Origin of the sequence: Streptomyces sp. NPDC020983 (genome assembly GCF_044333485.1) — a bacterium.
Lineage (GTDB): Bacteria > Actinomycetota > Actinomycetes > Streptomycetales > Streptomycetaceae > Actinacidiphila.
Genome location: NZ_JBIRRA010000024.1, coordinates 1 through 57,671, shown reverse-complemented (window position 1 = coordinate 57,671; position 57,671 = coordinate 1). Strand labels below are relative to the sequence as shown.

Here is a 57,671-nt window from a genome sequence, read left to right as displayed (position 1 = left end):
GAAGAGCACCTTGGCCCCGGCCAGTGGCACGACTACGTACGACTACGACCCGGTCAACGGGTTCCTCACCGACGTCATCGATCCGAACACCCACACCACCCTGTACGGCAAGGACAACGAAGGCCGCACGACCTCGGTGACCGACCCGCTGCACCGTACCGAGTCGTTCGCGTACGACCCCGAAGGGAACCTCTACCAGACCTCCAACGCCCGCGGCCAAACCATCACCGCAACCATCGACGCCCGCGGCCTCACAGAGAAGATCGACTACTCCGACACCACGCCCGACGTCTCCTTCACCTACGACGACGCCGGGCGCATGCAGACGGTCGCAGACGCCACCGGCACCCGCACTCTGACCTACTTCGACAACGACAAGCTCAAATCGATCACCCAGCCCGGCGCCACCCAGCCGTTCTCCTACACCTACAACGGCGACGGCACCATCAAGCAGCGCACCAACCCCGACGGCGCGTCCACCGCCTACGCCTACTACCGCGACGGCACCATCCAGCAGGAAACCGCCACCGCGCAGGGCTCAAGCCGGGCAACCAGTTACACCTACGACGCCGCGGGCAACCTCAGCACCACCACGCTGCCCACTTCTCCGGTGATCACCCAGACGCGCGGCTACGACAACGCCGGCCGTCTGACATCCCTGGCAACCACCGGCCGGGCCGAACACGACTTCCAGTACGACCCCAACGGCCGCGTCACCGCCGACTCCACCGGCACAGGTACCAGCGGCGGAACCTTCTCACGCAACCGCTATGCCTACGACGACGCCGGACGCGTTACCCGCGACTGCGCCGACGCCGCGCAGGCCGACAACTGCGTCACAGCCGGGCTCGGCGGTCGGACCTACAACTACGACAACGTAGGCAACCTCGCCGACGCCACCACCTACACCTCGGTGAACGGCAGCGACTACACCGCCCAGGTCACCACCAACACCTACGACACCGCCGACCAGCTCAGCACGGCCGACACCAAGACCGCCACCCGCGCCGGCGGCACCACCACGACAACCCCGGGCGCCACCACCACCTACGGATACGACGACGACGGCGACCAGACCCAGGCCGGCGCCACCACTCGCACCTACGACGCCGCAGGCCGCCTGACATCCGCCACCACCGGCTCCACCATCTACGCCTACGGCTATGACGCGGACGGCAACCGCACCACCGTCAAGAAGAACGGCACCCTCACCGGTACCACCACCTGGGACATCAACAACCCCCTGCCCCAGATAGCCACCGAGACCGGCACCGGCAACGCGCTCCTCGGCGACTACTTCTACGACCCCCAGGGCGCCCCGCAGTCCCTCGCCACTACCACCGGCAGCTACTCCTACCTCCAGGACCGGCAGGGCTCCGTCTCCGCCGTCGTCAACAGCACCGGAACGCCCACCTCCCAGTACGCCTACAGCACCTTCGGCACCCCCACCGAGAACCCCAGCGACCCCGCCGGCGGACAGAAGAGCACCTTCGGCTTCACCGGCCAGTACAAAGACCCCACCCAGACCGGCGCGCTCGACCTGCGCGCCCGCACTCTGGACACCACCACCGGCCGCTTCACCACCCGCGACCCCCTCACCACTGCCCCCGGAAACCCCAACCCGTCCGCATACGCCTACGCCGACAACGACCCCGTCAACGAAGCCGACCCCTCCGGCGACTGCCCCGTCTGTATCAGCGCCCTCGTCGGCGCAGGCATCGGAGGCCTCGTCGGCGCCGGCGCCTACGCCTGGCAACACCGAGACGGCGGCTGGAACTGGTCCGACTTCGCCTCAGCCACCGCCAAAGGCACCGTCATCGGCTTCGGCGCCGGCCTCCTCGCCCCCGCCGGCGCCACCACTGCCGCCTTCCTCGGCTTCGAAGAAGGCACCGCCGCCTACTACACCACCGCAGCCCTCACCAACGGCCTCACCCAAGCCGCCTACACCTGGGCCGTCAACACCGCCCAATGCCAGCCCACCACCCCCCAAGACCTCCTCTTCGGCTTCACCGCCGGAGCCGGCAGCACCCTTGCCGGTCCTGCTTTCAACTGGGCAAAAGGCCTGTTCGGGGAATCAGAAGCAGCAGCCACGACCACTCCCACCCGGTTCGGACCTGGCGCAGCACACGCCAACGATCCCGCACTGCGCGGCGAGAACCCGTACAGGTTCATGCCGTCGAGGGACGCTGCAGGCCTTCCCACACCGCCGCCGACGGAGCCAGAAGTTGGCCAGGTAGCGCCGGGAACGACCGCTCCCGGTGAGCAAGAGGGGCTCTTCGATCGGCGCAAGCAGCGGGAAAGTGCCATCACGAATGTGCCTAAAGGGGCTGACTATCTGGATCAGACCGCGCATCACCCATCGGAGCCGGTATCATCGGCTACGTTTGCAGTTGGGGCGCTTAGTGCCGGGGTGTGGAAAATAGTAAAGAGAAGGATGTCGGGACAATGAGTGAGTGGACCGGCGAGAAAGCGGACGGCCGAGAGCTACAGGAATTCCAGAGGAATGCGGCTCTCGTCGACACAAGCGAGCGCGCTGCGGACATTCTGCGGCAGTTCGAACGCCTCGGCACGTTGACGGAGACAAGCCGGACAGCTGCTGAGTTCAACGGCACGAACGCAATGAGGGCCACACCGGGTTATGCCCTGTTCGGTGCGCTGGTAGGAGAGCTGATTATGCGGATGTCTGACCAGCAATGGCGAGTGGATTCTGTTCTTAATGGGCTTCCACCAGTCATCGATCCTAGAGATGCGCTTCGTCTGATCGAACTCAGCGTTGGGAACATTGGCGGCGGACAGCACCATGCAGGTCGCGGGGGCGAGCTCACCCTGGATACCGTCGTGGCCCTGCTGTCGGCCGTCTGGGAGCAGAGCGGGAGGTCGGAGAGCCAGCGCCGCGACCTGCTCCTTGCAGCGGCAGGGACAGCCAGTAATCTCGAGCGCGCAGTCGACGAGGGAGACATCTCGTGGGGGCGTGGGCGCGTCACCGGCCCGTGGGACATCGAAGAAGTGACCAGTGGGACCCCGGGATGGCGTTCAGAAACCCCCGAGGGAACGACCCGTCACGACTTCGGCGGCCTCCAGGTGCCATTCGATCCGGATCGCGTTCAGTGGAAATTGGTAGCGCCCGCTCCCGGAGCGGAGGCCGAGGCCTTCGCCATCCACTTGATGGACGGGAGGACAGTCATTCAGCTCGATCTCTTCCGCGCTGATCCGTCGCGGCCGTGGACGCAGTTGTGCTCCGAATTGGTCCAGAACATGATCGCCAGCGGCGGGACAGCTGAGCTGGCCGCCGGACCGATGGGGCCGGAAGTACGCGGCACCATCGGAGCAGCGGTCTCAGGCAATCCTGGATCTCAGAAGGACGTCCGGTTCCTCGGATGTCAAGGCCCTGGGTGGCTACTTCGAGCCACGGTGTGGGGCGCGGCCGCGGCCCCGCACAGCAACGAGCCATGGCCGTACGACGTGTGCACCGGAACCGTGGTCAACGCCAAGCAGGGGTCACCCGAGCCCGGTGCACACATTCTGCTCCGGCTCCCTGATACGTACGGTAAATGAGCTGGACGTCGTGGCCCGCCCTCATCGTGCCAGGGGCGGGCCACGGCGGCACCACTGAAAGTGTCTTCCTGGGTCTCTTACCGCGCCAGCAGTTGCTGATTTCGACCACGAGGATAGGATCCGCACCGCGGTCGTCGATGTGTCCAAGTTTCAGCAGCAACCGGGACGATGCGATCTGCGTTGCGCAAGGAAGTGCTCCAGGACGCCGGTGACATCTTGCTCATGGCCTTGGGTATGCGTGGCCGTCCAGCAGGGCCGCGGCGATGAGCTGGTTGGCGTGTTCCTGGTGGCCACGCAGAGGTTTGGCGTAGATGCGGTAGAGCATGGCGAGGCTGTGTCCTGCGCGTCGGGCGGCTTCGGCGGGCGGGATGCCGGCGGTGATCCACAAAGAGATTCCGGCGGCGCGCAGGCAGTAGGGAATCTGCGCGAGGGGGGTTTCCGCATCGTGGGGTGGCAGGGCGTGTTGCCGGGCGGCGGACCAGAGGCGGGTGTACTCGGTGGAGCTCACGCGGCCGCCTCTTACTGCACGGAAGAGCCGGCCGTCGGGTGCGGTTCCGTAGCGGTCCATGTGGTTGCGGAGCAGGTGGACGAGGTCGGGCGGGATGGGGATGGAGCGGGTGGCGTTGCGGGCTCGTCGTTTGAGTCCGCGGGTGTCGTGGGGGCGGCCGTCGTCGGTCCAGCCGGATCCTGCTTCCGGGTGGCTGCGGGCCAGGACGAGTTCGCCCCACGCCGAGGGGTCGTCGCCGGTGTCGGGTAGGAGGCAGTCGTTGGCAGTGAGGGCGGCGGTTTCGGATGGTCGCATGGCGGCGTAGTAGAGGCAGCCGAAGAAGGCTTCCAGGTGCTCTCCTCTGGGGCCCTGGGCTCGTACTGCGGTGATGAGGTCGCGGGCGAGTTGTGGTCCGGGGACGTAGCGGTAGTCGATTTCGAGATTGGTCGGCGGGGGTTGCCAGTCGGTTTTCGGCAGGGGGTTGGTTGCAATGCGGTCGCATGCGACGGCGTAGACGAGGACGTTGTTGAAGGCCATGCGTTTGCGCCGGACGGTGTTCTCTGCGGCGCTGTTGCCGTCGAGTTTCTTTGAGAGTGCGTCCAGTGCGTGGTGGAGGTTTTCCGGTTTGACGACGTCGGTCAGCAGCAGGGAGCGGCGGGCGATCCATTCGAGTGCTGCCGCCGCCTCGGGTGGAGGTTCTTCGGTCTCGGCGCGTGGTGCCCAGTGGCCGTCCTTGTCTCGGGCCATGCGGAATGCCCAGGCAGTCAGTGCGGTGCGCAGCCCCGGCGGGGCGAGGTCCTGCTGCGAGGGGAGTGTGAGGGCGACGGTCACGGTGGCGAGGGCGTCGGCGATTCCTGCCCGGTGCTTCGCCGAGATCCGCGGCCACTTCATCTGCGTGTACTGCGCGGCGTGCTCCAGCCAGGTGACCCTGCTGAGTGCACGCAACTCGCTGGCGGGCAGGCCTGTGGCGGTGTCGAACTGTTCGCCCTGCTGCAGAGCGGTCATGAGTTGGGCGCGGCGGCCGTCGGCTTGTGCGTGGAACTGGTAGCTGTGGCAGTGAGGCGTGTCGCCTACGCGCCATCGCACCCGGAAGGGCCGGAAGCGGCCGGGGAGGGTCTGCAGCTTGTAGATGCGCACCTCGAAGGTCAGCATGTGCACCGGCTGGGTCGCGGCGACTTTCCTGCTGCGGTCTGGGGCTGTTGGCCCGCGGCGCGCCGTACGGGTGGTGCGGGCAGGCAGGAGATGTGGGCGTACGGCGTACGGGAGCCCGGGCCGCCCAGGCGGGGGCGTCTGCTTGAGGGCCGTCTGCGGTGCCGGGCCCCCGCCGTTTGCCTGGCGGGGAGGGGGCCGGTTCCGCGTCGGGGGTGCGCGCATCGGCGGACGGCGCGGCCGCGCCCGTGGTTCCTGATGCGCCCCGGTGTTACTGGCTTTGCGGGTGGGCCCATGCCAGGCCTCCGATGTCGAGGCGCCGACCGGCGCGGGTGACTGCGACGTAGGCCAGGCGGGCTTCGCTGTCGTCCATGGGCGGCTGGTGCTCACCGGGGGTGTCCGGCGCGGTCTTGTTGCTGCGTGGGGCGAAGTCGCCTGCGATCTTCACGCGCTGCCATTCACATCCTTTGGCTTTGTGGGCGGTGGAGACGGTGACGTCGGCGTGCGGTGGGGGGATCAGGTGGGCGACGGCTTGCAGGATGGCGTCGGTGCCGTGGGTGTCGACGAGGTCGACCAGGGGCTGCAGGTCCGTTCCGGCGGGGTCGTGGTTGGCGTAGTCCTGCAGTGCGCCCCAGGTCGGGAACAGCAGCAGTTCGGGGTGGTGGGTGCGGCGTCCGTCTTTGAGGTCGCGGGCTGCTTGGGCCAGGGATTGCAGGGTTTGCCCGCCGCCTTCCAGCGCGACGCGGTGGCCTGCGGCCATGAGGTCCATGACCTGGGCCATGGCGCCGGCGTTGGTGCGGCACAGCACGGCGTCAGGGCGGTCGACGGCGCCGAGTTCGGTGGTGAGAGAGGGTGTGCCGGTCAGGCGGAGCGGGGCGTCGGCCAGGTGCAGCCAGTGGTTGGCCTCGTCGGCGAGGTGGGGGCCGAACCGGAAGGACTGGGTGAGGGTGAGGTGGGTGCCGGTGAAGCCGGTCATGATGTCCTTGGCGCCGCGCCAGTGGTAGATGGCCTGGGCGGAGTCGCCGACCATGACGAGCTGTGCGTGGTCGCGCTGGGCGAGGAAGACCTGTTCGACGACGGGGTTGGTGTCCTGGGCTTCGTCCAGGAGCAGGAAGTCCGCGTCGAGCCTTGGGTGGGTGAGGGCCCAGATCTTCAGGTAGTGGTCGTGGTCGAAGCGGACGGCGCCGGCGTCAGGGTTCTGGAGATCGGCCCAGGCTTTGCGGGCGAACGGCACGATGTGGGCGGCGAGTTCGCGGTGCAGGGTCTTGTCTTCCAGGCCGCGCAGGGGTGGGACGTGGTGGCGGGTGATGGTCTCGTCGGCGGTGTGGCAGAAGCGGGTCACGGTGCGCAGCACGGTGTTGGACAGGGCGCGCTGGGTGACGTCGCGGTCTGCGATGCGTAGGGGTTTGGTCAGGCCGAGGGTGTGGCCGGTCTGCCAGGCCGGCCGACGCGGGGCGTTCAGGCGGGCGGTGTAGCGGTGGCCGATGGCGGCGAAGGCGAGGGCGTGGGCGGTCTTGCACTGGACGGTGGCGGGGAAGCGGGTGGTGGCGTGCTGGGCGATGGTGCGGTTGTAGGCGAGGTAGCGGCCGCGGCGTGCGGTGTTGTGGGCGAGGAGGGCGAGGGTGCTGGTTTTGCCGGTGCCGGCGCCGGCTTGCAGGGCGAGGTGGTGGCCGGCGCGGAAGGCGTCGGTGGCGGCGGTTTGTTCGTCGGTGGGGTGCACGGGGGTGGTCCTTTGGGGAAGGGGTCCGGTGCCGGAACAGGGTCGGCGCCGGATGGCTCGGAAGGCGGACTGGGCTGGGCGGGGGTGTCAGGGGTAGCGGCAGCGGCTGGTGGGCCGGGTGCTGTGGGTGGTGCGGGGGGTGTGGTCGGCAGGGAGGCGGGGGTGGATGTGTTCGTGGTGCAGCAACGGGTCGAAGGGCTCCCAGTCGGCTGTGCCCATCTCTGCCCTGGCGCTGGCGTGGTCGCGGCAGCGTTGGGTGCGCCAGCGCAACTGCTCGGCGTAGGGCAGGTCGCTCAGGTCGTAGACCGCCATGTCCGTGCGGGCGGGCAGGGCGAGTTGCTCGCTGTCGCACACGGTGACGGGGAGCATCCGCCATACCCCTGAGGGGCGGCCGGGCGCAGCGAGACCCCCGGTGCAGCGAGTGCGGGTGCGGTGGGTTCTGGCCAGGCAGCGGATGTCGTCGACGGGGTGGGCGGCGAGATAGCGGATGCCGAGGATCTGCACCACGGGGCGGGAGGGCCGGCACGGGTTGCGGTCGGGCCGGGGGTGGGGGGTGAAGCGGCCGGTGTCGATCAGGTGGCGGGTGTTCAGGGCGAGGTAGCGGCGCAGGGGTGCCAGGTGCACCAGGGCGGGGTCCGGGGCGCGTTTGGGGCACAGGGCGGCGTGGGGCAGGCGGCACCAGGCGGTGCCGTCGCCGGCCGGGTAGGCAAGGCCGGCGCTGACGTGCCAGCGGTGGTGGCCGGGGACGAAGGCGGCGGGCAGTTCTTTCGGGTGGAGCCGGACCGGGCGGTGGTCGGTGCGGTGGTACCACTCGAAGGCGTTGCCGCAGTTGCAGCAGCGGCCGGTCTGCCCGGACCGCAGCAGGGCGGTGCCGGGCTCGGGGTCCAGCCGCAGGGGGCGGCGGGGGCGGGCGCCGGTTCGGCTGCCGTCCCGGCGGCGGTGCGGGTGGTGGGGCGTGGTGTGCATGCCGGTGACCTTGCACCGCGCGTGGCGGACGGGGCTGTGCCGTGTCGGCGGGTGTCAGCCGTGTGGACGCAACGGTTCGCTCGGACGTTCTCCGCGCCGCCCCGTTGTTCGATTCCGGGGCCGGTTCGGGTTGTTCTGCTGCGCGGGCCGACCGGGGTCTGATCAGGAGGCGGGGGCTCCCGGGAGGTCGTGGTCGCCGCACAGCGGGCCGAGCAGCTCGTCGAAGGAGGTGTCCAGCGCGTGGGCCAGGGCGTGCCAGGTCTTGAGCAGGCCGTAGGTGCGGCCCTGCTCGATGTCGATCAGTGTGCGGCGGGAAACCCCGGAACGCTCGGCGAGTTGCTCGTAGGTCCAGCCGCGGTTCGCCCGCAGGCGCGCCAGCTTCAGGCGCAGGGCCTCGAAGTCCGGGTCTGGCGGGAAGATCGTCACCCGTCCATACGACGGGGCAGACCCCTGCACTGTCAGTGCAGATCTCTGCCCTATCCGACGGGCAGGAGGGTGAACGATGAAGTGCAGGAGTCTGCACTACGGTGTCGGCGCATCCCCCAATCCGCCGCACCGGCGCTGCCGCGCACCGTCGCCGCGCCGGGCACAGTCCAGGAGGTCGCCTGCCGATGAGGCCGGACCGTCTCATCCTCTATCCCCCGCGCCTGTGGAGGGTCGACGTCATCCATGCCGGCGGCAGACCGCTGGCGGTGTGCGGCGCCTGCGGGCCGCTCGACGGCCCCCTCGCGCCGGACCGGCCGCTGCAGTCCGCGGTGCTCGGCCATCTGGCCCGTCACGCACGCCGCGACGTGACCCCACCGCACCTGCGCACATGCCAGTGCGGGAAAAGGGGATGCCTCTGGCACCGGCGGCACCGCGGCTGCACCGGCGAGGTGGTCCTCGCCCCGACCCACCGCGCCCGCTCCCCCAGCTGGCAACTGACCGACGCGTGCCGCCGGTGCTGCGCGGCAACGCCGGGAACCGCCGCGGTTCCGGTCGCACTGGCCGCCGCCGCGGGCGGTCGCCCTTCCGCGGCGGCGGCCGATGGGTGGACGGCGCAGGAAGACGGCGATGACAGCCAGGTCTGGGAATCGCCTGAGGCCTCGTGGTGAACCGCGCCCGGCGTTCAGCGCATCAGGGAGGCCCGAGTGAGTGTGACGGGTGGGTCATCCGTGTCGCGTGTCCCCCTCTGATGCCGCTTCAGCGCGTAGCGCTATTGGCGCATGCCCGAATGGCATATGCACAGAGGGTGCATCGGGGCTCCTTTCGGGGAGCGAAAGGGGTCGGTCAGCCGCCGTTTCGTTGCGCCCGCCTACGGAAGATAGAGGACTCTGGTGCGGGTGTTTTCTCTGCCCTATTGGCCAGTTTCTGCCGTCAATGTGAATATTCCTGTGCGGATTCGACTTCCCTGATGCTCCATATGTCCGCCATGACACCCGACGGGATCAGGCGCAGGAGGAGCCTGCAGCTTCGGGGCGGCGTATGTTCTGACCTGGCGGTTTCGCGCTACTCCGGTGGGCGCGTTCGCTTCCGCGGGCGCGAAGGATTGTCAGGTACGCGGCCGCAGGTTCCGCCGGCGCACGGGGCAAAGACGCCGCGACAACCCGCGACTGGACGGCGGGAGTTACGCAAGTATGATTCTTACCCGCAGACCGCTGGCTGGTTGTCACTTGCCGCGGGCTGTGTCATGTTCACTGGCGGCGCCTTGTGGGTATGTCAGGTATTCGGAGGCCTGGCGCGAGTGAACGGCGGGGTCTCGCAGCTTGCAGAAACGTGAAGTCTCCCGCTTGCTCGGTTCTGGCGCGCATATGCCGGACGCTAGGGTCTGCGGGGCGCGACCGCAGCGGGGCCGGTTGCCCGATGGCCGGCTGGGGGAGGTAGGCCGAGTGCTCGAGGCACGGGATGCGTGGCGCAAGAGCAGCTTCTGCGGCAACGAGAACGAGTGCGTCGAGGTCGCCCTGGGCGGTGATCGGGTGCGGGCGCGCGATTCCAAGGACCGGGCGGGGGCCGAGCTTGCCTTCTCGCCCGTGGCGTGGAGGGCGTTCATTGCCGCCGTGACGTGTGGGGAGTTAGAGGCCTCGTGAACGCACACGGTACGGGAGCGTGGGCGCGGTGAAGGCGCTGACACCGGCGGGGGCGTCGGCAGACAGGGCGCGGCGGAGGATCTCACGCCGTGCGCGCAGTGCCGTGCTGTATCTGTCGTACGGGGCCGCGGCCATGGCGGTCGCGGCGGGAGCCTCGCTGCTGACAGACGGCACCGCTGCCAGGCGCGTGGTGTGGCTGGTGACGGGTGTGGGATTCTCCGTGGCGGCGGGCATCGTCCACGCAGTGGCCCAGCCCCTTACGAGACGTCCGCCTGAGACTGACCACTCCCCTGTTCTTGCGGTGGTTGCGCCTGCGGACCGGTCGGAAGCCGGGTCACGGTATCGGCAGGTGCAGAGGCGGCGCGTCCCGTCGGCTCGCTGACGGCGCGCCGGGCTATCCACGCACGTATCTTCCGCCCGACGAAGGCGGCGGCGGCGGCAGTCGCACCGAGGGCGATCGTGCCCGCGCCGGCGGCCACGCCGGAAGGAAGCGGCAGGTGCATGGCCTTGACGGCGCGCGGGACACTGAAGGCCCACGCGGCGGCGACGAGGACGACCAGGCCTCCGACGCCCCAGATGACCTTGGTCCTGAAGCGGCTGTTGAGCTGCTCGGTCTGCGACTTCAGCAGGTCCTTGTGCCGCTCCGTCTCGGCCCTGATGATCTCGATGTCGGCCTGCTTGGTCACCTCGATCACCGCTTGGAGCCGGCGGGTCTTGGCGTCGTCCTCGATGGCAGCCTGGACCACGCCTGGTGTCAGGAACGATGGCGTGGTTGCTTCCTCCTGGGGAGCAGGGGCCAGTGGGGCGGGCGGTTCCTGGCCGCCCTGGGGGGCATCGGCTGGGCGATGCCGGGTGAACCACCACATCGTGAGACCTGGGCCTCTCTGACTTGCGCCGCGAGCGCCGGTGACCAGGCCTCAGCGCCTTCCGCATTCCTCCTTGATGCGGGTGATCAGTTCGGTTGCGGCCTCCCCCGTCACGGCCCTCGCGCTGATCGTCTCGAAGCACTCCTGGTACCGGGCCATGAGGTCCATGTCGTTCCCGCTGGTGAGGCTGCCGGTGGCGTGTTCGAGGTAGAGCAGGTCGTCGTCGTCGGCGAACCCGAGCAGGACGAAGCTGCCCAGGGTGCTGAAGTGGGCGCCGCTGCCGGCGGGCAGGACGCTGATGTCGACGCCGGGCCGGGCGCTCATCGTCAGCAGATGCTCGAGCTGGTGCTTCATCACGGGGCCACCACCGATGCCGCGGCGAAGCGCCAGCTCGTCCAGGACGAAGGAGGCCTGCGGGCCGCCCTCGTCGAAGATCCGCTCCTGCCGCTCCATGCGCAGGTCGACGACCCGCTGGGCCCGCTCGGGATCGACTCGGGGTTCGAGCAGTGCCATCGCGTAGTCCTGGGTGTGCAGGTGCCCAGGGATGATGATCGGGTGGTAGGAGCGGATGGAGGTCGCCGCGCTCTCGAAGCCCAGGTACTGGGCGTAGGCGGGGGTCAGGACGTCGTTGTGCCGCGTCCACCAGCTCGAGCCCTTGCTGCCGCGGGCTGCTTCCTCCAGGGCGGCGACGGCCTGCTCGTCGTCGATGCGGTACAGCTGGAGCAGGGCGCGCAGGTCGGTCACGGACACGCTGACCGTGCCGGTCTCGATCCGGATGAGCTTGGACAGTGACCACTCGAGGGTGTCGGCGGCCAGGCGCTGGGTGAGGCCGGCCTTCTCGCGGGCCGCCCGCAACTCTATGCGCAGTTTGCGGCGGTTGAGGCTGGGATCGACTGTGCTGGGCATGGTGTTCCTTCGCGGGCGGAGAGTGTCGCCATACTTCCATATGATGTGTGTCATGCCGAACTTACCTGTCAGGTATGTTCATTGTGACACTGTCATTTAGAAGTACCCTATCCGACACATGTCATCCCGGAGTGTGGGAAGCCTCGTCGGCTACGGCGTCCTTGTGCCGCCTGGCCGCCGTGGCGCACGCCGGGGGACGCAAGAGGGCGGGAGGCCTCAGGGAGCGTGCTCCGGCGCGGTGGCGCCCGTTGCTGCTTCCTAGTCACCGTCAGGCCGCTTCCCCTCGCGGGGAAGCGAAAAAAATTTCGTGCCGTCCCCCCGGGGGGAAGCCCGCCCGGGGCGACTAGGAAGACACGGGCGGACGGTGAGGCGTAGCGCTTCGAGGAGGAGTGCGTGGTCATCAACGAGGGGCCTCGCGCGGGCAGTCCGCGTACCGCACCGCAGCAGGCCGGTGCCCCGCCATGGAGCACCGGGACCGGGATCCACGTGCCCAGCGCGGTACTCGGCGACGGGGCCGCCGTGAAGGCTCCAGTGGCCGGCCGCGGTGCACCGGCGGCGCTGCTGGAGGCGGAGGGCATATCCGACGAGCAGTTGCTGGAGATGCTGCGGGCCTGCGGACTGCACTCCCCGCTCGGGCAAAAGGTGTACCAGCGGCTGCTGCGGTACGAGCTCGCCGCGCTCACCTCGTGGATGAGCAGCGGCCTGATCTGGCACAAGATCGCCGCCCTCACCCGCGCCAAGTCCGGTGCGGTCTACACCGGGCGCAGCAACTGGAGCGCGCAGGAGGCCGACGAGCTGCGCAAGGACACCGTCGCGCAGGGTCTCCTGGAACTGGACAAGATCGTGTTCGGCGGCTGGGACCCCGCCCTGGGGGCCGGGCTGAAGACGTACTTCACCAACCGGTGCCTGTGGATCTTCCTCAACAACTACAAGAAGCTGCTGCGGACCAAGAAGATCATGCTGGTGCCGCTGGAGGAGGCGCCGCTCGCGCACCACAGTGACCCTCAGGACGTGGTGGTGGCGCGCGAGACGGCCCGCGAGGCACTGTCGAAGCTGCCGGCGGAGATGCAGATGATCCTCCAACTGCGGGCCGAGGACTACACGAACCGGGAAATCGCAGAACTGGTCGGCATCACGGAGAAAGCTGTGGAGGGCCGCCTTCACCGCTATTACGAGCGCAACCAAAGGGGGGGCTACGATGAGCAGTGAGCACGGTACGTACGGCAGGCACCCGGCACCCGGCATGTGGCCCGGGCTGCCAGGCTCCACCGCCCTCAGCTCCCCCGGACAACCGCCCGGCTGCGAAGCAGTCCCGGCCCGCACCTCCCACGAGCCCGGCGGCCCCCCGTACGCCTGGCACAGCCCGCACCAGACCGGCCCCGCAGCGCATGAGGCCGAGCCGCTCGCCCTGCACGAGTACCTGCTCCTGCTCGCCGGGCACACCGCCCAGACCCCTCCCCCACCGGCAGACGAAGCCGGGCCTGTTCCGCCGGTCGCCTGCACGCCAGCGACGCCAGGTGCGGCCTGCCCCCCGGTGCCCGGTAGCCGGACCCCGGATCTCAGTCCTGCCGAGGAGGCACTGATCGCTGCGTCCTCGCTGGGCACACCCGGCGTCCTGGACATAGCCGACCGCACCAGCGACCAGGACGCCGCCGACGTCATGCAGCGCCTGCACGCCCTACGACAGCCACCGGCCGAACCGCCGCCCGCCGACTACGCCTTCGAACGGTGGATCGAGAAGTCCCACGACCTCCCCCACGCACTCATGCGCATGGGCCACTCCTACGCGAGGCAGCACTTCAACCACCGCGCCGACCTGTGCTTCCGCGCCGCCCTGGCCGCAGGACACCCCGACGCCGAACAAGCCCTCGCCGCGCTGCCCCGCACCCGCGAAGGCCTCATCGAACCCGGCAGCGACCCCGGCACCAGCAGCATCGGCCACGCCACGCACCCCGCCGAAGCCCGCCACTCCCCCGCAGGCGCCCACACGATGGGCGGGGAAGCTGACACGGCACCCATGCCCCACACCGACAGGCCCCGCGGCGCCGCACCACCAGCCTGCGGTCTGGGATGGGCACCGGACATGCAGGCGATCTGACTGTGCCCGTACAGATCACTCGCCATGAAAGCCGGGGTAGTTGAGGCCACGCAGGGCCGACAGTGGGATCGACATAGCGCGGGCGGCGGGGACGTCCGCGCCCAGGCGGCGGGGAGCCGCGGGAGAGCCGTCATCCCGCCCGGCAGCACCGCAGTCGCCTGCTGTCGGACAGGAGAGGGCGGGTGCCGGCCTGCCGCAGGGTCGGCCGGCTGGTTCCGCAGAACAGTGGCGCGCGCCCGTGCGCGCGAGGTTACGACAGGAAATGCCGGGAGGGGCAACGATGAATTGGGGCAGCGTGCTGGCCGTGACCGTGGTGGCCGCAGCCGTGTATGTCGGATGGCGGTTGTTCCACTACCCGGGAGGCTGGGACTTCGCGTTCGGCACGGCCCACTCACGTGCCCGGGACGACCTCGACCGTGCCCGCCGGCAGGCCAACACCCTCAAGCGGGAATCGCACAAGGAACTCGATGCCGCCCACGCCAGCTTCAAGCGTGCACAGAACCAGCAGCGCGAACAGGTACGCGCCATCGAGCGGCGGATCGCCGGGCTGCTCCGGCCCGGCCGCGGAAGCATGATCAGCCGGCTGGGGGACGTCAGCCTGCACGAGCACAGCGTCCTCGTCGACGACCAGGAGATCCCGCTCGCGGACCTGGCCGTGCGTGTCGATCACGCCCAGCACCAACACTTCCTCTACCTCACCCAGCCCGGCGGCAAAGTCCGCCTGCACCGCTACCCGCGCAGCGAACACGACGAGGACACCGTCCGCCGCTTCGCCGTCCAGCTGGAAAACGCCATCGCAGACGAGAACGCCTACCGCATCCGCGCCGCAGCACAAGCAGACAAGGCCCAGACCGAACTCGCCGACGTGCGCGCGGACACCGAGGCACAGGACAAGGCCCGCGCGCACATCGTCGAGGTAGAAGAGCGCCAGCGACGCGATACCCGGCCCCAGCGCGCGCACAAGGAACTGGAAGCAGCACGCGACCAATGGCAGCAACTCACCGGCAAGCGGCCCCGCTGACGGGCTAGCTCCTGCCCGGAAGCCGCGGTGCCCGCTTCGGGAGGACCTGCATCCGCACGCATGACACTGCGCGTTGCACGATGAGCTTCCTCCATGGGGTGCATCCGTCGCTGGCACCTCGGAACGCCCCCGGTGCTCTGCTTCTGGCATGCCTACCTCCTCTCCCCAGTTCCTCGGAAGCCGACTGGGCGAGCGCGTTCCACCGTCACCGGTGGCCACCGGACGCGCATACTGGCGGTGTACGAGCGAGCTCTTCGCGCTGGAGCTGCTGTGGGGAGATCCAAGGGGGTGGCACGCTGCTCACGGAGATCGGATTCGACGGCGGCAGGGGCCAAGAGGCCGATCTGCGTTCGCTGGCGGACTGGTTACGACGCGAGCCTTCGCTTCGCCTGGCGCAGGTGTCGCTCAAACAGGCGGAGACGCGGCCGGGGAGCATGGGCGGCTGGGTGGAGGCTGTCCAGATGGTCACGGACAACGGATGGGCGGCGGCTTCGTTCGTCCTGTCGCTGATGACGTGGCGACAGACTAGGCCTGCCAGTCCACCGGTGACGATCCGCCGCGGAGACGTCGAGGTGATCCTGGCTTCCGGTGATCCGCAGGAAGCCGCCCGGATCGCTGTGCTTCTCCAACAGGCCGCAGATGCCGCGGGCACCGAGGACAGCAGTGGCCACGGGGCCGACGGTGGTACGAACGGCAACAGCACCGGCACCGATGCAAGGACGGACAGTGCGGAGCAACAGCCGTGAGCGAGCGGCCGGATCCCACCGCGTCACGGGCCGTCCTCGTCGGTGTCAGCCACTACAGCTTCCTCGAGCCGTTGCCCGCTGTGGCCAACAACCTGCCCGCGTTGGCATCCGCCCTGACCGCAGCCGACGCGTGGGGGCTGCCCGAGGATCACTGCACGATCATCTCCGAACCCCGAGACGCTCAGAAGATCGCAGACGTCCTCTGGCAGCAGGCGCAAGCAGCCACCGACACCCTGCTGTTCTACTTCGGCGGACATGGGCTGATCGACAGTCGCGGCGAACTACTGCTGGGTCTTGCCGACTCACGTCACGGCCGCAGTCACACGGGCATCCCCTACCAGTGGCTGCGCGAGGCCATGGTCGAGGGCGGCCGGCCCCAGCGCTACGTCATAATCCTCGACTGCTGTTTCAGCGGCCGGGCGCTGGGGCTCATGAGCACCACCAACGATCTCGTCGACACCGCGCAGATCGACGGCAGCTACCTCCTGGCCGCAGCCGGGGAGAACGCCCTTGCCATCGCCCCGCCCGGCGAGACCTACACCGCGTTCACCGGGGAACTACTGGACTGCCTGACATCCGGCGTACCAGGCGGCCCGCCCGAACTCGACCTGGACACCGTCTACCGGCACCTGCGTGAGCAACTCGCCGCAAAGGCCCTACCGGTCCCGCACAAACGCGACCGCAACACCGCCGGCGCACTCGTCCTGGCCCGCAACCCCGCCTACCGCGCCCAGGCCGAACGTCCCTTGGCTCCCGCACCTGTGACCGCCTCGCTATGGCCCACCCCGGCCTCCTTCACCACCTGCCAGGACTTCCTCAATGCCCTCGGACAGGTTCGGGCTGTCGCCGGCCTGCCCGTGCAGCGGGTCGCCGAGCGCGCCAAAGTCTCTGCCAGCACCGTCAGCGCACTCATCAACCGCACCACGCTGCCGACACGATGGACCACGACCGGCGCCTACCTGCTCGCCTGCGGCCTGACCTCCGAGCAGGAGGCCGAGTGGAAGGCAGTGTGGCAGCAATTGCGGGCATCCGCACCGGCCGCGCCTGCCGTCGCCTCGTCGCAGCCCACAGCAGTTGAGACGGCTACGGACGCTATCCGTCCGCGCTGGTGGCGGCGCAGCCAGACCAGCCGCCGGTGACGACCGCGGATCCGATTGCCCTGCAGGCCTGTCCGGAGTGAGCTCCCCGGGGAACGCCCCTTCCGCCGGGCGGCTAACGGCCCGCGGACGCTGTTGAGGCAGGCCGCGGCGTGGAGCCGTGTGCCGAGCCGTGCGGGAACAGCCCCAGCCACGCTCCAACGAGCAGCAGGCCCACCACCAATGCCGTCGAGGCCTGCTTCTTCCTCGACCCGCCGCCACGCGTACCCCCGGACTTGTTCACCCAGTGACCCGCCCGGTAATAGCGCCCAGAACCCTGCGGCACAACGCCTCCCCTTCGACCCGACTGCGATGGACGCTCCCACCACAGTCACACAGTGTGGCAACTGACCCCTCCAAACAGAGGCAGATCACCTGATTCGGCGGAATTCATGCGCCACTTGCAGTGACACATGTGCAGCGATGCGGCATCGCCGCTGCTCACCGAGGGGCTTGCGCGCGGTCGTTTCGGCTACAGCTGAACGGCATGTCCGGAAGGCGCCGATACTGGCCTATCACCAGGCACCGACAGTCGAGCCCGCCAACAGCACGGCCCTCCACATTCGACATGCCCACGCCTCGCCGACATCGCCGGACGAGCGCTCAAGCTGGGTCACCTCCGGGTCTACAGCTTTCGGGCCGCGGGGCGGCACCGCCGATGAGGCCACCCCCTCAGAACCTGCGCTCGCAGGGGCCATCGACGCCATTGACCTGCGGCTTTCGCTAGGATGGTGGTGACTGTGCCTGCTGCTCCCATGCCGCCGCTTATCAAAGCACCGCACCACTCGCCCACCTCTTGGACCGAACGTCACGCTTTCGAGTGACGTATTGATGTGCGCATTATGCATTCTCATTGAGTGGAATTAGCTGACGGTCATGGAGAAGAGGGAGACATCTGCGGTGCTGGGACAAGTGGGGTCCCGGGGCGCGCATGCACTTGTGTCGGAAATCGATGCGAAGTTTGTCGACACCGGGGGCTGTATACGCGTGATGTCGTGGATACAGGCAGCCGAGGAGCAGGTGTTGGAAGAGTGCCCGCCAGTGCGGGAGTTCGCAGTGCGGCCTGGGCGGCGGATCGCTCCGGGCTGGTGGTGGTCGGCGACCACCGGGGGGCTGGTGCACTACGGGTTCGGCGCGATGCGCACCCAAGTGATCCTCTTGGACCATGATCCGTCAGTGGTGGCTCTGGCGTGCAGTCCGGTGGAGCTGTCGTGGGTCGGGCGCGGTGGCCATGAGGTGCGTCATGTGCCGCACTTGATGGCCCGGCTGCGCGATGGCAGTGCCGTATTAGTGGACTGCGCAGGCCGTGACGGGATCAGCAGGCGCCTGGCCAGTAGGGGTCGGGTGGCGGAGGCCGCAGCGCAGTCGGTGGGTTGGCACTACCGCGTAGTAGGGGCCCCGGATCCGGTGGTGGCGGCGAACGTCAGGTGGCTCGCGGGATACCGGCATCCGCGCCACTCCAGTTTGCTGGCCGCGGAGGCGGTGGAGGGTGCTTTCGCGCGGTCGCGGCCCCTGGTGGAGGGGGTGCGGGAGCTGGGTGAGGCGATGACGGCGTGGCCAGCGGTGTTCCACGCCCTGTGGCACGGCCAGCTGAGCGCGCCGCTGCGAACGCCGCTGCACGAGCGGACGATCGCTGTCGCCGCCGGCGTCGGGGCGCCGGCATGACGCAGCGGGCGAAGATCGCAGCAGGTGCCCGGGTCGCCTTCCAAGAGCAGGAATGGACAGTGGTGATGCTGCAGGGATTGCAGGTCCAGCTAGTCGGTGACGACGGAGCGGTGGCCTCGGTGCTGCTGCCGCATCTGCTGGCCGATGAGCATTTCCATCTCCACGGGCAGGCGGTTCCAGGAGTGGTGGGGCCGCTGGCGCTGCTGGAAACGCTGCCGCAGCCGGTGCGAGATGCTGCGTTGGAGTGGGAGCGGCACGTGCGGGAGGTGGAGAGCGGCGAGCCGCTTGAGGTCGGCGGGGCAGTACGGCTCGAGTACGACCCGGCTCGGCGCAGCATGGCGGAGCGGGAAGCGGCCAAAGCCGACGAACTGCGGGAGGCGGGTCAGGCTGCGAGCGTGGCCACGGTGCGTCGGATGCGTGCCCGATACCGGCAGCAGGGTGTGTGGGGGCTGGTTGACCAGCGTGCGACGCGCGGCCGCTCCCAGGTGGGCCGGGCTGATTCCCGGGTGGTGGAGGCAGTCCTTGCTGTACTGGAGACCAACAGAACCCGCTCGAGCGGCACACTGAGCCGGCTGCGCACCCAGGTGGGCTGGGCACTGGAGGAAAAGTTCGGGCCGGGTGTGGTATCGCTGCCGCCACAGTCGACCTTCAACAGGCTGGCGCGGGCCCTGGCAGAGCCAGGCAAGCTGCTGGACTACGCACTGCGGCAAAGAAACCGCGCCTCTCGTCCGCAGCCGCCGTTCACGCCGACGGTGGCGCTGCGGCCGGGCGAGCTGGTGATGTTGGACTCCACCCCGCTGGATGTGCTGGTCGTCTTGGACGACGGGGTGACCGGGCGGTGCGAGCTGACAATCGCTTTGGATGTAGCCACGCGAACCATCGCGGCTGCGGTATTGCGACCAGCGGGCACCAGGACGGTCGATGCGGCTTTGCTTCTGGCATTGATGGCCACGCCGTTGTCGATGCGGCCGGGCTGGGATGAGGCGTTGGCGATGCGCCGCTCGGTGATTCCCTTCGAGCGCCTGGTGACACTGGATGCTCGGCTGGAGCACGCCGCGGCGCGACCGGTGATCATGCCGGAGATGATCGTGGTCGACCAGGGCAGAGTGTTCGTATCGACGTCGTTCGTGGCCGCATGCGGCTCGCTGGGAATCTCCTTTCAGCCGGTACCGCCGGCCAACGGCCCGGCAAAGGGCGGCGTGGAACGCACTTTCGAGTCGATCAACACGCAGTTCTGCCAGTACGTAGCCGGGTACACCGGCTCCAATGTCACCCAGCGCGGCAGTTCGGTGGCCGACGAGGCATGCTGGACGCTCCCCCAATTGCAGGACCTGCTGGACGAGTGGATCGTGGCCGGCTGGCAGCACCGCCCGCACGACGGACTACGGCACCCGATGATGCCCAAGCGGGCTCTGAGTCCAAATCAGATGTGGGCGGCGCTGATCGGGCTGACCGGGTACGTGCCAGTGCCGCTGACCGGCGAAGACTACCTCGAACTGCTGCCGGTGAAATGGCAGCCGATCACCGACGCCGGGATCCGCTTCGACTACCGCACCTACGACAACAAAGCCCTGGGCCCCTACCGGGGGCAGCGGTCCCGGCACACCGCCCAGAACGGCACGTGGGAGGTGCATTACAACCCGTACGAGCCACACCGGGTCTGGGTGCGCCTACCCGAGGTCGGATTCGTGGAGGTGCCGTGGATCCACGCCAGCGAAGTGACGCAACCTTTCACAGACTTCGCCTGGCAGCACATCCGCAAGACCATCCCACGCACCACCGACCGCGAAGAACACGAACTGATCCTGGCCCGTGCCCTCAACGCCCTCCTCAAACGCGCCTCAGCCGGCCACGGCACCCCCCGCGAGCGGACCATCGCCGCCCGAGCCGCCGCCTCAGCCACCCTGCCGCACCTACCGGCACCGCCCAGCGGGCTGGACGTCCTCGCCACCCCGACCCTCATCGGCGCCCCGCCCGCACAGGCCGACGACCCGGAAGACGACGAGAACTGGCCGGCCGACGAACTTGAGGCCCCACTCGATTTCGACTCCCCCGACGAAACCGACGCCGCCAAGAAGGAAGCGGAGGACGGCGAGGAGGACGTTGCAGGCGGCGACGGGCGTGGGGGCACAGCCGACACGGCCGGGGGTCCGGGCCCCGGCCCGACCAGTGCCCCCGTCCCGGCGGCCCGCCGGCGGGGAAGCAGCATCATCAACGACGACCGCAAAGGACCCGACCAATGGCTGTGACTTCCCTCGCCGCCTTCGACGGCGGTGACGAGGCAGGCAGCGGCTATGAGCCGGTCAGCACCTGGCAGGGCTGGGAGCGCTTCGTCGACACCCCGCGCCAGGAGGCGCCCCCGGTCGGCGATTCCTTCTGGACTCAGGAGACGCTGCAGGACTACCACTCCCGCTTCGTGGTCATGACCACCCCGTCGATGAAGAAGGTGTCCCTGGAACTGCGGCGGCTACTGGCCCTCAACCGCCGCCAGCAAGGCACCGCCCGGCGCGGCCTGATCGTCTCTGGGCCGCCGACCACCGGCAAGACCACCACGCTGATGGAACTGGGGCGGATCTTCGAGCACACCGACCGCGGCAGGCATCCTCGCGCCAAGGACCGCCTGCCGGTGGCCTTCGTATCCGTGCCGCCGTCGGCCACCCCCAAGATGCTCGTCAGCGAACTCGCCCGATTTCTCGGCGTGCCGGTGCACGGCCGCATGAACCAGGCACAGATCACCGACGCTGTCGTCGGCGTGCTGACCGACCTGGGCACCCAACTGGTGTTCATCGACGACGTACACCTACTCAACACCCGCACCCGAGCCGGCGCCGAAACCGCCGACCAGATGAAGCACCTCGGCGAGCGGATCCCCGCCACGTTCGTCTACTGCGGGGTGGACGTCGAGGACTCCCCCCTGCTCGCCGGGCCCCGCGGCGCCCAGATCGCCGGGCGCTTCGTCCTCGTCCGCAACACCGCCCTGCCCTACGGCACACAAGCGCAGCGCCAGACCTGGAACAACCTGCTCGGTGACATGGAAGAGGCACTGAGGCTTGCCCGCCACCGCACCGGGACGCTGGAACGCCACGCGGAGTACATCCACATGCGCACCGGCGGAGTCATGGGCAGCCTGTCCCACCTGATCCGCTCCGCCGCGCTCACCGCCCTCGACGACGGCAGCCAGAAGATCACCAGACAGCTCCTTTCCAGGATTCAGCTCGACGTGCGCGCCCAGCGTCGCCGCGGCACCGCCTGACCGCACCGTGGCCACACAACCAGCCGCCCTGGTCCAGCGCTCGAACCGGCAGCCCATCGCCCCGTAAGTGGAGCGCCCCTGGCCCGACGTGCCGTCAGCGCAGGGCAGGCGCCCCCAGGGCGCCTTCTTACACCTTCCCTTCGCTGCGCCGACAGGAGACCCGCCTGCTATGCCGACCACACCAAGCGTCCAGGGCGCTGCCTCGCCCCGCCCGGTCGCGGGAGAGCTCACCGCGTCGTGGCTGAGTCGGCTGGCGGCCGTCTACCGCCTGCCGGCCCGGGACCTGCTCAGGGCGATCACCGGGCCATTACCGGGGCGGCCGCTTGCGGCCATTCCTGCGCCCGGACGCGAGGTATATCTCGGCCCCAAGGCACGTCAGCGCCTTGCTCTGTTCGCCGGCATCAGGCAAGAAGACCTCGGGCGGCGACTGCCGGCCGCCGCCCACGCCCATCCCCTCGGCACTGACCGCGGGCCGTTGTGGACCGACTGGTACGTCCCGCACCGCCCCTGGCACACCGCCTGCGGCCCCTGCAGCCGCAGGCACACCCGACACCCCCGCCTCGCCCGGCCCACCCCGGTCCTGGTGTACGTCACCGGGGCACGCCACATCTGCCAGCGCCACCGCCGCTGGCTGCTCGCGACCTGGGACACGCCCTCCTTCATCGACCTGACGCACTTCCCCGAGATCCTGAACGCCCACCGCCGCCACATGCGGCTACTGCGCGAGCGCCCTGATGCCAACGACGCCCTGGCGTACGCCTGCGCAGTCGTGTGGTCCTGGCAGAGCGCTGCGTGGCCCGAGGAGCACCTTTGGCCGCGGCGCACCGCGGCCCTGGCCCGTCTCCTGGGCCTGGACAACCCGCTTGAGGTCGCCGCGCACCCGCTAATCCCCTACCCGGAGACCATCGCCGTCGCCGAATTCCTGGCTACCCCCGCATGGCGGCACCAGGTACCGCACGCCAGTCCCCGCGCCCGCACCCGTGCCAGCACGCAAGCCGCTGGCACCGTCCACGCCGAACTCGCCCACCGCACCGGCCGGCCCTGGCTGCCGCAACGCCTGGCCGAGGCAGCCAGGGCCTGCGGACGACGGCGCGGTCTCCCCGACCCACTGCAGCACTGGCTCGACGGCTGCATACGCGCCCGGGCAGCACCGAGCACCGCAACCAACCGGGCGCTGCTGTGGACGCTCCCAAGCATGGCCCAGGCACCCGAGCACTACGACGACCGCACGGGCCTCCTCCACCACGGTCCGCGCCCCTCCAGCACCCGCGCCCACGCCCTCGGCCTGACCGGCGGCTGGCATGTCCCCACCGAACGCTCGCTGCGTCTCACCACGCCTCCCTGACCTTGTTTCACCCGCACCCACCCAGCAGTCTCCGGGCATCGAGAGCGTCTTGCAGTTCGTGATCCGACGCCCGGCAACCCACGCCGCAACAGGCCCTGCCCGCCAGCACACCGACACGACGGCAGACGCGGCACATGCGGCAGGTACGACCGGCGTGACCAAGGGGCTGTGGGCCGAGAACCCGTCCGCACCGCATACACACCGCTCGGCGCAGCCGACTGACCTTTAAGGAGCCGCCGGTGACCGCGCCCGGGACCACGACCACACCCACCGCCAGTGCCGTCCGCGTCCGCCCCTTCCTGGGCGAGACGACTTGGTCCTACCTCAACCGGCTCGCGGACGCACACCACCTGACCGCCTCCCGTCTGCTCACCGCACTGGGCATCGACCACCCGGCCGTCCCCAGGGCAGGTCTGACACGGGAGATCCACCTGTCCGCCGGCGCCAAATGGGCTGTTGCAACCCTGTGCGGCCTGACCGACACCCAACTCAGCAAAACGCTGCCCGCCTGGCGGTCGGGAGAGGGCCCACACCAGCAGGGAAACCGAAGCGCCCTTTTCCAGACGCCCGCTCACCTACCTGCGGCGGCCTGCGCCCGGTGCGCCGCCCGGTACCAGCCGGGAAGCCGCATCACCGCCTACGGCACCTACCTCGGCCTGCTGTGCCGCAAGCACGGACAGTGGACCCTCGGCCGGCAGACCATCAATGGCACACCCGTGAACGCCGACTACGCCGACCTCCACGCCGCCCCCGAGATCCCCGCTGCCCTGCGGCACCTGCGCCGTGACCGCCGGCTGTACTCCTCCTACTGGCACTTCGCTTCGGTCCCGGCCGTGAACTGCGCCTACGCCGCCGTCACGTACTGGTGGCTGGAACACCGAGACCACGACGCGGTCTGGCGTGACCGGGCGCAGCGGCTCACGCCCGCCAGAGGCGACAGCGATCTGTGGGCCGTAGCAGCCAGGGAACCAGTCACCCTTCCCGAGACGATCCGCGTCGCGGCCATCATCCAGCGGTACCAGACCATCCTGCGCCCGCTGCGATACCGCTCGGGCGAGGAACACCCGGGCTGGGAACGCCGCCTGGCCAAAGCCGAGGCCGCGCTGCGCCGCGATGTCATCGCCGCCCTCGACCGGCCCTGGCTCACGCCCGCCTCCATGGCACGCCTGGACCTGCTGGAGCGTTCGTACCAACCTCTCTTCCAGCGCAAGTGCACCAATGCCCTGCACAAAGGCCTCCCGCAGATCCGACCGCTGGAACTGTCCGCGCTCGGCCTCGGATCCCCTCCCGCCCGCAACGCGGTCACACGCATCTGGAGCGCCTACTCCCACATACACGACCCCTGTCACAGCGACGACCTGCCCCTGCGCCCGCGGGACACCTGACCGTGTAGTGCACCGGCAGCCGGCACGTCACAGAGCAGCCCGAGCCCCCTGCCCAGTTCACGGCCGAGCCGCGCAGGTTGCGCCGAGCCCGGCACCGGCGGCTCGCCGGGACGGTGCGGCGGGCTGGGAATACCCTCCTCCACACCTGGCCAGAACCTCGCATCGCCGGCGGCTTCCGGTGCGGCCGGGACCGCACCGGCCGACAGCCCCTCGTCATCGCCCCTACACAGCACGTCGCAAAGGACAAGAAGGAAAGGGGAGAACTCGACCGTGGACACACCGGTCACGGGCCGCCCGCGAACAGCCCGCGCGCCGCTCCAGATCGCGCCCACTGCGCGGGAGACCACGCTGTCGTTCATCAGCCGTCTGGCCGGGCGCCACTACCTGGGCACGGGAGATCTCCTGCGCGGCCTGGGCATCTCTCACCCCACGCGGCTCGCCTCGGCCCGTCCCGCCGCCGATGCGGACCGGAGGGGGGGTGTGACCCTAGCCTGAGACGCCACGGCGCGGCGCAGGGGAACCGTGTCGGGCACCGCTCACCACCGCGGATCACACAGCCCGCAGCCCGGTGCGAGCCGCTGTGCCGTGGCGCCTACGGCGCACGCTTCGCCGTCGACGTGAGCGGCCCGCGCACTGAGGGAGCCTTTGTGCGGGTTGTCCTCTGCTTCAGCCTGGGTCAAACGGCCTGCATGTTCGGCGCCCGTCCCAGGCGCCGGGCCGGTGGCGCGGCGCTGATGCCGTGCGTGCGGGGCGAAGGAATCGTGTTGCCCAGAGGAGCCCGAGGACCCGACGCTTGCAGTCAGACGACACTGATCGCTGCATGGCCACCGTCCAACAGCCCTTGCACGCCCTGGGCCTCGGGTGCTCCGAGCGCCTGGTAGATGTTTAGTGCCTCCTGCCAGCAGGAGCGTGCGCGGATGCTTTGGCCCATGCCGGCGAGGGCGCGCCCGAGCGCGGTGAGGGCATTTGCGGTGCGCCAGTCGCCGACCCGGTCCTTGCGTAGGAGGCCTAGTGACTGCTCGACGCAGGAGGCAGCTTCCCGGAACCGTCCGGCGGCGAGGTGGACGTTTGCGAGCCGGAAGAGCGCCATGCCCTCCCAGAAGTGTTGCCGGGACTCGCGGAAGATGCCAGCCGCCTCGGTGAACGAGGCCACCGCGCTGTCTAGTCTGCCGCTGACGGTCTGGGCGATCCCCAGTGCGTAGAGACCGTTGCCGAGCCGGAAGCCGACCCCCAGCCCCCGGCGCATCGCCACCACTTGCTCTGCGGCAGCGACGGCCGCGTCCTCCTGACCGATCTCCGACTGCACCCGCGAGAGGTTGCTGAGGGCGGCCGCCTCGCCGTGCCTGTTGCCGTCCGCTCGGAATGCCTCCAGGGCGGTGGTGTAGTAGGCGGCGCTCTCCGCGAAGCGGCGGCCGAGGAAAGCGAGGATGCCGCGCAGGTTCGGGGCGTAGCTGCATGTGATGGGGTCCTCGGCGACTATGCCGAGCATCAGGGCGCGGGTGGCCTCGTTCTCGGCCTCCTCGAAGCGGCCGGTGATCCGCAGCAGCTGGCCCAGCCAGATCCGGGCGCGCCCTTCGACCAGCGTCTCGCCGCAGTTCTGGGCCGCGCCGACCAGCGCGCGGGCGGCCTGCTCGTACTGCCGGGCGTAGACACCGGACTCCATCAGGTCCTGGGAGACCAGCAGGACGTCGGCCGCGCGCCGCAGGAAGCCGCCGCAGCCGCCCTCGGCAGCCTGCCGCACGGTTGCGAAAAGTCCTTGTGCTTCGCGGAACATCCAGTCCAGCGACTCCTCGCGGGCGGTGAAGGCGAGCCCGGGGTGGCTGGTCGGCGCCAGGTGGTCCAGGACGCGGTCGCCCGGATTCTCCAGCGCGTACGCGGAGGCCGTCGAGCCGAGGTAGAAGTCGAGCAGCCGGGAGAGCGCCGCGCAGCGCTCCTCCTGGCTCTCGTCGGTTTCGGCGCGCTCGCGCGCGTAGAGGCGCAGCAGGTCGTGGAAGCGGTAGCGGGCGGGCGCGGCGGATTCGATGAGGCTGATGTCGACGAGGGCTTCGAGGAGTTCCTCGGCCCGGTAGCGGTCCAGGTCGAGGACGGCGGCCGCGGCGTCCAGCGAGATGTCGGGGCCCTCGGGCAGCGACAGCAGCCGGAAGGCGCGGGCCTGCGCGGCGGAGAGGTGGTCGTAGCCGAGGTCGAAGGTGGCCTTGACGGCGAGGTCGCCGGCCCGCAGCTCGTCCAGCCGCCGCCGGTGGTCGGCGAGCTTGGCGGCGAGCACCGACACCGTCCAGGTGCGGCGGGCGGCCAGGCGCGCGGCGGCGATGCGGATCGCCAGCGGCAGGAAGCCGCACGCGGCGACGACGTCGAGGCTGGCCTGCCGCTCGCTGCGGGCCCGCTCATCGCCGACGATGCGGGTGAAGAGCAGCAGCGACTCCTCGGGCGACATCACGTCGAGGTCGACCAGGTGCGCGCCCTCCAGGTCCACCATCCGCACCCGGCTGGTGACGAGCGCGGCGCAGCCGGGGGTGCCGGGCAGCAGCTGCCGGATCTGGGCGGCGTCGTAGGCGTTGTCGAGTAGCGCCAGGACGCGGCGGCCGGACAGCGTGGAGCGGTAGAGCGCGGCCCGGTCGGCGAGCGAGTCGGGGATCGCCGCGTCGGGCAGGCCGAGGGAGCGCAGGAACGAGCCGAGCACCGCCTCGGGTTCCGACGGCACCGCGCTGGTGCCCTGGAGGTCGACGTAGAGCTGGCCGTCGGGGAAGTTCTCCCGGGCCTCGTGCGCGACCTGGACGGCCAGCGTCGTCTTGCCGACACCGCTGAACCCGGAAACTGCCATCACGCCGCTGCCTAGCGCCGCCGCCGACAACTGTTCGCCCAGCTCCCGCACGAAGGCGGCGCGGCCCGTGAAATCAGGCACAGTCCCGGGCAATTCCGCCGGGCGCATGACCTCGAGGACACCCGATGGGACTGGGCCGTGCGGTAGTGCGAGGCCCGTATCAGACTCCAGGATGCGCTGGTGTAGCTCTGTAAGCTCGGCCGACGGGTCGATGCCCAGCTCGTCGGCGAGTAGCCGCCGCGTGTCGGCATAGACGCCCAGCGCCTCGGCCTGCCGCCCGCTGCGGTAGAGGGCGAGCATGAGCAGGGCACGCAGCCGTTCGCGCAGCGGGTGCTCGACGGTGACGGCGGTCAGCTCGGAGACGGCTTCGGCGTGGGCGCCCAGCTCCAGGTCGAGTTCGAGCCGCGCCTCGATGAGGCCGAGGTGCCACTCGGCGAGCTGCACCCGCTGCGTCTCGGCGTACGGGCCGGGCAGCCCGGCCAGCGGCTCGCCGTTCCACATGTCCAGGGCGCTGACAAGGAGTTCGCGGGCCTGGGCGGGGTCGCTCTGGCGTATTTTCTCCGCCTCGCCCACCAGTTGCTCGACCCTGGTTGCGTCCAGGGCCTCGACGGGGATCCGGATGGCGTAGCCGCCGGAGTCGGTGACGAGGGTCTGCGAGCCGAGTGCCTTGCGCAGCCGGAAGGCGTACGAACGCAGGGCGGCGAGCGCGGTGTTGGGCGGCGAGTCGCCCCACAGCGCGTCCAGCAACTCGGCCGCGGTGGCCGTGCGCCCGCCGCGCAGCAGCAGCACCGCCAGCAGCGCGCGCTGCTGGGGCGCGCCGGTGTTGATCTGCTCGCCGTCGCGCCAGGCGCGCACCGGCCCGAGTACTTGGAAACGGAAACCCTTGGGTTGAGACGTATCGGCCGGGGTGGTGTCTGCACGTGTGAACGATGAAGATGAAGGGCGGGTCGGCGACAGAAGCTCACGATCGGCCATCGCCCGTGCTCGCTCCTCAACGAGGGCCGCCCGAACCTGCAGGACCTTGGACGTGGGCGCCAGCCCCGCCAAAGGTTCCCTACCCCACAGGGCATCAGCTTCAGCGAACGCCGCCCGTGCTCCGTGCAAGTCACCGCGGGTATGTGCAGCCAATCCCTCACGGTGCCACCGGCGGAAGCGCTCCACGTCGACCGATTCCGAAGCGACCTGAAGGATGTAGCGCACGTCAGCGGCAACGGGACTGCGCACGGTCATCAAAACCGGCCCGCCTCGCCCGTCGTCGGCTTCTCGTAGAACTCGCCGCAGATGGTGCATGTGGACCTGCAAGGCAGTCGCAGCCGTTGAAGGTGGGGTTCCGTCCCAGAGCCCTGCCGTCAGTTCCGCTACCGACTGTGTACGGTCCGGCGCCGTGGCGAGCAACGCGAGAATGGCACGGCGTTGGGGAGGTCCCAGCGCAAGAACCCGCCCGTCCTGCTGTACTTCCACGCCTCTCAGGACGTTCAGCTCGAAGACCATGCGCCCCTCACCCGACTGAGCCGGCACGGTGAGCTTAGCACCCTCACTAAGTTGGCGTTAAGTTACGTAGAGTAGTCAATAAGTTGTAGGATTGCGTAGTTGTGCGAAGTCTGGCGAATTGGAGGCGATGTGGATCCGGGATGCAGCCATCCGCAAGGTAACGGTGCAGGTGAAGGATGCGAGGTGCGGGTACATCTGTTGTTTATCGGGTACTGGCAAGATGCCCATACTGCATCGACACCGGCATCTGGTCCGTCGAGCGCGCGTCCGACACCCGGGGGTGGTAGCCCGGGTGGCCGGACGTATTTTTCTGCCAACTCTGGTGCTGCAACGAGGATTTCCGCTAGCGTGGCCGTCAACTCCCGTACGCGGATGTTGCCGGTCCGGGCACTCCCTACCAAGTGCCTGCGATGGGGCGGCCAACGGCGCGGCTGGGAAACCGGACCAGATGCCGTTGCAAGGAGTCTTGCCCTGCGATGCAAACTTCAGCTGCCTCCCCATCACTCGTGGCCTCCGTCGTAGTGGCGCTGGCCTTTTTCGTTCTTGTGGCCTATTTGGTCAGATCGCTGAGGACCACTCAGCGGGCCGCCGCGGTCATCACCGCAATCGCCGGTCTCCTCGGAGCTCTTCCTGCCATCCTTTATGCCCTGCACTACGCAGGGGCAGCCTGACGATCCGGCACAGGGTTCGACCGGGTACGTCAGCATCAGCCTGACGTACCCGGTCGCCGGAACCCCTGGTCTATCGGGGACCCTGCAACCGACGTCAACCATCAGCCGGGTTCGTAACTGGCTGTCGTGCGCCGGAGGTTTACTGGACGTGGCCTCATGCGCCCGGCGAACTGCTTCCTGAGTGTTGCGAGCATGAGCTCGGGCAATGTGAGTGCTGCGAATGAAAGCAACTCACCAGGCGCCGTCTCCGACATTCCACACCGAGGTGTTGTCGCCGTCCTCATGCGGCATCGGGGGCGTTGGGTGCCTCGGGATGTGGGCGGCTGAGACCGGCCCGGCGGGTTCAGGGACGCGGGCGGTGTGGGGCGTTGCGACTGCGCAGCCGCGACACGCGTCGGCAAGTCGCCAGGTGGGCGAGTGAGGGTTGTGCGTCAGAGCCAGGAGGATCGGCCCGGTGCAACTGCGGTGCTGGCGGTGCCAAGGGGGGCAACGGTTGCGTCCTTGGAAGTGGTGTAGCGGGTTGGACCTGATCCGGGGGTTTGTCCCGGCATTCTGGGTTGGTGCCCGGATGGAGAGGCGGCCACCGGCTGATCTTCGAACCGGATCTGCCGGATGCGGCGCCTGGTCCGCGTCTCCGACCTTTGCGGCAGGGGGCGAAGCGGCAGGGAACGCCTCCAGCCGCTGTCCTTGGTGGCGGCTAGGGTGCGCTGCCATGGACGCTGCAGAGCTCGAACGCCAGGCCAGGACCCTGTCCGGATGCATCCCCCCTTCCGTGGCCTCCCGTCTCCTTGCGCTCGGTCACGAGGAAGATGTCCGGGCTCTGGCCGGCGAGGGAGAGTGGTTCTGCGCACTGGAGTGGGCCCGCCGGTGCGGCGGCGAGGGTCGGCAGGCGGAGGCATTGGAGGCACTCGCCCCGTACACAGCGACGGGTTGGTGGCCCGCCATCCGGACGAAGGCCGAGTTCCTGGAACAGTGGGGTCGGGCGGCGGAGGCCGTCACCCTGGTTCGGCCGCACGCCCGGACGGGCCGGCTGCCCCTGGAGTTCGCCGCTCGCCTCTTCGCGCGCCACGGGCATGCAGACGAGGCGTTCGAGATGCTGAGCACGGGACTCGACGACTGGTTCCTGGTCGCGGCCCTGCCCAAAGTCGCCACGAGCGCGGGCCGTGAGGAAGACGCCGCCGACCTCCTGGCCCCCCTCGTCGCCAAGGACCACGGGTGTGAGGGCTCATGGTGCCGCCACAGCAACGACCGCGACAACGCAGTTCGCGCCCTCGCCGCAATCCGGGAGCACCAGGGGCGCCTCGACGACGCGATCCTCCTGCTCCGCACACGCTCCTGCACGTCACTCAACAACCGTGATCAGCTCGCGGATTCGAAGTGTGTCGTCGACCTGGACATTCACCGAACAGTGAGGCGGCCTTCGTCTGATCATGCGCTCCGAAGCACGGGCCGGAGATCCACCAGCACATGCCCTACCCCGCCGGAGCACCGAAACCCCACCGGCCTGGTCCCGGACGCCCGCCAGGCACCCCGAACGGACACCGGGCACCCCGATACAACGTGGGCAAAACTGTCCGCTGCGAGAAATCGATCAGCGCCACGCAACTGTCGAAGGTGTAAGGAGCAGCAAGCTGAGCGGCGCCTCAAGGGAGTCGGTACGTAGACCGTAGGCCGCCGGACACCCATGCAGCTCACACCTCGTCAATCGCCATCCTGAAGCCCAGGGGCCGACCTGCGACAACCTCGGTCTGAGTGCGAAGGAACGTATCGAGGTCGGCGGAAGTGGCACGAATCAGGCGGAGGTCAGTCTCCAGGAAGTCCAAGGAAGAGCCAGAGGTGACTTCCAGGAGGTGCTTCCGTATGGAGGCGGTCATGTCAGCCACAACTTCAACGAAGGGCCTGTGCTCATCAGTAAGGGATTCCGTCGGCACGATCGCCGTTTCGCTCGCGGCCAGGCGGTGGAGGGCACCAACCAGATCAGCCTCCAGCGTGCCGACTTGCTCATCAAAGCGGTCAGCGTCGACCGATCGACCAGCTTCAGCGTCCTGCGCGAATCGTTCGAGTGACGCCAGCAGTGCACGGCTGGCAGTCCGCGCGGCGGTGATGATCTCCAGCGTCAGCTCGTTCGTGAGACGCCGTCGCTCGTCCGCAGCATCTGCGCGCTGCACAGCGGTTGCGGCGCTGTCCTGACGACTCTTCGATCGCTGCAGGAGGCTGCCGCCCACCGCGCCGATAGCTGCTGCACCCAACCCGCCGACCAGCTCAAGCACCGCAGTTACGTCTGCCATGGACACCCATGATCCGAGATCGCCCGGTCATCAGCAAGGCCCAAGGTGGAGGTGGGCGAGGCGAGCGGGCTGCCCCACCTCTCCGCGTCCGCAAAATGCTCAGGTGAGCGACCCAGTTCAAAATCACATTTCGACGCCGCAAGTTAGAGAACAATCTAAAAGCAAACCCTCTTTCTCCTCGGATCGGACGGCCATCGTTTGGGCGGACCTGTGGACCTGCGCACCACTCAGCGATCCTGAGCGCACGTCAACGCACATCAGCTCAATGCAGGTCAACCCGGGTAGCCAAGACGAGCACGAACACCTGACCGAGCCGACGGACAGCCACCATCCACTCATTGCACCTGCACACTCCACGGTCAGAGAATCGCTGCTACCCAGAATGAACGACCCACGACAGCTGTCTGCAGCAGCCGCGTGGGCGGCAGAAGCGGGCCACCTCCTCCCGCCCACCACCGCCACCTACCGCGGCTACCCCATCGGCGTCTGGATGAAGAACAACAGGACTGCGGGTCGGAAGGCGGCGGAGATCCAGGCGCGGCGCGAGCAGGGGCTGCCGGCCGGCAACACCGCCGGAGCGCTGACCGAAGAGCGCAGGGACGCCCTGGAGGCCATCGACTCGAGCTGGTGCCCGGCCTGGCCCGTCGCCTGGCAGCGCTGCTACAAGCTCTGCCGGGGCCTCATCGAGGCAGGCACCGCGCTGCCCACCGCCCCCGGGCAGATGACGCTCCAGGGCGAGGACCTGGGCGCCTGGATCCAGGCGCAACGGCTCGGCTGGGAACAGCTGCTGCCCGCGCAAGCCTGGATGCTCGAGAACATGCTCCACCTCGGTCCGGCCGCGCCGGAGGGAAGGCCACAGGCGCCCCGCACACGAGCCGACCACTGGGCCGCCAACCTAGCGGCCGCCCGGCAGTTCCACGCCCGCGAGGGCCACCTCCACGTGCCCAGGAAGCACATCGAAGACGTCGACGGCGTCCCATACAAGCTCGGCACCTTCATCGACAACTCCCGCCGCAGGGCCGACAAGCTCGCGCAGGAGCGGCGGGCGGAGCTGACTGAGCTGGGAATGCGCTGGTAGGCGGCGGCGCAGGTCAGGCCCGGGTTCTCTGTTGGAGCCCGGGCGCCCACCCATATATGTGCCGCCGTGTGCGCCTTGCTGACACGGGATGGCCAAAAACCGGGCCCGGCTGCTGACATCAGCGCGCCAGAGGCGTACTGGCCTGTAGTCAGGGCCTCGGTGCGGGAAGTATCCGAAGCCGCAGCAGCCCGTCGTGTCCACCGGTTGCGTACAGCCGGCTGTCTGGTGAGAAGGCGGCAGCATCGACAGTGCCTGAATGACCTACTAACGGGTCACCGAGCTCTTTCCAGGTACCGGTATCCCAGAGCCGGACGACATGGTCTGTCGCCTCCTCCTGATCGTGATGACCGGTGACGGCAGCAAGTACACGGCCATCGGGCGAGAAGGCCATGCGGCGAACCTGCTCGCCCGCGCACTGCAGGGGCTCATGGATCATTTCGGCGCGGGCAACGTTCCACAGTTGGATGTCCTGCCCCGCGGTCGCCAGGAGTTCTGCATCGGGCGAGAAACAGAGTGCAGTGACATCATCCGCATGTCCCCGCAGCGGACCACCGAGCTTTGTCTGCTGAGCGGGATCCCAGAGGTGGGCGACGCCCCCCGAGTGGCCTGTGGCCAGTATGCCTGCCGAGGACAGTGCTGGCGGAGCGGTCAGGCTGCCGGAAAAAGGCTTGCCGATCTTCAAGGGTTTCGCCGCGTCCGTGACGTCCCACAGGCGGATGGTCCTGCCTACGGTCACCAGGAGGCGTCCGTCGGCAGAAAAGAGCACGGTGGAAGCCCCGCCGCTATGGCCGTCGAGCGGCTCAGCCACGAGCGTTCTGCTGGCAACGTCCCACAGGCGAACCGTCCCGTCGTCGCTTCCAGTGGCGAGCAGAACCTGGTCCGGAGAGAAGGCCACGGTGACGACCCGGTCAGTGTGCCCGAACAACGGAGGCCCCGACCTTTGCCGGGCGACCGTGTCCCAGAGCTGTGCAGTCTTGGGGCCATGGCCGGTGGCGATGAGCGAACCCTCCGGTGAAAACGCCACAGCCCATACGCCGCCCGTGTCCGCGGCCATCGGAAGCAGCTGTATGTACTCACCTGCGCGCACAACACTGAGCAGAACGCGCTCAGCCAGACCGCCGGCAGTCTGCGGCTGCTCCGCCGCTGACTGCGCCCTGACGCTCTTCCCGAGTTTTTCGTCTTGCTTCAGGCGCTGCAACTGCTGCCAGCGCGTTTTCCAGACCGCTATGTCCTCGTGCTGCCAGGAGGCGAGCTTCCCGGTGTCGTAGGTGAGCAGCACTCGCACCAAGGTCAAGTAGTAATCGCAGCGGGGAAGCGTCCGTCCCCTCAGCACCGCGCTGACCATCGATTCGCCAAGATTGCCGCGGCCGGCCCTGCTCACGATCTGCTTCAGCGTCAGGCCACCGTGCGCCGCCTGGAGGCTGCGCAGTTCTGCAGCCGCTGCCTCAAGCTCTTCCTGATAGCGGCCGCCTCCGGTCCGTACAACGCTCATTCCGCCCCCCACCGCCAGTCCCTGACTCCCCGAAAGCAGCAGGTTACGCGCCTGGGTGTGCATCCGACTGGAAAACAGTGAAGGACGTCACACACTCGCGGAAAACGGTGTAAGGCATGGCCCCCTACGGCGGCCTGACGAACTTTCCGCTCAGTGGAAGAACAAGCAGTCCCATGCGCTGGACTCTCCGTGAGCGCACGGCCTACGGAAGCGACTCACCAATCACAAGGCAGACAACAACCCACACGGAGGAACAGTTCATGCCCCACGAAAACCGCGCCGGCGACAGTGCGTGCTCGAAACCGTTCCTTGCGCCGAAACGCCTGCCCTCGAAGGCCCGGTTCCGAGGCCGACTCCGGAACCTGGGCAGCGAAGCCGGCCTCTACCTAGTACGCGGCGCAGCGACCGCGGCCGGCGGCTTCGTTGTCACCTGGGCCACGGTCTGGGTCCAGAGCCGCGTGTGAACAACTTGGTACGGCAGACGTCCCGCCATACGTGTCAGCGCGCGGTGTTCTCGGCGCGGATCATTCGGCGCAGACTGGTGCGGGCTGCGGTGAGATCGGCTTCCGCGGCTACGAGGCGTTCTCGCAGGGCGGTGTTCTCGGCCGTTGCCTGTCGGAGTTGGTCGGCGAGTTGCTGGCCGGACTGGGTGAGCTCGTCGACGCGGGCGGCAAGGTCTGCGGCAGCGAGGTTGTCGAGTTGCTGTCCGAGTTGGTGGCGCACAGCGGTATTGAGCCGGTCGCGGTCGGCCCTGAGCTGCCGGGTCTCTTGGCGGGCCAGGTCGAGTTCGATGCGCAGTGCTGCCGGCGCGGTGTGCGGGGCGCCGTGCTGGCCAGCTGCGGCGTGCTGGCGTCGCTGGGCGGCCTCGACGTGCTCGCGGATGCCTGGGGTGTAGGTCAGCCATGTGGAGACGCCGGCAGCACGGGCGACGGCGGTGAACGTGATCTTCGTCCCGTCGTGTTCGAGGTCGGCCAGTGCATTCAGGGTGCGCTGGCGTTTGTCGAGGCTGTTGCGGCGCCGGGCCTGGGCGAGCGTGGCGGGGTTCCCGGATCGGTTCACGGCCGCTCCTGGGGGTCGTGGTCGGCGACGGTGAGCGGCAGGAGGGGGTGGCCTGCTCCGGCGCGGGCCCTGCGCAGGATGGTGCTGGCTTCCTCGATCTCGGCCCGCTCATCTGCGGGCAGGGCTGCCAGGGCGCGGCGCATGCGGTCGGTGACCTGCTCGAAAGCGGTGATCTGCGCGCTCAGGGCGGTGATGACGAACTCGGCGGCGTCCATGGCCAAGGCGGTCTCCCGGTCGGCACGCAGCTCGTTGATGTGCTGCTCGATCGCGGACAGGTAGGAGGGGTCGGGGCGGTAGAAGCCGCACCCTGCGCACTGGAAGCGGATCGGGCACGAGGTGCCGCCGGCTTTGACATTGCTGGGCTCGGTGCAGCCCCCATAGGGAACCGCCACCGAGCGCATCTCGTACAGGGCGGGGTCAGCGGGGCGGGGCAGGCCCTGGTTGTCGACGACGTGAGCGCTGAGCTTCGCCACGGCATCGCGTTTCCGCTGCAGGGAGACGGTGTAGTAGCGCTGGGTGGTCCGGACCGATTTGTGGTCCATGAGTTCGCACAGCACGTCCAGGGGCGTTCCGGCGTCTGCGTGCCGCTGGGCGTAGGAGTGGCGGAAGGCGTAGGCGTAGATGAGCGAGCGGTCGAAGGGCAGCAGGGCTGCGTCGGAGTCGGTGCCCTCCGCGTGCAGCGCTGGCAGGTCGGCCACCCAGTGGCGCAGGGTCTCGCTGAGGTAGCTGGTGTGCAGGTGCCGGCGGGTGGCCAGGGGGGTGAGGGCCGGGAAGAGGTAGTCGGCGCCCGCCGGCGGCAGGGTCGCCTGGAGTTGGTCGCGGCGTTCGCCCCAGGTGCGGATGGCCTGGGCGGTGGAGGCGGTGATGGGCAGTCGCCTGCGGTGGCGCCGGGCCTTGTGGTTGTCCCAGATCAGGGAGGTCTGGTCCTGGCGGGTTTCCAGGCACTCCCGGGACAGGGACACGATCTCGTTGGGGCGCCGCCCGGTGTCGCGAAGCAGGACGTACAGGGTCTGGTACATCAGCTGCAGGTCAGCGGAGGCGAGAGTGCGCTGGCCACGGGCCCGGCCCTGGCCCAGCAGGTGGAGGTGGGCATCGAGTTGACGGATCACCGGTTCGGGGATGGCCTTGCCGATCTCGTCCTCGCCTGCTTCCTCCTGGGCGATGCGGTGGGGCGGCGGGGTCGCGGACGAAGGCGGCGGACAGGCCGTCCGCGGCCCCGGAGCGGCGGCCGTAGTCGATCAGGGCGAAGAAGTGGCTGGCAATCGACATCCGGTAGCTCCACCCGGCCGGCTCCCCGTTCTGCTTCAGCGCGGCCCGGAATGCCTCGACCACCGCGGTGACGTCGTCGTAGCGCAGCTTCGCGGGGTCGTCGGTGGCCGGGCGGGACGCCAGCGCCTGTGACGCCAACTGGACTCCCCACAGGGTCCGGGTGAAGCCGTCCGTATTCGGGCGCTGCTGGGTCGTCCAGGTCCGCAGCAGTCTCCGCAGCCACGGTTGTCCGATGGGGCGCAGGTCGACGGTCTTGGGGTGGCGGATGCCCGCCGGGGTGCGGGACCCCTGCCCCAGAGCTCGCAGGTCCAGCAGGTCTTCCTCCGCGGGCGCGGTGCCGGTGTACTGCGAGAAGCCTGCCCGGACCGCAGTGCGCACCCGGCCGAGCATCCGCCGGACCGCGACGCTGGAGCGCGGGCACAACTGCTCGTCGGACACGTCGCTGACCAGCGTCGCTACCCCGGACAGATCCCGCACCATCCGGCGCACCTGGCACGGTTCGAAGGTTCGCAGCCACGGATCGGCCTGCTGCAGCCCGAACAGCACTTCCAGGCGCAGCGGTTCGGGCAGCGTCAGGAGGCTGAACTGGTGGGGCGCGAGGTACGGGGTCTGGCGAGGCGCCCAGTCGGCAAGGTCAGCACCCGGCGCAGTACGCCGGTGCTCCCGGAACAGACGCGCATGATGCCGGCACGGGCCCGACCCGTAGACAGCGGGAAGGGGGCATGCCGGCACCGGGCATGGCGGGATATCGGTGTAGGGTACGGCCGCCGCGTGCCAGTCGCCGGCCTTACCGCGCTGGGTGTGGGCGTTGAACTGCGCGTAGTGCAGGCTGCACAGCCCCCGGCAGTGGGACGGGCGTACGCACCGCTGCCCGTCCCGCGCCACCGAGCACGCGTCCATGGCCCCGCCGAAGTACACCTTGGTGCGGACCGGCACGAACGTCGCCGCGAACTGATCGTCCGGCAGCGGTGACTGGATCTGCGCGTGCTTGCACAGCGGGCAGTAGCTGTTCGTCGGCGACACCAGCGTCTCGCAGACGGCAGTCCGGCACAGCGACACCGACGTTCGCGGCTCATCGGGGTTCCCGGTGAACAGCCAGAACCGCGGCTGCCACTCCGTCGGCCGCCAGCCCGGATCAGTGTGCTCGCGCAGCCACCCCGCCCACCCCGGCTCGTCCATCGCGGGTGTGGTGCCGGCCGCCGTAGCGGACAGCGTCGTAGACAGAGGAAGAGGAAGGGTCATGAGCGCTCCCGCAGCGAGTCGACGTGTTCCACCGCCGCGCGGGCCTCAGCTTCGTCGACGTGCCGGTAGTGCTCCATCGACAGCGACGACGCGTGCCCCGGCAGCCGCTGCACCACGTCGCGGTCGACGCCCTCGCGCAGCCACCGGGTCGCCGCGGAGGGCCGCAGCATGTGCGGCCGGCACGGATGGCCAACAGCGCGGGCCAAGCGGTCGAAGGCCTCCTTGGTGTTCGGGTAAGATATCGGCCGGCCCAGCGGCGGCCGGAAGAGATTCACGAACACCATCGGGGAGTCCGCGGCCTGGACCACCCGTCCGCGTTCGTACTGGTAGTCGCTGTAGAGCGCGACCAGGTCCGCGGTGACGGGCACGAAGCGGCTGAAGCGCGACTTCGCCAGCGCCCCGTTGGGGTTGTCGCTGCGGCGCCGCACATGCACATGGGGGCCCTCGATACCGCAGCCCACCGGCCGGGAGGAGGCCAGCAGGTGCATGTCGCCGCGGTGCAGCCCCAGCGCCTCACCGATCCGCAGCCCGGTACAGGCCAGCAGCCCGATCAGGAACCGCTCCCTCGCCCGCGGCGCCAGCACCAACATTCGGCGGATCTGCTCCGGGTCGAGGTCCTCGTAACCCGGCTCGGCGATCTTGAAGCGGAACGTCGCCGCCCGGACCTGCCGCAACCGGCCCGACTCCCCGGTGTCGTACCCGGGCGGGGTGAACCGCAGCAATTTCGGCTCCGACAACAACCCGGCCGTGGCGGCCGGCACCCAGCCGTGCGCGGCACCGAACCGCAGGAACTCCCCCACGGTGGTCATCACCGCGTTCGCCGATCCCCGCGACCGGAACCTGGCCGCTCCCGGCACCGGCCGTCCCGTACGCGGCGGCAGCGGCACATCGACCAGCCGCTGCTGCAACCCCACCAGACCCAAAAATCCCGGCTCGGTCCACTCGATCCGCCGCATCCGGCAGAAGTTCAGGTACAGCGCAACCCGCCCGGCGTACGCACGCTCGGTATTCGGCGAACACCCCCGCGCCCGCAACGACGCCAGATACGCCGACCCCTCCCGCTGCAGCTCATACGACCGGGAATCAGCAACCACCCACCGCTCTCCGCCCCATACCGGAGAGACAGCCCGCTCCCCCACAAAGATCCGCTCCACACACCAAACACAACCACCACACCCCAGACCCCCACCCCCGATCACCACCAAACCATCCCCCCAGGTGACACCCCAAACAAACATCCCGCACACCCCCACCACCCCCAGATAAAGGGCCTCCGCAGTCACGACACCGACACCATCGAGCAGCTGGCCGAGCAACAGGCCGCCAGCCGGACGCAGAAGCCCACCACTGCGGAGCTCGCGGCCTCAGGCCGCAGAGAGGGAGAAGGCGGGCCCTCGGCCCCGGCGCAGAGCCTCCTGACCTTCTCCACCCCGCGCGACCCCGCCATCCTGGCGCAGTTCATGAAACTCCGCATTCTCCAGCCAGAAAACACGTACTGGCGTCAGGGAATCCAGGCCGCCACCCGGTATGTGAAGGAGAACGGGGATCTGAAAGTCCCGGATTCGTTCACCACGCCGGAAGAATGGCAGCCCGCCGGATTTCCGCTGGGATCATGGATTGCCGACCAGAGGCGGTTTTACAACGCGGGTGAGATGAAGCCCGCACGAGCCAAGGAACTCGAAGAGCTCGGCATAATCTGGTCGCACTGGGACGTCGCCTTCCAGGAGGGGCTGTCAGCAGCAGCCGGGTGGGCGGCCGAACACGGACACCTACTCCCGCCCACCACGGCCGTCTGGAACGGGTTCCCCATCGGGGTCTGGATGAAGAACCAGCGGACCTTCGGCAGGAAGGCCGCCGAGATCGAGGCACGGCGCCAGGCCGGCCTGCCCGTCGGATCCACCGCCGGGGCACTCACCGAGGAACGCCGCGACGCACTCGAGCAGATCGACCCGTCCTGGTGCCCCGCCTGGCCGGTGGCCTGGCAGCGCTGCTACAAGTTGTGCCGGGGCCTCATCGAGGCCGGGACCGAGCTGCCCACCGGCGCCGGGCCAGACCACGCTCCAGGGCGAGGACCTCGGCGCATGGATCCAGGCACAACGCCTGAGCTGGGAGCAGCTGCTGCCCGCACAGCAGTGGATGCTCGAGCACATGCTCCACATCGGCCCGGCCGGACCCGACGAGAAGCCTCCAGCGCCCCGCACACAAGCCGACAAGTGGGCGCTGAACATCCGGGCCGCCAAGGAGTTCCACGCCCGCGAGGGCAGCCTCCAGACCGTTCCCCGCAAGGCCGTCGTCCACCTCAGCGAGCCGGACGGATCGCAGACCACCGTGAAGCTGGGCCTGTTCGTCGACAACGCCCGGCGCAGGGCCGACAAGCTGAGCGAACAGCGGCGCGCGGAACTCGACGCGCTAGGGATGCGCTGGTAGACGGAGGCCCGGGCTGCGTCATTGAAATCGGGGCGGCACTCACAGCGCCGTGATCACGAAGGTCAGGAATGCCAGTGAGAGTGTGGCGCAGCCGGCGAAGGCAACGGCTCCGCGCATGAGCGCCGTGGCGTACGTGGCTCCGTCAAGGCGGGCGAGCAGGCCCGCGGCCGCGCCTACGAGGGTGCAGAAGAGTACGTCGACGGCCAGGAGCAGGAGGAGAAGCATCAGGTGAGTGGGTGAGGTGTTCATTCCTTCTCCCAGGGGGTTGGTGGGTCGCTGAGGAGAAGTTCGCCGGTTTGGTGTTCACCGGGGTTCGGCGCGAACGAAGATGAATGGAAACGGTCATCGGGGCGACGGAGCATCGAGACATGGCAGAGTTACCGGCGGATCCGCTGGCGGAGCTCGCACGGCAGTTACGGACGCTGAAGGCACAGCGAGGCCTGCAGATGGGCGGCCTGCAGCAGCGGACCGGGCTGGGACGAACCACGCTCAGTCAGGCGCTGAGCGGCCACAAGGTGCCGTCCGAGACGACGCTGGTCCTGCTGGCGAAGGCGCTGGGGGCGGATACCGAGCCATTGCTGGCGCTGCGCTCGGCTGCCACCCGCCCGCCGGTGTCCAGGGCGCCGCGAGCGACAGGACCGCTTTCCTTCGAGCAGCGGTACCGCGCGTACGTGGAGCAGCGGCATTCCCGGCTGACTGTCGTGGGACTGGACCTCAGCCGCCCGGACCGTGCTCACTGGCCGCTGGACGCGGCGTACCTGAGCCTCGAACTCGCAGAGCGAGCAGAGGGCTGGCCCGACGGCGGTGACGAAGCGAACCGGCCGAAGTCCGTCGTCAAACGTGCCGAGCATGCGCTGTCCGGGCAACGGCGAGTGCTTCTACGGGGACTGGCCGGCAGTGGGAAGTCCACCCTCCTGCAGTGGCTTGCGGTGGCCGCGGCCCGGGAGGAACTACCGGAAGAGCTGGCGGACTGGCGGGGCCGGATTCCGTTCGTCCTGCCACTGCGCACCCTGGTCAGACGCAGCTCTCTCCCCGCGCCGCAGAAGTTCCTGACGGCAGTCGGCACGCCCCTTGCGGCATCGCAGCCCGAAAACTGGGCTGATGCCGTACTCGCCCGGGGCGAGGCACTCGTACTGGTCGACGGCATCGACGAGGTGCCCCAAGACCAGCGCGGTGCCACAAGGGACTGGTTGGAAGGACTTCTTGCGGCCTATCAGGACGCCGTGTTCGTGGTCACCACGCGCCCGTCGGCTGTTCCTGAGGGATGGCTGGCGTCCTCCCGTTTCACCGAGCTGACGGTGCGGCCCATGAGCACCGCCGACATCAAGGTGTTCGTGGGTCGGTGGCACACTGCAGCCCGCCACGACGCCGAATCCGCCGATGAACGAGCACACCTGAACGGACTCGAATCCGCACTGCGGATGACGGTGCGCGCTCAGCGCGACCTGGCACAACTGTCCAGTACACCGCTGATGTGCGCACTAGTCTGCGCGCTGCACCGCGACCGCCGCGGTCATCTCCCGCACAGCCGCATGGAGCTCTACCAAGCCGCGCTGTCGATGCTGCTCGTGCGCCGTGACCGCGAACGCAGCATCGACGTCCCCGAAGGGATCCAACTCACCGAGCACCAGAGCATCCAGCTTCTCCAGCGCCTGGCCTACTGGCTGATCCGCAACCGCCAGACCGAAATGGGCTACGCCACCGCCCTGGCTCTGATCAGCGACGCCCTGCCCGCCATGCAAGCCGTGGCAGAACAGGGACCGTCCGAGCAGGTCCTGGCCCATCTGATCGGCCGCAGCGGCCTGCTGCGCCAGCCCACCGCCGACACCGTCGACTTCGTCCACCGCACCTTCCAGGACTACCTCGGCGCCAAAGCCGCCATCGAAGCCCACGACTTCCCCCTGCTAATCAACAACGCCCACGACGACCAGTGGGAAGACGTCGTACGGATGGCCGTTGCCCACGCGCGCCTAGACGAGAGCACCGACCTGCTCCACCGCCTCGTCACCCGCGGCGACACCGAATCCGAACACCGCCCCAGACTCCACCTCCTAGCCCAAGCGAGCCTGCACTACGCCACCGAAATCGAACCTGCCACCCGCCACCTCGTCGAGCAGCGTGCACGCGCCCTCATGCCGCCCCGCTCCAGTGAGGAAGCAGTCGTCCTAGCCTCACTGGGGCCAGGAATCCTTGATCTACTGCCCCAACCCAATGAGCTAGAAGACGACGAAATAGATGCTGTCATTCAGACTGCAGCCGCCGTCGGTACTGACCACGCCTACGCCTTCCTCCAGCGCTTCGCGCAATCCTTGAATGTGGGAACCTACGCGCTGGTCGAGGCTTGGGAGCACTTCGATGCGGAGCAGTACGCCGAAGACATCCTACTTCCGCATAAGGGAATCCTTCTGGATGTGCAGAACCATGAGCAACGAAAAGCACTTCACCTCCTCAATCCTATTACCTGTGTCAATTTTCGAACAGAATCCTTCACTACAGAGGAGATCGCAGAATATCTGTCACCTGAGCAGACGGAAACCCTGCGAATTTACTCCGGCGAGCTGATCGAAAATCTAAATTTTCTGCGAAACCTAACCACCTTGAGGGAATTCCTTATCTCGGACGCACCACGCCTGAAGGATATCGATGACCTCTCAGGGCTGCCTCTCACCGACTTGGGACTGCTTCACCTGCCTGAAGATTTCTCATTTACCGCACTTAGTTCTCTGCCCAATCTCACAAAACTGTCGCTCTACACGCATCTTCCATGGCGGAGCCTGGGCGAGTTGCCCGCGCCAGAGAATTTGACCTCACTATGGCTGGCCGAATGGATTCGCACCTCTCCAACTGGCCTGTCAAGGTGGCAGGGACTGCGAGAACTGGTGTTAAACACGCTCCCGACCCCGGAACAGTGGCGAGAAATATCCACACTTCCAGAGCTAACGAAGCTCCACCTTTCGAAATACGACTTCACTCAGGCCACTCCTGTACGAACCGTTACCAATCTTCAACTATCACTACAGGACTCAGACCCCCAGACGCACTTGATCCCCGAGGTATTCCCCGCCCTTGAGCAGATATTCATCAACGGTCGGGCAGTGAAAAAATGCACGATCGACATCACACCCTTGGCTCAACTCGAAGGACTCCGGGTCTCCCTGAACTATGTACATGAAATTATCGGTCTAGAGAGATTTGCCCCGGACAGAGTCCACCCTTACCCAAGGCCGAGAGGGTTGGATATGCGAAACGTCGTATGAGGCCATCTCATTGAAGGGTGCGCCTACGCGACCGGCGCCCCAGTTGTGCAGACCTACCTTGCATCTTCGGCGACGAAGCAGTTCGAACCACCGTTCGAGCTCGCGAAGCCCAGCCGCATGCAAGATCCAACTGGACTGTGCAGCGTCAGATGCAAGGCCGATCTGGACTTATGCAACGTCACCCGGTACAGGACACCCGCCGCAGCCTTGGCGTGCCTTGACACCCCCGCTACGCTCCATGCCCTCCCCGAGCGAACGCGAGGCTGAAGCGAGCCACAGCACCACTGTCGCGGCGGTGACACATCCGGCTCCCGCCACTGTCACCAGAGTGAGAGGCGCGGGCCAGGGGTTACCGCTCGTCTGCGATCTTGGGCTCATCCCACTGGCGGGCGAGCTTCCTCATCTTCCGCTTCCGCTTCTCGAACCACTCCGAGCGCTCCCACTCCTCATCCAGCCGCTGCTGCTCGGCTGCTTTGCGGCGCTGTTTCTCGGCTTCGGCAGCCTCTGCCGCGCGCTTGCGCTGTTTGCGGCGGTGGCGGTACTCGGCTGCGGTGTGGGTGTCGGTGAGCGCCTTCAGCAGCGGTTCGGGCTCACCGCCGCGGTGTTGTGCGACGCGGAACCACACCGGTCCCATCGGGCCGTGCTGTTGCAGGCGGTCCAGGGTCGTGATCACCAGCGGGATCTTGGCGGTGAAGTCGAGGTAGAAGTCGCCGTCGTCGGGGGCGGTCGCCCCGTAGCCGATGTCGGCGTGTTCGGTCCCGGCCCAGAACTCGCGGGACATATGGCCGACGCTGCGCATCCGGCCCGCCAGGGCGGTGGGGCCGGCTCCGGTGAGGACGATCGCCAGCGGCGGCCACCCGGGCAGGCCGGTGCGGGGGGAGAGCGTGGTCCAGAACGGCACCGTGTTCAGGTCGCCTATGGTGCCGCGGCCGGTGCTCGGCGTCCCCGGGGACCGCACCCGGCGGGCGTAGAGGTCGGCGTAAGCGCCGACCTTGTCCGCCAGGACGTGCGCGGGCTCGGTGGACCGGTCGACCTCCACCATCAGCAGCGGCACACCGGCGGCCTTGTCCTGGAACACCGCATCGCTACGGACGTTGCGCTTGCCCGAGCTGGAGAGCGGGTGCGGCACTTCGGTGCGCCAGGCCTCGAGGCCGCCGATCCCGGCCGGGGATCCCGGTGCCCTGCCGCCGCGGATGAAGGCCACGATCGTGGCGTTGACCGCCATCGCGTGCGGCGCGCCCCCAGCGCCCGCGCCGCGGGCGTAGCCGCCCATCAGATCGGGGTCACGGTCCAGGGCGACGGTGGCGGCGTCAAGGCCTAGAGGCAGTCTGACAAATGCTTTCCGCAGGCCACATCAGGTGCGGGCTTGGCCTCGGCTCCGCATGGGCAGATCCTTGCTGACGGTGGTGTCGGGAACATGGACTAGGATGCTGACAGTGGTGTCGGCAAATCCTGTCGGTGCCCTGTCCTGCCTTGGAACAGGTGGTTTTCGGATGTACACGGTGATGAACCGGATAGCGGTCCCTGCGGTCGGTGCGGAGGCGTTCGAGGAGCGGTTCGCCGCGAGCATGCGTACGACGCTGCCCGGTGTGGACGGGCTGTTGGAGGCGCGGCTGCTGCGCCCTCAGCAGGAGGGCGGGGTGTACGTGGCGGTGATGGACTTCACCGGCGGGGAGGCGTTCGCTGCCTGGATGCGTTCGGAGTCGTTCCGGGCCGCGCACGGGTTGTCCGGGGGCGGCGAGTCGGCCGACGGAGCGGGCGGTGGCGTGGAGACGTTCGACACCGTTGTCTCCGTCGGCGCCTGAAGCGAAGGGTCCTGTCGTGTTCCTCGCTCTTCGTGATCTGCGTTTTGCCCGCGGGCGGTTCGCTCTGATCGGCGCCGTGGTCGGGATGATCGCCGTCCTCGGCGTAATCCTGTCCGGGCTGGCCAGCGGTCTGGCCGACTCCGGCATCTCCGGCCTGCGCGCCCTGCCCGTCACCCACCTTGCCTTCGACCGCTCGGCCACCGGCGAGCTGTTCTCGCGCTCCACCGTCACCACCGACACCGCTGCCCGGTGGGCCGAGCAACCCGGTGTCCGCAAGGCCGAACCGCTGGGCCAGCAACTCGTGCACGCCCAGCTCGGCGGCACCGGAGGCAAGCAGCTCGACCTCGCCGTCCTGGGCGTGCAGCCCGGTGGCTTCCTCGCCCCCGCCCCGCTGTCCGGCGCACCGCTATCCGCCGGTACCCCGAAAGGCGTCCTGGTCAGCGAGGACATCCTCAAGGAGGGCGTCAAGATCGGCGACCGCCTCACCGCCGGACAGGCCGGAACCGAGCTGACCGTCACCGGCACGATCGGCCACGCCTCCTTCGGCCACGTCGGCATCGTCTACGCACCCCTGCCGCTGTGGCAGCAGCTCCACTACGGACTGCCCGGCCGGCTGCCCGACGCCGCCGCCCACCAGGCCACCGCGGTCGCCCTGCAACTCGCCCCCCACACCGACACCGCCGCCGCCGACCGGCACCTGGGTACCCAAACCGTCGACAAGGCCGGCACCTATGCCGCGTCGCCCGGCTACACAGCCGAATCCAGCACCATGACCCTCATCCGCGGCTTCCTCTACGCCATCTCCGCCCTGGTCGTCGGCTCCTTCTTCACCGTGTGGACCATCCAGCGCCGCCAGGAGATCGCCCTGCTCAAGGCCATCGGCGCCTCCACCCGCTACATCCTGCGCGACGCCCTCACCCAGGCCGCCGCCGTCCTGCTCGCCGCCACCGCCGTCGGCACCGCCGTGGGCTTGGCCCTGGGCGGAGCGATGAACGGCTCCGCCCCCTTCTCCCTCCAGACCGACCAGGTCACCCTCGCCGCCGCCCTGCTGATCGTCCTGGGGCTCGCCGGCGCCGCGGTTGCCATCCGCCGCATCACCAAGGTCCAGGCCCTCAGCGCACTCGGAGCCAACCGATGACCCGCCCCGTCCCTGCCCCCCACAACGCCCCCGCTGCCGAGGCCGCCGTCCTGCGCCTGACCGGCGTCACCCTGCACCTGGGCCGCGACCCGCAGCAGGTCACCGCCCTCGACGCCGTCGACCTCACCGTCGACCCCGGGGAGCTCGTCGCCGTCACCGGCCCCTCCGGATCGGGCAAATCCAGCCTCCTCGCCGTCGCCGGCGGCCTGCAGACCCCCACCCGTGGCACCGTCCACGTCGCCGGAACCGACCTGAGCACCCTCAGTGAACGGCACCGCACCGCACACCGCCGCCGCCACATCGGCTACGTCTTCCAGCACGCCAACCTCTTCGGCTCCCTCACCGCCCGCGAGCAGCTTCTGCTCACCGCTCACGTCGCCGGCCGCCTCGACACCGCCGCACGCCGGCGCGCGGACGCACTCCTCGACGCCGTCGGCATGAGCGCCCGCGCCGGCCACCGCCCCGACCAGCTCTCCGGCGGCGAGCGCCAGCGCATCGGCCTCGCACGCGCACTCGTCCTGGCCCCCGAGATCCTGCTCGTCGACGAACCCACCTCCGCCCTGGACCGCGCCCGCGCCCGCGACATCGTCGACCTGCTCGCCCAGCAGACCCGCGCCCACCACACCGCCACCGTCATGGTCACCCACGACCACGAGATACTGGACGCGGCCGACCGCGTCCTGACCCTGCGCGACGGCCGCCTGAGCTGACCGCGCCCCGAAAGGCACCTGCGCATGCCCAAGATCAATGCCGCCACCGTCGCCGAGCACCGTGCCCAGCAACGCGCCGCGCTGATCCAGGCCGCCATCGACGTCCTCGTCGAACAGGGCGCCGCCGCCGTCACCCCGGCCGCGGTCGGCGCCCGCGCCGGGCTCGCCCGCTCCAGCTTCTACCAGTACTTCCCCTCCGCCCCAGCCCTGCTCGCCGCCATCGTCGAAGAAGCGTTCACCGCCGCCGACACCGCCACCACCCAGGCCCTGGCAGACCTCCACGAACCCGCAGAGCGCCTCGAAGCCTTCGTCCGCACCGAACTCCACCTCGCCGCCCAAGGCGCGCACCGCCCCGCCAGGGCCCTCCTGCAGGCCGACCTCCCGCCCGAATGTCTCGCCCGCGTCCACGAACTCCACCACCGCCACCACGCCCCCCTCCTGGCCGCGATCACCACCCTGACCAGCGAGGCCGACGCCCCCGAACTGACCGCCCAACTCGTCGGCGGCACCGTCCAGGCCGCCATGACCGCCGTCGAACACGGCGCCGACCCCACCCACGTCGCCGACCGCGCCCTCGCCCTCCTCCACCACGGCCTCACCCCGCGCACCAGCCAGTAGCCCCACGACGGACCAGCGGTGTGATCACCACTCCGACGCGCGCAGCCACAGGACCAGCGCTACCACGACAACACCCGCCCGGTAGCGGCCGGCGAGCTTGTCGAACCTGGTGGCGACCGCACGGAACTGCTTGAGGCGGGCGAAGCACCGTTCCACCACGTTGCGGGCCCGGTAGATCTCCTTGCCGAATGCGGGCGGACGGCCCCCGGCAGCCCCACGTCCTCGCCGGTTGGCCACCTGGTCACGGCGCTCGGGGATCGTGGCCGCGGTGCCCCGTCGGCGCAGCAGGCGGCGGATGGCCCGGCTCGAATACGCCTTGTCGCCCAGCACCCGCCCCGGCGTCGTACGTGGACGGCCCGCTGCGGCGCGCGGAATCCGGATCCCGTCGAGAACCCGGTCGAACACCACGGCATCGTTGACGTTGCCCGCCGTGAGCACGATCGACAGCGGCAGGCCCCGGCCGTCGACGGCGAGGTGGAGCTTCGTGGTCAGGCCACCACGAGATCGGCCGAGGGCCTGACACGCCTGCGAACGTCCCGGATCTTCCAGGTCATCCCCGTCTGATGCCCCTTTTTTGCGGGCACCTGCCGCATGCTTGTGCGCCCGATTGATCGTGGAGTCGACGCTGACGGTCCACTCGACCCTGCGCGACAAGGTCCTGGCCGAGGCCCGCGCCCACGCCCCCTGCTGGGCCACCGTCAACCCGCCCCGGCCCGGCGGCGTCCGCGAGCAGATCACCCGCAAGCGATGGCGCGAAATCCACGCCCTCCTCGGCCAGGGCGTCGGCCTGCTTGACTGCGCCCGCAGACTGGGCCTCGCTCTGAACGCCGTAAAACGCTACGCCCGCAGTCCCGAACCGTCCGCCGATCGCATCGCCCCCCGCTACCGGCGCACGAGAAAACCTCAGTCATCTCTCACTACCGAGCGGCAGATCCGGCAGGCCGTTCAGGAGAGTTCTAACCTGATCCTTCGTCGCTCCTACACGCGTCTGAAAGTCGCGGTCATCGCCAGTCTCAAGCGCTTCCATCATCAGCGCCGCGACAAGAAAGAATTCCGCCCTCGGCAACGTGATCACGACCTGCTCCCCGCAGTCCTTCACATGCATCAGAATCGTCCCCTCACTCCGACTGGAAGTTCCTAGTAAAGTACCTATATCCCTCTTTGGGTGCGAAGACAGTACCACCATCCGCCGCCTTGGGGTTGCGTATCACAATTACACCATTCCGCCAATAGGCCGTCGTACCACCAGATCGCACACGACGCTCTCCATTGGTGATTACATCGTAAATCATATCAGAGAACTGGGCGCGGGTTCGAATTCCCGGGAATTCCCCCTTTTCCAGAACATGCTTATCGAAAGCGTGCCCATCTGCTCCGGCAAGCTCATCGGCTGCGAGCCCGGCTTGGAGCCGGGGAAGATCCGCTGCGCTGCCGCGGCAGCCGCCGGAACTGTATGCCGCCTCCAGTAGACTGGCGCCCTCTGACGGAGCGATCTCCGGTGCGCCTTCACCGTTCATAGCCGCGTTTGCTCCAGCAACTGCAGCTGTTCCAGCGCTCACGCACTCCAAGAATGCTGCAGCGCAGAGCGCCCCGGCTGGCAGCAAAGCGGCTATGCCAACGACCAGCTTCTGCCACCCCGATGCATCGGCCAGGCCAGGAGCGATGGAGTGATCAACGCCGCAGCCGTAGGGCATGTTGCCGGTGCAACCTCCGGCATACCCCGTTGCCACGTTTGACTGCTGCTGCTTATAGGCCCAGTATTTCTTCAGAGCGTCCAGCATGCGCTTGTAGTCGGCTATGTCGTTGACGCTCGGCTTGGACTTCGGGATGCCGCAGTGGCCGGCCGTGCATCGGCCGCCCTTGGCGGGGGTCATGCCCTGGTCGGGAAATCACCGGGATGGCCCCGTGGGCGAGCGGGTGCCGTGTGCAGTCCGGCCTATGAAGGCGGAGGCGGAACTGACCGACGATGAGCGCCTGCGGGCCCTGGCCGCGCTGGAATCCGCCCTCGGCAACAACGACGACACACCCTAATCGTCCTGTCCCGCAGCGGTCCGCAGGGCCGGGAGAGCGCGCGCTGCCGGAGCTGCTCGCCGCGTACGGGCACCACGCGATGCACTACATCCTGGTCGCGTCCTACGTTATCGACGCTGACCTCAACCCCGCTGAAGCCGGTCGGCACGCCGCAGTGGTGGACCGTGATCCGTTCGCCCGCCTCGTCCACGTCCTGATCGACACCCTGAACCAGCAGGCCGAGCTCGCCGGCGACGCCCCCACCGCCAAGGCCATCGGCAGATCGATCCTCAAGGCCTTCGCCTCCTTCACCGCCTTCACCGATGCCGACCACCTTCAGTCGCAGGAACGAAGTGGCCCTCGACGCCCGCAAGAACACGCAGGCATTCCTGCAGGCACTACGCGAAGAGGTCCTCTCCCGGATGTGACGGCCGGCCCCGCATCATTCCCGCAGGTCCATGCGGTGCGGGCTGTCCCCACTCTTTCCCCGCCTGTAGCTGCCCGACTCGCACACCGGGCCGACATTGGTCGGCGCGGCGGACGGTCACGCGGCAGAGACCGACTCCCCGCGCCTACCGGCGCGCATCGATCGTGTGCCCATCATCCAGGCCCCTCTTGATCGCTGCCGTCCAGTCCGCCCACCGGGCTAGATCGGACTCCAAGTACTGCAGGAGCAAAACCAGCCCCACATCAGGGTCCTGTTCCAGGTCGATGTACTGCTCGACCATGCAGAGGCAGCCCGATACGCCTGCTCAAGTGTCAAAGTCTCGGGGAGAGACGCGTCGCCCGCTTCACTGCTCATGTAGTCCGCCGCTTCCCAGTACTCCAGCCATACTTCGCGATCTGGTTCGATGACCCACAGGGTCTACTGGCCTCAGCCGAGTCGCGAGGGTGGGCGGATGGACGAGCGCACGGTCATGTTGAACGAACTCGCGCAGGGGCTGCGCCCGCTCGGGCAGGGTGTCGAGTGGTTCGAAGCCCTCCCTCCCGAAGGCCAGTTCGAGGTCCTTCGGGATCTGGGCGGACACTGTATTCAGGCGCGCACGACGGTGGAGGACGGGCCCGAGAGCGTGCGACTCGCCGGTATCCGGCCGACACACACCCCAGCGGTGCTGATCACGCGTGGGCAGTTGACCGGACAGCTGACAAAGATCATCAATCTGCCGCAGGACGAGCGCGTGAAAGCATTTCGTCTGCTGGTCGCGCTGCTCGGGGTAGCGGACAAGCGCCGCCGGGAGCGGTTCTGCGCTGACGGATGCACCCATGCGTGGCACCAGCTGGTGGCAGGGGCCGACACAGAAGCGGCCACCGCGTGATCATCGAAGGTTGTGTGGACTCTCGGTAGCCCAGGCTGCGGGCTCGGCCACGGGCGAGTGGTCCCACCGTGCTGCGGCTGGAACGGCTAGCGCAACCCCGCGCAAGAAGCCTGCTGCTGGACGTGCAAACTTAGGCACCATGGACGAGGAGTTGTCCCGGGCGGTCGCCTTGTTCCACTCGGGCACCCCGGGCGGGCGTTACCACCAGGCTGACGCTGTCGTGGACGCTTTCGGACCCGGGGCGGCACAGTCCCTCATCTCCCGCATCAATGCGATCGTGTCGCAGGCTTGGGACTTCGGAAACCAGTACGACCGACTAGGCCTCGGGCAGGCAGCCCAATCCGTTCAGACCGACCTGCAGCAGGCCCATCCAGAGCTGTCCGACGAAGCAGTCAAAGCCATCGCCTTGTACTGGAGCTTTTGCAACCGGTGACAACCTTCGCCCCGAGATCACCAGCTCGCCTGCGCGGGTACGGAACAAGGTCACCGACACTCTCGCGGGCACCGTTAGGGCTGCCGACCGTCGGGATCCCAACGCTGCCGAACACCGGCCAGCCGTGGCCGGAGCCGTCTCCGCCGCGGCGACCGGTATGCCCGCGCACTTCCACGCACGGCACCGCAGCGCCAGGGGGGTACTTTCCAGCCCCCGGCCCGCAGCCACCGCCACGGTGGTCGCCATCATGAGCGGGCACCCTCGTGTACAGCACGGCCGACTCGGCATCGTGCTGCAGCTCGCCCTCACCTGTTGGTGAGGGCGCCTGTGGGGGCGGCGACGGATGCGGCATCGTCGGAGGCGTCACCAGTGCATCAGGGCGCGGTGCGGGCCAGGCAGCAGCCGGGGAGAGGGGCGGGACGATGGGTGCGACGCGGGAGACGTGGACGACGGAGGAGTTCGGGCCCGCCCACGCGGGCGCGGTCGGGGTGCTGCTGGCCGACGGCACCGTCCCGGCCCCCGTGGTCCTCGACATGGCCTCGGGCGGGAGCGCCAGCAGCGTCTCGGAGTGGAGCATCTACGACGGCCGGCGCTTCCACGGGCCGAGGGCCGCCGCGCTGCGGGGGGTCTGCTCGTGCGGCTGGACCGGACCGGAGCACGAGCTGGACTGGGACGCGATCGGCGACGAGGAGCTCTGGCTGGCCGGCGCACGGACGGCCGACGCCAGCACCCGGGACTGGGACACGCACGCCGAGGACGTCGCCCGCACAGCCATCCCGGTCCCGGAGACCGTGACCCACCTCCTGGCCCAGCTGGAGACCGAGATCGAGCAGCTGGCGAAGACCTCCCCGCTTGCGGCCGTCCGCGCCGCCCGCCGCCTGGAAGTCCTGGCCACCGACGTCGGATACTGGGCCGCCCGCGACGCCCTCCAGGACGCCACCTCGGACCAGGCGGCCACCGCACTCGGACTCGACGAGGACACCGCCCGCAGGCACCTGACCCGCCTAGGGCCTGTTGTGAAAGTGATCAGGGGCCTGCGGGAGGCTCACAGCCCGTGAATGGCTTCGGTCAGGTCGGAGCCGTAGGAAGCCCAACAGATGAGTGAGCCGTCGGCGTCGAGCTGCCCCATGAACCACTCGCCATCAGCTCGTGCGAGGCACAGGTCATGGAAGGACACGATGACGTCAGGCTGGAGGACGCCGTAGTCGACAGAACCGAACTGCTCGACAACGACGAGTCGTTCAAGCGAAAGGAGATCCGCTTCGGCATCGCCCGACACCGAACGGACTCGCTCGATCGTCCATCCGTCCGGGAGATCTGCGTTCACGGCCGCATGGTCGCAGCCGAGGGTGCCTCACAGCCACTCGTTTATCGCGGCGACCAGCACCGTTGCGTGATAGCGGACGGCGAGCTTGTCATACCTGGTGGCAACCGCGCGGTGGCGTTTGAGGCGATTGATCCCGCACTCGACCGCATGCCGCTCCTTGTAGTCGTCCTTGTCGAAACGGGGCGGGCGGCCACCGTGGGAGCCGAGCTTTCGACGGTTGCGAATCTGGTCCGTCTTCTCCGGGATGGTGCACTTCACGCCACGTCGCCGCAGGTAGGAGCGGTTCGCGCGGGAGCCGTACGCCTTGTCCGCCCGGACCCTGTCCGGCTTCGTGCGAGGGCGGCCGGGCCCGGTACGAGGCACGCGGATGGCGTTCAGGACCGCCTGGAACTGAGGGCTGTCGTGTCGCTGGCCGGCGGTGACGAGCAGGGACAGCGGCTTCTGCCCCTGCTCGACCGCCAGGTGCAGCTTCGTGGTCAACCCCCCGCGCGAGCGGCCGAGGCCGTGGTCATCGGGCTCGGTGTCGACGCCTCCGGAAGGCTCCTTGTGGAGATCCCCCTTTTACGCGCTCCAGAGGCATGCTGGTGAGCGCGGGCAATGGTGGAGTCGACGCTCACGTCCCACGTGATCAGGCCTTTCGCATCGGCCTCGGCCTGCAGCTGTTCGAAGATCCGCTTCCAGGTGCCGTCGCGCTGCCAGCGGCGGAACAGGTCGTAGGCTCGGTCCCATGGCCCGTACCGCTCGGGCAGATCACGCCAGGGCGCCCCGGTCCGAGTCCGCCACCGTATGCCGTCGATCAGCTGCCGCCGGGTCCAGGTCCGCGGGCGGCCCGGCTTCTTGCCCACCGGCAGTAACGGCTCCAGTCGCTCCCACTGGCCGTTCGTTAGATCACCACGTCTCACGGACCGTGATCATCTAGGACCTTGATCCACTTTCGCAACAGGCCCTAGCCGACCATCTCGGCCTGGACCCCGCCGGCCCGTTCACCCACGAATCCGGCGACACCCTGACACGCCACCTGCCCCCCCCAGCCCGCCTCCACCGATCACCGGATGACACCTGTCATCCCCGAAAACCAGCCCGTCGTCCTTGCCTCGTAGCTTCTTTAAACACTCCGCTCAGCGCCCATTCAACGCGTATATGGGAAGCACCCCATCAGAGGTTGAAGACCAGGCGGGATTCTGGCGCATCTGGAAATGAGCCTTTTCCATCATCGGTCTGAGCTGGCCAGATGCAGGGCGAGGACGGCTTGGACGAGGCCGGTGATCCGGGTGGTGGAGCACTGGAGTTTGCGCAGTTCTTGAGGGTCGCCATGGCCTGCTCGACGAGGGCGCGGATTTTCGTGTGGGACCGGTTCAACGCCTTCTGACCGGCGGAGAGGGTCTCCCATCGCCCCAGCAGGGGATGCGGACGGTTCCGCCGGCGCCTCGGTAGCCCTTGTCGGCCCAGCAGGGGATGCCGGCCTGGGCGAGGGCGTCGACGATGCGGTGTTCGCGGGCTGCGCGTACGTCGTGAACGGCGCCGGGCAGGGCCGGTGAGACCCACAGCAGTCGGCCGAACAAATCGGTGAGGACCTGCACGTTCATGCCGTGCCTCTTGTGCTTGCCTGAGTAGAAGGGTCGGTCCGCGGCGATGCGGTCGATGGGCAGGAGCGTGCCGTCGAGCAGGACGAACGCTTTCCCCGATGCCTCGCGGACGGCTTGTTCGAGCGTGGGTGCCAGGGCGGCCAGGAGATCGACGGCTTCGGTGATGTACCGGTACGCGGTCGTCGTGCCGATGCCGAAGCCAGCTGCGAGTTGGGCGTAGGGATGCCCGTTACGGAGGTGGGCAAGGGTGAGCAGCGCATGTCGGCCGGCGCTCAGCCTGCGCCACCGGCTGCCGATCGCACGGCGACGTTCACGCAGACGGGCGGCGAGGAAGCGAAGATGCGAGCTGGACAGGTCCAGGCCGGACGGGTAGACAAGCACGTGAAGCCTCTGGTGGTACGGGAGATCTTGGTCGTGACCCCGTCTACCAGGGGCTTCACTCGTCTGTCACGCCAACTGCCGTACTGGCAGGACAGGTTGGAAAGGCTTAGACGCCGTTTCTGATGGCGTGATCGTTCGTTGAGCAGTGCATGGCCCGCAGCCGCTGGTGCGCGGGATCCCGCCCATCCGCTCCCGCCGCGGACCGCGCCGCCGGCGTCCTGCCAAGCTCCATGCCGACAAGGGCTACGACTACGATCACCTGCGGAAATGGCTTCGCGAGCGTCGCATCCGCCACCGCATCGCCCGCAAGGGCATCGAGTCTTCCACCCGGCTGGGCCGACACCGCTGAGTCGTCGAAAGAACAGTCTCCTGGCTGGCCGGCTGCCGCCGCCTGCACCGCCGCTACGAGCGCAAGGCCGAACACTTCCTCGCCTTCGTCGGCATAGCCGCAGCCCTCATCGCCCATCGCCGACTCGCCAAGTGAAACGACGTCTAACAGCGGCTAACACAATGAGGTCGTCTGTCAGCCCATGCACGCGATGCAGTGCGTGAGGTCCTCTGTCAGGTAGATGACGAAGCGCCTTTGCGGACTGGTGATCTTTGCGAGATGGACGAGGGAGGTCCCGGCGGCTTGGAGTCTGCCGACGGCTTCGGCCAGTCCCGGTCGCGGGGTGACGCCGGTGTCGAGCATCGTTTGGTGTCGGAAGTCCAAGGTGGACCAGAGGCGCCGGGCGGAGATGGGCGGATGTCCTTCGGACACCAGCTCGAAGTCTGCGCCGGCCTGAAGTGCAAGGAGGGCCGCTCGCGCGGAGGGACTGTCGTCCCGGGTGAGAGCGGATTCAAGGTCGCTGCGGATCACGTGCGTAGTCTGCTGGATCTCTGCTGACGGGGCAGCTGCCTGCCTGCCGGTCCGGTGAGGACGAGGATCTGTCGGTGGGTGATGAGGCAGCAGGCGAGCTTGAGGAAGGCTTCGTGGATGTCGGCTCTGCGTTCCCAGCGGATGCGGAGTCGTTTGAAGCCGTGGAGCCAGGCGAAGGTGCGCTCGACGACCCAGCGGTAGGTGCCCAGGCCTGTTCCGTGCCGGGTGCCGCGGCGTGCGATGGCCGGCACGATGCGGCGGGCGCGGACCTGGTCGCGGCAGATGTCGTGGTCGTAGCCGCGGTCGGCGAACAACGAGTCCGGCTTACGGCGGGGATGCCCGCGCCGACCGCGGATGGCCGGGACCGCATCGATCAGCGGCAGGAGTTGCGTGACGTCGTTGCGGTTGCCGCCGGTGAGGATGACGGCCAGCGGTGTGCCGTAGCCGTCGGTGATCAGGTGGTGCTTCGAGCCCGCCCGGCCCCGGTCGACCGGCGAGGGGCCCGTGTGGAGCCCCCTTTTAGCGCCCGCACGTGCGAGGAGTCGACCACGGCTCTCGACCAGTCCAGCCGGGCGGCCGCGTTCAGCTCGGCAAGCAGCACCTCGTGCAGACGCTGCCACACACCGGCCTCGTTCCAGTCCCGCAGCCGCCGCCAGCACGTCATCCCGGATCCGAACCCGAGTTCCTGGGGCAGATGCTCCCACTGGATGCCGGTATGCAGCACGAACAGGATCCCGCACAGCACCTCCCGGTCCGGCACCGGCCGGCGACCCGGATACCGGAATCGCCGTTCCTTCCTCGGCAGCAGCGGCTCGATCCGATCCCACAGCTCATCCGACACGATCCACGGCGAGGCACCCACGGCCAGCCCAACGCCGAACTCCTCTGCCAGACACGGCCACCAGGACCGACCCATCTCATTGTGTTAGCCGTTGTAAAGGGCGACGGCGTCCACAACGCGATGCTCGGCATCGCCCGCCTGCACAACCTCATCCTCGCCGGGTGACGACGAACAGGCAGGTCAACGCACACGTCGTAGATCATTTACGGGACAACGCTTAGGTCATTGTGTTAGCCGTTGTAAGCTCGCTCTACTTGGCGGCCTCTGCACAACCCAGGTGCCGTGCCCGTTCGGGAACCTAGAGTTGTCCTATGGCTGGACACAGTGCACCGCCACCGGCGCCGTCCCCTCCACCGTTACCCCCGCCCGTCCACCATCCACCACGCTGGGCTTGGTGGGTGGTCGGAATCTTGATACCGGTGATGGGAATATTGGTGTCGTTCCTACATGGTTATCCGTCAGATGCTCAACCGGCGGCACCCAGTTCTAGAACTACTTCCACACCTCCGCAGAAGACGCCAACTGCACATACATCCCCGAATACCATCGCGCGACCAAGCTCCGGCTATCCGACCAGCAGCACCCCCAGCCCGCCGACCTGTACTTCCTCCTCCGCAACACTCAAGCTGACCGTGCCCAGAAACGTCATACCACCTGGTAAGAATCTAGATTTCACCTTAAGTGCGCAGAACAAGAACAAGCCGACCTGTACGCTAACTCTGGGAACTCCGGCAACGCTGTTCACAATCACGAGGGAAGACGTAGACGAACGCACCTGGAAGAGCACCGACTGCTTCAGACCCGGAGAGACACACCTCTTGCTCTCTCCAGGCGAGAGCGGCAGCTATTCAAGCTCCTGGGACCGGGCCTGCGCTTCGGCCAATCCCAAACCGAATATTCCCTACGGGATATACCTGCTGACAGCCAAGGTGCCAGGATTCGAAACCGTGCAAATCTCGTTCCTGCTGGGCCCGTAGCCTCCGAACCGACAGGCGGACAGGCGGACAGTTGGGCAGGTGGGTCGGCCGGCTTTCTTGCGGGCGGTCTTCTTGGCCGGCGTCTTCCTCGCGGTGCGCTTGGCCGGCTTCTTCTTAGACCGTGTCCTATGTGGTGATCGTTCGTTGGGCTGTGCATGGGGCGGGGTACGTGGAGTTGGATAGTTCCGGACGGCCTGTGGGAGATCGCCGA

43 protein-coding genes and 7 pseudogenes (1 of these 50 running past the window's edge) are annotated in these 57,671 nt (G+C 68.5%); 26 read left to right on the top strand and 24 right to left on the bottom strand.

Annotation, left to right across the window (positions count from 1 at the left end):
• A protein-coding gene (locus ACH4SE_RS34840) for a DUF6531 domain-containing protein (RefSeq protein ID WP_398547583.1) crosses the window boundary here: on the top strand, positions 1 to 2,449 show its end. 2,924 nt of this gene lie to the left of the window's left edge; the window shows 2,449 of its 5,373 coding nt (coding positions 2,925–5,373); its start codon lies beyond the left edge, outside the window; it ends in the stop codon at positions 2,447 to 2,449.
• The gene (locus ACH4SE_RS34835) at positions 2,446 to 3,555 is read left to right on the top strand and encodes a DUF3710 domain-containing protein (RefSeq protein WP_398547582.1); all 1,110 of its coding nucleotides are present in this window, start codon (positions 2,446 to 2,448) and stop codon (positions 3,553 to 3,555) included. Before ACH4SE_RS34840 ends, ACH4SE_RS34835 begins: the two co-directional genes overlap by 4 nt.
• Positions 3,556 to 3,775: 220 nt before the next feature.
• On the opposite strand, the gene ACH4SE_RS34830 is transcribed toward ACH4SE_RS34835, so the two are convergent.
• From ACH4SE_RS34830 to ACH4SE_RS34815, 4 genes are all read right to left on the bottom strand, one after another.
• Positions 3,776 to 5,194, bottom strand: coding sequence for a tyrosine-type recombinase/integrase (locus tag ACH4SE_RS34830; protein ID WP_398547581.1), 1,419 nt, complete (start codon positions 5,192 to 5,194; stop codon positions 3,776 to 3,778).
• A 268-nt stretch (positions 5,195 to 5,462) separates the two neighbouring features.
• Positions 5,463 to 6,911 carry a UvrD-helicase domain-containing protein gene (locus tag ACH4SE_RS34825; RefSeq protein ID WP_398547580.1) on the bottom strand — a complete coding sequence of 483 codons (1,449 nt, stop codon included), beginning with the start codon at positions 6,909 to 6,911 and terminating at the stop codon, positions 5,463 to 5,465.
• Between the two features lie 87 nt (positions 6,912 to 6,998).
• Entirely contained in the window at positions 6,999 to 7,877 is an 879-nt protein-coding gene (locus ACH4SE_RS34820) for a DUF6083 domain-containing protein (protein WP_398547579.1), read from the bottom strand.
• Between the two features lie 162 nt (positions 7,878 to 8,039).
• Positions 8,040 to 8,303: a helix-turn-helix transcriptional regulator gene (locus ACH4SE_RS34815; protein WP_398547578.1), complete on the bottom strand. Its 264-nt coding sequence runs from the start codon at positions 8,301 to 8,303 to the stop codon at positions 8,040 to 8,042.
• A 1,442-nt stretch (positions 8,304 to 9,745) separates the two neighbouring features.
• Between ACH4SE_RS34815 and ACH4SE_RS34810 the strand changes: the two genes are divergently transcribed.
• The gene (locus ACH4SE_RS34810; protein ID WP_398547577.1) at positions 9,746 to 9,943 is read left to right on the top strand and encodes a DUF397 domain-containing protein; all 198 of its coding nucleotides are present in this window, start codon (positions 9,746 to 9,748) and stop codon (positions 9,941 to 9,943) included.
• A gap of 257 nt (positions 9,944 to 10,200) precedes the next feature.
• Here ACH4SE_RS34810 and ACH4SE_RS34805 read toward each other — a convergent pair whose 3' ends face one another.
• Both ACH4SE_RS34805 and ACH4SE_RS34800 read right to left on the bottom strand, forming a co-directional pair.
• Positions 10,201 to 10,689, bottom strand: coding sequence for a hypothetical protein (locus ACH4SE_RS34805; protein WP_398547576.1), 489 nt, complete (start codon positions 10,687 to 10,689; stop codon positions 10,201 to 10,203).
• 171 nt (positions 10,690 to 10,860) lie between these two features.
• Positions 10,861 to 11,715: a helix-turn-helix domain-containing protein gene (locus ACH4SE_RS34800; protein WP_398547575.1), complete on the bottom strand. Its 855-nt coding sequence runs from the start codon at positions 11,713 to 11,715 to the stop codon at positions 10,861 to 10,863.
• 531 nt (positions 11,716 to 12,246) lie between these two features.
• On the opposite strand from ACH4SE_RS34800, the gene ACH4SE_RS34795 reads away from it, so the two are divergent.
• The 10 genes from ACH4SE_RS34795 to ACH4SE_RS34750 all read left to right on the top strand — a co-directional run bounded on the left by ACH4SE_RS34795 (position 12,247) and on the right by ACH4SE_RS34750 (position 24,364).
• Positions 12,247 to 12,924, top strand: a complete 678-nt coding sequence (locus ACH4SE_RS34795) for an RNA polymerase sigma factor (RefSeq protein WP_398547574.1) — start codon at positions 12,247 to 12,249, stop codon at positions 12,922 to 12,924.
• Complete coding sequence (locus ACH4SE_RS34790; RefSeq protein ID WP_398547573.1) at positions 12,914 to 13,813, top strand: hypothetical protein; 900 nt, start codon at positions 12,914 to 12,916, stop codon at positions 13,811 to 13,813. The genes ACH4SE_RS34795 and ACH4SE_RS34790 overlap by 11 nt, the downstream gene beginning before the upstream one ends.
• Before the next feature lie 295 nt (positions 13,814 to 14,108).
• The gene (locus ACH4SE_RS34785) at positions 14,109 to 14,834 is read left to right on the top strand and encodes a hypothetical protein (protein WP_398547572.1); all 726 of its coding nucleotides are present in this window, start codon (positions 14,109 to 14,111) and stop codon (positions 14,832 to 14,834) included.
• Between the two features lie 80 nt (positions 14,835 to 14,914).
• Positions 14,915 to 15,580: a hypothetical protein gene (locus ACH4SE_RS34780; protein WP_398547571.1), complete on the top strand. Its 666-nt coding sequence runs from the start codon at positions 14,915 to 14,917 to the stop codon at positions 15,578 to 15,580.
• Positions 15,577 to 16,719, top strand: coding sequence for a caspase domain-containing protein (locus ACH4SE_RS34775; protein WP_398547570.1), 1,143 nt, complete (start codon positions 15,577 to 15,579; stop codon positions 16,717 to 16,719). Before ACH4SE_RS34780 ends, ACH4SE_RS34775 begins: the two co-directional genes overlap by 4 nt.
• 873 nt (positions 16,720 to 17,592) lie before the next feature.
• Entirely contained in the window at positions 17,593 to 18,381 is a 789-nt protein-coding gene (locus ACH4SE_RS34770; RefSeq protein WP_398547569.1) for a TnsA-like heteromeric transposase endonuclease subunit, read from the top strand.
• A complete protein-coding gene (locus ACH4SE_RS34765; protein WP_398547568.1) occupies positions 18,378 to 20,630 on the top strand; it encodes a transposase in 2,253 nt (750 codons plus the stop codon). The genes ACH4SE_RS34770 and ACH4SE_RS34765 overlap by 4 nt, the downstream gene beginning before the upstream one ends.
• Positions 20,621 to 21,634, top strand: coding sequence for a TniB family NTP-binding protein (locus ACH4SE_RS34760; RefSeq protein WP_398547567.1), 1,014 nt, complete (start codon positions 20,621 to 20,623; stop codon positions 21,632 to 21,634). The genes ACH4SE_RS34765 and ACH4SE_RS34760 overlap by 10 nt, the downstream gene beginning before the upstream one ends.
• A 169-nt stretch (positions 21,635 to 21,803) precedes the next feature.
• Positions 21,804 to 22,979, top strand: a complete 1,176-nt coding sequence (locus ACH4SE_RS34755) for a hypothetical protein (protein WP_398547566.1) — start codon at positions 21,804 to 21,806, stop codon at positions 22,977 to 22,979.
• A gap of 239 nt (positions 22,980 to 23,218) precedes the next feature.
• On the top strand, positions 23,219 to 24,364 hold the full coding sequence (locus ACH4SE_RS34750) for a hypothetical protein (RefSeq protein ID WP_398547565.1): 1,146 nt from the start codon (positions 23,219 to 23,221) through the stop codon (positions 24,362 to 24,364).
• Positions 24,365 to 25,163: 799 nt separating this feature from the next.
• Here ACH4SE_RS34750 and ACH4SE_RS34745 read toward each other — a convergent pair.
• The 3 genes and pseudogenes from ACH4SE_RS34745 to ACH4SE_RS34735 form a co-directional block, all read right to left on the bottom strand.
• Positions 25,164 to 28,160, bottom strand: coding sequence for a BTAD domain-containing putative transcriptional regulator (locus ACH4SE_RS34745; protein ID WP_398547592.1), 2,997 nt, complete (start codon positions 28,158 to 28,160; stop codon positions 25,164 to 25,166).
• Positions 28,161 to 28,676 (bottom strand): annotated as a pseudogene (locus ACH4SE_RS34740) (winged helix-turn-helix domain-containing protein); the annotation flags it as partial. It lies immediately after the preceding gene.
• Between the two features lie 2,362 nt (positions 28,677 to 31,038).
• Positions 31,039 to 31,635 (bottom strand): hypothetical protein, encoded by a 597-nt coding sequence (locus ACH4SE_RS34735; protein WP_398547564.1) that lies wholly within the window; start codon positions 31,633 to 31,635, stop codon positions 31,039 to 31,041.
• A gap of 382 nt (positions 31,636 to 32,017) precedes the next feature.
• Between ACH4SE_RS34735 and ACH4SE_RS34730 the strand changes: the two genes are divergently transcribed.
• Positions 32,018 to 32,713: a helicase associated domain-containing protein gene (locus tag ACH4SE_RS34730; RefSeq protein ID WP_398547563.1), complete on the top strand. Its 696-nt coding sequence runs from the start codon at positions 32,018 to 32,020 to the stop codon at positions 32,711 to 32,713.
• Between the two features lie 148 nt (positions 32,714 to 32,861).
• On the opposite strand, the gene ACH4SE_RS34725 is transcribed toward ACH4SE_RS34730, so the two are convergent.
• The 5 genes from ACH4SE_RS34725 to ACH4SE_RS34705 all read right to left on the bottom strand — a co-directional run bounded on the left by ACH4SE_RS34725 (position 32,862) and on the right by ACH4SE_RS34705 (position 38,731).
• On the bottom strand, positions 32,862 to 34,268 hold the full coding sequence (locus ACH4SE_RS34725; RefSeq protein WP_398547562.1) for a WD40 repeat domain-containing protein: 1,407 nt from the start codon (positions 34,266 to 34,268) through the stop codon (positions 32,862 to 32,864).
• 435 nt (positions 34,269 to 34,703) lie between these two features.
• Positions 34,704 to 35,264 carry a DUF6262 family protein gene (locus ACH4SE_RS34720; protein ID WP_398547561.1) on the bottom strand — a complete coding sequence of 187 codons (561 nt, stop codon included), beginning with the start codon at positions 35,262 to 35,264 and terminating at the stop codon, positions 34,704 to 34,706.
• A complete protein-coding gene (locus ACH4SE_RS34715) occupies positions 35,261 to 36,283 on the bottom strand; it encodes a tyrosine-type recombinase/integrase (protein ID WP_398547560.1) in 1,023 nt (340 codons plus the stop codon). The genes ACH4SE_RS34720 and ACH4SE_RS34715 overlap by 4 nt, the downstream gene beginning before the upstream one ends.
• Before the next feature lie 10 nt (positions 36,284 to 36,293).
• Positions 36,294 to 37,712, bottom strand: a complete 1,419-nt coding sequence (locus tag ACH4SE_RS34710; protein ID WP_398547559.1) for a hypothetical protein — start codon at positions 37,710 to 37,712, stop codon at positions 36,294 to 36,296.
• A 59-nt stretch (positions 37,713 to 37,771) separates the two neighbouring features.
• Entirely contained in the window at positions 37,772 to 38,731 is a 960-nt protein-coding gene (locus ACH4SE_RS34705; RefSeq protein ID WP_398547558.1) for a tyrosine-type recombinase/integrase, read from the bottom strand.
• Positions 38,732 to 39,235: 504 nt separating this feature from the next.
• On the opposite strand from ACH4SE_RS34705, the pseudogene ACH4SE_RS34700 reads away from it, so the two are divergent.
• Positions 39,236 to 39,712: pseudogene (locus tag ACH4SE_RS34700) on the top strand (helicase associated domain-containing protein); the annotation flags it as partial.
• A gap of 211 nt (positions 39,713 to 39,923) precedes the next feature.
• Positions 39,924 to 40,202, top strand: a complete 279-nt coding sequence (locus tag ACH4SE_RS34695) for a helicase associated domain-containing protein (protein ID WP_398547557.1) — start codon at positions 39,924 to 39,926, stop codon at positions 40,200 to 40,202.
• Positions 40,203 to 40,241: 39 nt separating this feature from the next.
• Here ACH4SE_RS34695 and ACH4SE_RS34690 read toward each other — a convergent pair whose 3' ends face one another.
• Positions 40,242 to 40,451, bottom strand: coding sequence for a hypothetical protein (locus ACH4SE_RS34690; protein ID WP_398547556.1), 210 nt, complete (start codon positions 40,449 to 40,451; stop codon positions 40,242 to 40,244).
• A 119-nt stretch (positions 40,452 to 40,570) separates the two neighbouring features.
• On the opposite strand from ACH4SE_RS34690, the gene ACH4SE_RS34685 reads away from it, so the two are divergent.
• On the top strand, positions 40,571 to 43,459 hold the full coding sequence (locus tag ACH4SE_RS34685) for an NACHT domain-containing protein (protein ID WP_398547555.1): 2,889 nt from the start codon (positions 40,571 to 40,573) through the stop codon (positions 43,457 to 43,459).
• Between the two features lie 349 nt (positions 43,460 to 43,808).
• On the opposite strand, the gene ACH4SE_RS34680 is transcribed toward ACH4SE_RS34685, so the two are convergent.
• On the bottom strand, positions 43,809 to 44,732 hold the full coding sequence (locus tag ACH4SE_RS34680) for a replication-relaxation family protein (protein WP_398547554.1): 924 nt from the start codon (positions 44,730 to 44,732) through the stop codon (positions 43,809 to 43,811).
• Between the two features lie 220 nt (positions 44,733 to 44,952).
• On the opposite strand from ACH4SE_RS34680, the gene ACH4SE_RS34675 reads away from it, so the two are divergent.
• From ACH4SE_RS34675 to ACH4SE_RS34660, 4 genes are all read left to right on the top strand, one after another.
• The gene (locus ACH4SE_RS34675) at positions 44,953 to 45,264 is read left to right on the top strand and encodes an antibiotic biosynthesis monooxygenase family protein (RefSeq protein WP_398547553.1); all 312 of its coding nucleotides are present in this window, start codon (positions 44,953 to 44,955) and stop codon (positions 45,262 to 45,264) included.
• Positions 45,265 to 45,349: 85 nt separating this feature from the next.
• Complete coding sequence (locus ACH4SE_RS34670; RefSeq protein ID WP_398547591.1) at positions 45,350 to 46,402, top strand: ABC transporter permease; 1,053 nt, start codon at positions 45,350 to 45,352, stop codon at positions 46,400 to 46,402.
• Complete coding sequence (locus ACH4SE_RS34665) at positions 46,399 to 47,112, top strand: ABC transporter ATP-binding protein (protein ID WP_398547552.1); 714 nt, start codon at positions 46,399 to 46,401, stop codon at positions 47,110 to 47,112. The genes ACH4SE_RS34670 and ACH4SE_RS34665 overlap by 4 nt, the downstream gene beginning before the upstream one ends.
• A gap of 24 nt (positions 47,113 to 47,136) precedes the next feature.
• Entirely contained in the window at positions 47,137 to 47,730 is a 594-nt protein-coding gene (locus ACH4SE_RS34660) for a TetR/AcrR family transcriptional regulator (RefSeq protein ID WP_398547551.1), read from the top strand.
• A 24-nt stretch (positions 47,731 to 47,754) separates the two neighbouring features.
• On the opposite strand, the pseudogene ACH4SE_RS34655 reads toward ACH4SE_RS34660, so the two are convergent.
• Positions 47,755 to 48,414, bottom strand: a pseudogene (locus tag ACH4SE_RS34655) (IS5 family transposase); the annotation flags it as partial.
• Here ACH4SE_RS34655 and ACH4SE_RS34650 point away from each other — a divergent pair.
• Positions 48,374 to 48,625 (top strand): annotated as a pseudogene (locus ACH4SE_RS34650) (ISL3 family transposase); the annotation flags it as partial. The pseudogenes ACH4SE_RS34655 and ACH4SE_RS34650 sit on opposite strands and share 41 nt — an antisense overlap.
• Positions 48,626 to 48,637: 12 nt before the next feature.
• Here the strand turns inward: ACH4SE_RS34650 and ACH4SE_RS34645 are convergent.
• Both ACH4SE_RS34645 and ACH4SE_RS34640 read right to left on the bottom strand, forming a co-directional pair.
• Positions 48,638 to 48,835, bottom strand: a complete 198-nt coding sequence (locus ACH4SE_RS34645; protein WP_398547550.1) for a hypothetical protein — start codon at positions 48,833 to 48,835, stop codon at positions 48,638 to 48,640.
• 13 nt (positions 48,836 to 48,848) lie between these two features.
• A complete protein-coding gene (locus ACH4SE_RS34640) occupies positions 48,849 to 49,604 on the bottom strand; it encodes a hypothetical protein (protein ID WP_398547549.1) in 756 nt (251 codons plus the stop codon).
• 1,035 nt (positions 49,605 to 50,639) lie between these two features.
• Between ACH4SE_RS34640 and ACH4SE_RS34635 the strand changes: the two genes are divergently transcribed.
• The 3 genes from ACH4SE_RS34635 to ACH4SE_RS34625 all read left to right on the top strand — a co-directional run bounded on the left by ACH4SE_RS34635 (position 50,640) and on the right by ACH4SE_RS34625 (position 52,547).
• The gene (locus ACH4SE_RS34635; protein WP_398547548.1) at positions 50,640 to 51,056 is read left to right on the top strand and encodes a DUF5958 family protein; all 417 of its coding nucleotides are present in this window, start codon (positions 50,640 to 50,642) and stop codon (positions 51,054 to 51,056) included.
• Positions 51,057 to 51,195: 139 nt separating this feature from the next.
• Positions 51,196 to 51,489, top strand: a complete 294-nt coding sequence (locus ACH4SE_RS34630) for a hypothetical protein (protein ID WP_398547547.1) — start codon at positions 51,196 to 51,198, stop codon at positions 51,487 to 51,489.
• Positions 51,490 to 51,911: 422 nt separating this feature from the next.
• Complete coding sequence (locus ACH4SE_RS34625; RefSeq protein ID WP_398547546.1) at positions 51,912 to 52,547, top strand: hypothetical protein; 636 nt, start codon at positions 51,912 to 51,914, stop codon at positions 52,545 to 52,547.
• Here the strand turns inward: ACH4SE_RS34625 and ACH4SE_RS34620 are convergent.
• From ACH4SE_RS34620 to ACH4SE_RS34610, 3 genes and pseudogenes are all read right to left on the bottom strand, one after another.
• Positions 52,535 to 52,816 carry a hypothetical protein gene (locus tag ACH4SE_RS34620; protein WP_398547545.1) on the bottom strand — a complete coding sequence of 94 codons (282 nt, stop codon included), beginning with the start codon at positions 52,814 to 52,816 and terminating at the stop codon, positions 52,535 to 52,537. The two genes, ACH4SE_RS34625 and ACH4SE_RS34620, sit on opposite strands and share 13 nt — an antisense overlap.
• 27 nt (positions 52,817 to 52,843) lie before the next feature.
• Positions 52,844 to 53,718 (bottom strand): IS5 family transposase gene (locus tag ACH4SE_RS34615; RefSeq protein ID WP_398547544.1). Its coding sequence is split into 2 segments (ribosomal slippage): positions 52,844 to 53,328 and positions 53,328 to 53,718, totalling 876 coding nucleotides; the frame shifts between segments, so codons are not numbered across the junction.
• A gap of 308 nt (positions 53,719 to 54,026) precedes the next feature.
• Positions 54,027 to 54,783, bottom strand: a pseudogene (locus ACH4SE_RS34610) (transposase family protein).
• Between the two features lie 160 nt (positions 54,784 to 54,943).
• Between ACH4SE_RS34610 and ACH4SE_RS34605 the strand changes: the two are divergent.
• Positions 54,944 to 55,267 (top strand): annotated as a pseudogene (locus ACH4SE_RS34605) (transposase); the annotation flags it as partial.
• Between the two features lie 39 nt (positions 55,268 to 55,306).
• Here ACH4SE_RS34605 and ACH4SE_RS34600 read toward each other — a convergent pair.
• Both ACH4SE_RS34600 and ACH4SE_RS34595 read right to left on the bottom strand, forming a co-directional pair.
• Positions 55,307 to 55,642, bottom strand: a complete 336-nt coding sequence (locus ACH4SE_RS34600; RefSeq protein WP_398547543.1) for a hypothetical protein — start codon at positions 55,640 to 55,642, stop codon at positions 55,307 to 55,309.
• Positions 55,639 to 56,558: pseudogene (locus ACH4SE_RS34595) on the bottom strand (IS5 family transposase). The gene ACH4SE_RS34600 and the pseudogene ACH4SE_RS34595 overlap by 4 nt, the downstream one beginning before the upstream one ends.
• Positions 56,559 to 57,671: the final 1,113 nt, after the last annotated feature.

Bases quoted from the DNA above. Each gene is read 5' to 3' on its own strand.
- ACH4SE_RS34780 (WP_398547571.1), top strand. From the start codon at position 14,915: ATGAGCTTCCTCCATGGGGTGCATCCGTCGCTGGCACCTCGGAACGCC.
- ACH4SE_RS34790 (WP_398547573.1), top strand. From the start codon at position 12,914: ATGAGCAGTGAGCACGGTACGTACGGCAGGCACCCGGCACCCGGCATG.
- ACH4SE_RS34765 (WP_398547568.1), top strand. From the start codon at position 18,378: ATGACGCAGCGGGCGAAGATCGCAGCAGGTGCCCGGGTCGCCTTCCAA.
- ACH4SE_RS34665 (WP_398547552.1), top strand. From the start codon at position 46,399: ATGACCCGCCCCGTCCCTGCCCCCCACAACGCCCCCGCTGCCGAGGCC.
- ACH4SE_RS34630 (WP_398547547.1), top strand. From the start codon at position 51,196: ATGGACGAGGAGTTGTCCCGGGCGGTCGCCTTGTTCCACTCGGGCACC.
- ACH4SE_RS34745 (WP_398547592.1), bottom strand. From the start codon at position 28,160: ATGGCCGATCGTGAGCTTCTGTCGCCGACCCGCCCTTCATCTTCATCG.
- ACH4SE_RS34690 (WP_398547556.1), bottom strand. From the start codon at position 40,451: ATGAACACCTCACCCACTCACCTGATGCTTCTCCTCCTGCTCCTGGCC.
- ACH4SE_RS34770 (WP_398547569.1), top strand. From the start codon at position 17,593: ATGGAGAAGAGGGAGACATCTGCGGTGCTGGGACAAGTGGGGTCCCGG.
- ACH4SE_RS34640 (WP_398547549.1), bottom strand. From the start codon at position 49,604: ATGACCCCCGCCAAGGGCGGCCGATGCACGGCCGGCCACTGCGGCATC.
- ACH4SE_RS34760 (WP_398547567.1), top strand. From the start codon at position 20,621: ATGGCTGTGACTTCCCTCGCCGCCTTCGACGGCGGTGACGAGGCAGGC.
- ACH4SE_RS34680 (WP_398547554.1), bottom strand. From the start codon at position 44,732: ATGGGCGGCTACGCCCGCGGCGCGGGCGCTGGGGGCGCGCCGCACGCG.
- ACH4SE_RS34645 (WP_398547550.1), bottom strand. From the start codon at position 48,835: ATGCATGTGAAGGACTGCGGGGAGCAGGTCGTGATCACGTTGCCGAGG.
- ACH4SE_RS34725 (WP_398547562.1), bottom strand. From the start codon at position 34,268: ATGCACACCCAGGCGCGTAACCTGCTGCTTTCGGGGAGTCAGGGACTG.
- ACH4SE_RS34730 (WP_398547563.1), top strand. From the start codon at position 32,018: ATGAACGACCCACGACAGCTGTCTGCAGCAGCCGCGTGGGCGGCAGAA.
- ACH4SE_RS34800 (WP_398547575.1), bottom strand. From the start codon at position 11,715: ATGCCCAGCACAGTCGATCCCAGCCTCAACCGCCGCAAACTGCGCATA.
- ACH4SE_RS34660 (WP_398547551.1), top strand. From the start codon at position 47,137: ATGCCCAAGATCAATGCCGCCACCGTCGCCGAGCACCGTGCCCAGCAA.
- ACH4SE_RS34625 (WP_398547546.1), top strand. From the start codon at position 51,912: ATGGGTGCGACGCGGGAGACGTGGACGACGGAGGAGTTCGGGCCCGCC.
- ACH4SE_RS34715 (WP_398547560.1), bottom strand. From the start codon at position 36,283: ATGTACCAGACCCTGTACGTCCTGCTTCGCGACACCGGGCGGCGCCCC.
- ACH4SE_RS34705 (WP_398547558.1), bottom strand. From the start codon at position 38,731: ATGCGGCGGATCGAGTGGACCGAGCCGGGATTTTTGGGTCTGGTGGGG.
- ACH4SE_RS34755 (WP_398547566.1), top strand. From the start codon at position 21,804: ATGCCGACCACACCAAGCGTCCAGGGCGCTGCCTCGCCCCGCCCGGTC.
- ACH4SE_RS34685 (WP_398547555.1), top strand. From the start codon at position 40,571: ATGGCAGAGTTACCGGCGGATCCGCTGGCGGAGCTCGCACGGCAGTTA.
- ACH4SE_RS34635 (WP_398547548.1), top strand. From the start codon at position 50,640: ATGGACGAGCGCACGGTCATGTTGAACGAACTCGCGCAGGGGCTGCGC.
- ACH4SE_RS34820 (WP_398547579.1), bottom strand. From the start codon at position 7,877: ATGCACACCACGCCCCACCACCCGCACCGCCGCCGGGACGGCAGCCGA.
- ACH4SE_RS34830 (WP_398547581.1), bottom strand. From the start codon at position 5,194: ATGCTGACCTTCGAGGTGCGCATCTACAAGCTGCAGACCCTCCCCGGC.
- ACH4SE_RS34670 (WP_398547591.1), top strand. From the start codon at position 45,350: ATGATCGCCGTCCTCGGCGTAATCCTGTCCGGGCTGGCCAGCGGTCTG.
- ACH4SE_RS34835 (WP_398547582.1), top strand. From the start codon at position 2,446: ATGAGTGAGTGGACCGGCGAGAAAGCGGACGGCCGAGAGCTACAGGAA.
- ACH4SE_RS34675 (WP_398547553.1), top strand. From the start codon at position 44,953: ATGTACACGGTGATGAACCGGATAGCGGTCCCTGCGGTCGGTGCGGAG.
- ACH4SE_RS34695 (WP_398547557.1), top strand. From the start codon at position 39,924: ATGCTCCACATCGGCCCGGCCGGACCCGACGAGAAGCCTCCAGCGCCC.
- ACH4SE_RS34735 (WP_398547564.1), bottom strand. From the start codon at position 31,635: ATGGCAGACGTAACTGCGGTGCTTGAGCTGGTCGGCGGGTTGGGTGCA.
- ACH4SE_RS34710 (WP_398547559.1), bottom strand. From the start codon at position 37,712: ATGGACGAGCCGGGGTGGGCGGGGTGGCTGCGCGAGCACACTGATCCG.